General features: G+C 69.4%; 53 protein-coding genes (1 of these 53 only partly in view). 19 read left to right on the forward strand and 34 right to left on the reverse strand.

The window, feature by feature from the left end:
- The 9 genes from ACFSCU_RS00005 to ACFSCU_RS00045 form a co-directional block, all read right to left on the reverse strand.
- Positions 1–183, reverse strand: a 183-nt coding sequence (locus ACFSCU_RS00005; protein ID WP_377559424.1) for a GTP-binding protein, incomplete at its 3' end; no start/stop codon positions are given.
- Positions 184–388: 205 nt separating this feature from the next.
- Positions 389–2,491, reverse strand: coding sequence for an elongation factor G (gene fusA / locus ACFSCU_RS00010; protein WP_180550520.1), 2,103 nt, complete (start codon positions 2,489–2,491; stop codon positions 389–391).
- Positions 2,492–2,560: 69 nt separating this feature from the next.
- The gene (gene rpsG, locus ACFSCU_RS00015) at positions 2,561–3,031 is read right to left on the reverse strand and encodes a 30S ribosomal protein S7 (RefSeq protein WP_377559425.1); all 471 of its coding nucleotides are present in this window, start codon (positions 3,029–3,031) and stop codon (positions 2,561–2,563) included.
- 166 nt (positions 3,032–3,197) lie between these two features.
- Entirely contained in the window at positions 3,198–3,575 is a 378-nt protein-coding gene (rpsL, locus tag ACFSCU_RS00020) for a 30S ribosomal protein S12 (protein WP_377559426.1), read from the reverse strand.
- A 169-nt stretch (positions 3,576–3,744) separates the two neighbouring features.
- Complete coding sequence (locus ACFSCU_RS00025) at positions 3,745–4,902, reverse strand: D-alanyl-D-alanine carboxypeptidase family protein (protein WP_377559428.1); 1,158 nt, start codon at positions 4,900–4,902, stop codon at positions 3,745–3,747.
- A 72-nt stretch (positions 4,903–4,974) separates the two neighbouring features.
- On the reverse strand, positions 4,975–5,613 hold the full coding sequence (locus ACFSCU_RS00030; protein ID WP_180550518.1) for an alpha/beta hydrolase: 639 nt from the start codon (positions 5,611–5,613) through the stop codon (positions 4,975–4,977).
- 79 nt (positions 5,614–5,692) lie between these two features.
- Positions 5,693–6,037, reverse strand: coding sequence for a (2Fe-2S) ferredoxin domain-containing protein (locus tag ACFSCU_RS00035; protein WP_180550517.1), 345 nt, complete (start codon positions 6,035–6,037; stop codon positions 5,693–5,695).
- A gap of 9 nt (positions 6,038–6,046) precedes the next feature.
- On the reverse strand, positions 6,047–7,303 hold the full coding sequence (locus tag ACFSCU_RS00040; protein ID WP_180550516.1) for a VanZ family protein: 1,257 nt from the start codon (positions 7,301–7,303) through the stop codon (positions 6,047–6,049).
- Positions 7,304–7,366: 63 nt separating this feature from the next.
- On the reverse strand, positions 7,367–7,795 hold the full coding sequence (locus tag ACFSCU_RS00045) for a CopD family protein (RefSeq protein WP_180550515.1): 429 nt from the start codon (positions 7,793–7,795) through the stop codon (positions 7,367–7,369).
- Between the two features lie 444 nt (positions 7,796–8,239).
- Between ACFSCU_RS00045 and hemB the strand changes: the two genes are divergently transcribed.
- Together hemB and ACFSCU_RS00055 are read left to right on the forward strand one after the other, a co-directional pair.
- Entirely contained in the window at positions 8,240–9,244 is a 1,005-nt protein-coding gene (gene hemB / locus ACFSCU_RS00050; RefSeq protein WP_180550514.1) for a porphobilinogen synthase, read from the forward strand.
- A gap of 136 nt (positions 9,245–9,380) precedes the next feature.
- Entirely contained in the window at positions 9,381–10,538 is a 1,158-nt protein-coding gene (locus tag ACFSCU_RS00055; protein ID WP_180550513.1) for a magnesium transporter CorA family protein, read from the forward strand.
- Between the two features lie 13 nt (positions 10,539–10,551).
- Here ACFSCU_RS00055 and ACFSCU_RS00060 read toward each other — a convergent pair whose 3' ends face one another.
- Together ACFSCU_RS00060 and ACFSCU_RS00065 are read right to left on the reverse strand one after the other, a co-directional pair.
- Complete coding sequence (locus ACFSCU_RS00060) at positions 10,552–13,005, reverse strand: DUF7657 domain-containing protein (RefSeq protein ID WP_377559432.1); 2,454 nt, start codon at positions 13,003–13,005, stop codon at positions 10,552–10,554.
- 211 nt (positions 13,006–13,216) lie between these two features.
- Complete coding sequence (locus tag ACFSCU_RS00065; RefSeq protein ID WP_180550509.1) at positions 13,217–13,519, reverse strand: hypothetical protein; 303 nt, start codon at positions 13,517–13,519, stop codon at positions 13,217–13,219.
- Positions 13,520–13,700: 181 nt separating this feature from the next.
- Between ACFSCU_RS00065 and ACFSCU_RS00070 the strand changes: the two genes are divergently transcribed.
- A complete protein-coding gene (locus ACFSCU_RS00070) occupies positions 13,701–14,615 on the forward strand; it encodes a LysR family transcriptional regulator (protein WP_377559435.1) in 915 nt (304 codons plus the stop codon).
- 153 nt (positions 14,616–14,768) lie between these two features.
- On the opposite strand, the gene ACFSCU_RS00075 is transcribed toward ACFSCU_RS00070, so the two are convergent.
- The 3 genes from ACFSCU_RS00075 to ACFSCU_RS00085 all read right to left on the reverse strand — a co-directional run bounded on the left by ACFSCU_RS00075 (position 14,769) and on the right by ACFSCU_RS00085 (position 17,003).
- Complete coding sequence (locus tag ACFSCU_RS00075; RefSeq protein WP_180550508.1) at positions 14,769–15,074, reverse strand: hypothetical protein; 306 nt, start codon at positions 15,072–15,074, stop codon at positions 14,769–14,771.
- A 423-nt stretch (positions 15,075–15,497) separates the two neighbouring features.
- Positions 15,498–16,187: a dienelactone hydrolase family protein gene (locus ACFSCU_RS00080; protein ID WP_377559437.1), complete on the reverse strand. Its 690-nt coding sequence runs from the start codon at positions 16,185–16,187 to the stop codon at positions 15,498–15,500.
- A gap of 213 nt (positions 16,188–16,400) precedes the next feature.
- Entirely contained in the window at positions 16,401–17,003 is a 603-nt protein-coding gene (locus ACFSCU_RS00085) for a 2-hydroxychromene-2-carboxylate isomerase (protein WP_180550507.1), read from the reverse strand.
- A 53-nt stretch (positions 17,004–17,056) separates the two neighbouring features.
- On the opposite strand from ACFSCU_RS00085, the gene ACFSCU_RS00090 reads away from it, so the two are divergent.
- Positions 17,057–17,809: an SDR family oxidoreductase gene (locus tag ACFSCU_RS00090; protein WP_308645834.1), complete on the forward strand. Its 753-nt coding sequence runs from the start codon at positions 17,057–17,059 to the stop codon at positions 17,807–17,809.
- A 50-nt stretch (positions 17,810–17,859) separates the two neighbouring features.
- Here ACFSCU_RS00090 and ACFSCU_RS00095 read toward each other — a convergent pair whose 3' ends face one another.
- On the reverse strand, positions 17,860–18,987 hold the full coding sequence (locus ACFSCU_RS00095) for an NHL repeat-containing protein (protein ID WP_377559439.1): 1,128 nt from the start codon (positions 18,985–18,987) through the stop codon (positions 17,860–17,862).
- A gap of 80 nt (positions 18,988–19,067) precedes the next feature.
- Between ACFSCU_RS00095 and ACFSCU_RS00100 the strand changes: the two genes are divergently transcribed.
- Positions 19,068–19,562: a MaoC family dehydratase gene (locus ACFSCU_RS00100; protein ID WP_180550504.1), complete on the forward strand. Its 495-nt coding sequence runs from the start codon at positions 19,068–19,070 to the stop codon at positions 19,560–19,562.
- A gap of 55 nt (positions 19,563–19,617) precedes the next feature.
- On the opposite strand, the gene ACFSCU_RS00105 is transcribed toward ACFSCU_RS00100, so the two are convergent.
- A complete protein-coding gene (locus tag ACFSCU_RS00105) occupies positions 19,618–20,550 on the reverse strand; it encodes a LysR family transcriptional regulator (RefSeq protein ID WP_180550503.1) in 933 nt (310 codons plus the stop codon).
- 122 nt (positions 20,551–20,672) lie between these two features.
- On the opposite strand from ACFSCU_RS00105, the gene ACFSCU_RS00110 reads away from it, so the two are divergent.
- Complete coding sequence (locus ACFSCU_RS00110) at positions 20,673–21,260, forward strand: NAD(P)H-dependent oxidoreductase (RefSeq protein ID WP_377559440.1); 588 nt, start codon at positions 20,673–20,675, stop codon at positions 21,258–21,260.
- Between the two features lie 108 nt (positions 21,261–21,368).
- Here ACFSCU_RS00110 and ACFSCU_RS00115 read toward each other — a convergent pair whose 3' ends face one another.
- The 5 genes from ACFSCU_RS00115 to ACFSCU_RS00135 form a co-directional block, all read right to left on the reverse strand.
- Positions 21,369–22,094 carry an aldolase gene (locus ACFSCU_RS00115; RefSeq protein WP_180550502.1) on the reverse strand — a complete coding sequence of 242 codons (726 nt, stop codon included), beginning with the start codon at positions 22,092–22,094 and terminating at the stop codon, positions 21,369–21,371.
- Positions 22,091–22,669 carry an ABC-type transport auxiliary lipoprotein family protein gene (locus ACFSCU_RS00120; RefSeq protein WP_377559441.1) on the reverse strand — a complete coding sequence of 193 codons (579 nt, stop codon included), beginning with the start codon at positions 22,667–22,669 and terminating at the stop codon, positions 22,091–22,093. The genes ACFSCU_RS00115 and ACFSCU_RS00120 overlap by 4 nt, the downstream gene beginning before the upstream one ends.
- Positions 22,670–22,761: 92 nt before the next feature.
- Positions 22,762–23,775, reverse strand: a complete 1,014-nt coding sequence (locus tag ACFSCU_RS00125) for an MlaD family protein (protein WP_377559442.1) — start codon at positions 23,773–23,775, stop codon at positions 22,762–22,764.
- 9 nt (positions 23,776–23,784) lie between these two features.
- Positions 23,785–24,579, reverse strand: coding sequence for an ABC transporter ATP-binding protein (locus ACFSCU_RS00130; protein WP_257646109.1), 795 nt, complete (start codon positions 24,577–24,579; stop codon positions 23,785–23,787).
- 245 nt (positions 24,580–24,824) lie between these two features.
- Positions 24,825–25,946, reverse strand: coding sequence for an MlaE family ABC transporter permease (locus ACFSCU_RS00135; protein ID WP_377559444.1), 1,122 nt, complete (start codon positions 25,944–25,946; stop codon positions 24,825–24,827).
- 255 nt (positions 25,947–26,201) lie between these two features.
- Here ACFSCU_RS00135 and ACFSCU_RS00140 point away from each other — a divergent pair, with 255 nt between their 5' ends.
- The 3 genes from ACFSCU_RS00140 to ACFSCU_RS00150 all read left to right on the forward strand — a co-directional run bounded on the left by ACFSCU_RS00140 (position 26,202) and on the right by ACFSCU_RS00150 (position 29,572).
- Complete coding sequence (locus ACFSCU_RS00140) at positions 26,202–26,762, forward strand: bactofilin family protein (RefSeq protein WP_377559445.1); 561 nt, start codon at positions 26,202–26,204, stop codon at positions 26,760–26,762.
- 76 nt (positions 26,763–26,838) lie between these two features.
- Positions 26,839–27,534 (forward strand): hypothetical protein, encoded by a 696-nt coding sequence (locus ACFSCU_RS00145; RefSeq protein ID WP_180550500.1) that lies wholly within the window; start codon positions 26,839–26,841, stop codon positions 27,532–27,534.
- A gap of 355 nt (positions 27,535–27,889) precedes the next feature.
- Positions 27,890–29,572, forward strand: coding sequence for a GMC family oxidoreductase (locus ACFSCU_RS00150; protein ID WP_377559446.1), 1,683 nt, complete (start codon positions 27,890–27,892; stop codon positions 29,570–29,572).
- A gap of 101 nt (positions 29,573–29,673) precedes the next feature.
- Here ACFSCU_RS00150 and ACFSCU_RS00155 read toward each other — a convergent pair whose 3' ends face one another.
- Positions 29,674–31,389 (reverse strand): IPTL-CTERM sorting domain-containing protein, encoded by a 1,716-nt coding sequence (locus ACFSCU_RS00155; protein WP_180550499.1) that lies wholly within the window; start codon positions 31,387–31,389, stop codon positions 29,674–29,676.
- A gap of 118 nt (positions 31,390–31,507) precedes the next feature.
- On the opposite strand from ACFSCU_RS00155, the gene ACFSCU_RS00160 reads away from it, so the two are divergent.
- The gene (locus ACFSCU_RS00160) at positions 31,508–32,209 is read left to right on the forward strand and encodes a tellurite resistance TerB family protein (protein ID WP_180550498.1); all 702 of its coding nucleotides are present in this window, start codon (positions 31,508–31,510) and stop codon (positions 32,207–32,209) included.
- A gap of 7 nt (positions 32,210–32,216) precedes the next feature.
- Positions 32,217–32,822 carry a M23 family metallopeptidase gene (locus ACFSCU_RS00165; RefSeq protein WP_377559447.1) on the forward strand — a complete coding sequence of 202 codons (606 nt, stop codon included), beginning with the start codon at positions 32,217–32,219 and terminating at the stop codon, positions 32,820–32,822.
- A 584-nt stretch (positions 32,823–33,406) separates the two neighbouring features.
- Here the strand turns inward: ACFSCU_RS00165 and ACFSCU_RS00170 are convergent.
- The gene (locus ACFSCU_RS00170) at positions 33,407–34,504 is read right to left on the reverse strand and encodes an NAD(P)-dependent alcohol dehydrogenase (RefSeq protein ID WP_180550497.1); all 1,098 of its coding nucleotides are present in this window, start codon (positions 34,502–34,504) and stop codon (positions 33,407–33,409) included.
- 173 nt (positions 34,505–34,677) lie between these two features.
- Between ACFSCU_RS00170 and ACFSCU_RS00175 the strand changes: the two genes are divergently transcribed.
- The 4 genes from ACFSCU_RS00175 to ACFSCU_RS00190 all read left to right on the forward strand — a co-directional run bounded on the left by ACFSCU_RS00175 (position 34,678) and on the right by ACFSCU_RS00190 (position 39,847).
- A complete protein-coding gene (locus ACFSCU_RS00175) occupies positions 34,678–36,126 on the forward strand; it encodes an NAD-dependent succinate-semialdehyde dehydrogenase (RefSeq protein ID WP_377559449.1) in 1,449 nt (482 codons plus the stop codon).
- Positions 36,127–36,425: 299 nt separating this feature from the next.
- Positions 36,426–37,100, forward strand: a complete 675-nt coding sequence (locus ACFSCU_RS00180) for a MarC family protein (RefSeq protein WP_180550496.1) — start codon at positions 36,426–36,428, stop codon at positions 37,098–37,100.
- A 248-nt stretch (positions 37,101–37,348) separates the two neighbouring features.
- Positions 37,349–38,701, forward strand: a complete 1,353-nt coding sequence (gene argG / locus ACFSCU_RS00185) for an argininosuccinate synthase (protein WP_180550495.1) — start codon at positions 37,349–37,351, stop codon at positions 38,699–38,701.
- A 387-nt stretch (positions 38,702–39,088) separates the two neighbouring features.
- Entirely contained in the window at positions 39,089–39,847 is a 759-nt protein-coding gene (locus tag ACFSCU_RS00190; protein WP_180550494.1) for a TSUP family transporter, read from the forward strand.
- Between the two features lie 296 nt (positions 39,848–40,143).
- Here the strand turns inward: ACFSCU_RS00190 and ACFSCU_RS00195 are convergent, their stop codons facing one another.
- The 4 genes from ACFSCU_RS00195 to alr all read right to left on the reverse strand — a co-directional run bounded on the left by ACFSCU_RS00195 (position 40,144) and on the right by alr (position 43,150).
- A complete protein-coding gene (locus tag ACFSCU_RS00195) occupies positions 40,144–40,428 on the reverse strand; it encodes a hypothetical protein (protein WP_180550493.1) in 285 nt (94 codons plus the stop codon).
- 2 nt (positions 40,429–40,430) lie between these two features.
- The gene (locus tag ACFSCU_RS00200) at positions 40,431–41,060 is read right to left on the reverse strand and encodes a cytochrome c oxidase subunit 3 (protein ID WP_377559451.1); all 630 of its coding nucleotides are present in this window, start codon (positions 41,058–41,060) and stop codon (positions 40,431–40,433) included.
- Between the two features lie 147 nt (positions 41,061–41,207).
- A complete protein-coding gene (locus ACFSCU_RS00205) occupies positions 41,208–42,056 on the reverse strand; it encodes a hypothetical protein (protein ID WP_333707334.1) in 849 nt (282 codons plus the stop codon).
- Positions 42,053–43,150 carry an alanine racemase gene (alr, locus tag ACFSCU_RS00210; protein ID WP_180550492.1) on the reverse strand — a complete coding sequence of 366 codons (1,098 nt, stop codon included), beginning with the start codon at positions 43,148–43,150 and terminating at the stop codon, positions 42,053–42,055. The genes ACFSCU_RS00205 and alr overlap by 4 nt, the downstream gene beginning before the upstream one ends.
- A gap of 332 nt (positions 43,151–43,482) precedes the next feature.
- On the opposite strand from alr, the gene lplT reads away from it, so the two are divergent.
- Together lplT and ACFSCU_RS00220 are read left to right on the forward strand one after the other, a co-directional pair.
- On the forward strand, positions 43,483–44,754 hold the full coding sequence (lplT, locus tag ACFSCU_RS00215; RefSeq protein WP_377559453.1) for a lysophospholipid transporter LplT: 1,272 nt from the start codon (positions 43,483–43,485) through the stop codon (positions 44,752–44,754).
- Positions 44,755–45,140: 386 nt separating this feature from the next.
- A complete protein-coding gene (locus ACFSCU_RS00220; protein WP_377559455.1) occupies positions 45,141–46,022 on the forward strand; it encodes a DMT family transporter in 882 nt (293 codons plus the stop codon).
- A gap of 270 nt (positions 46,023–46,292) precedes the next feature.
- Here the strand turns inward: ACFSCU_RS00220 and ACFSCU_RS00225 are convergent, their stop codons facing one another.
- Positions 46,293–47,327, reverse strand: a complete 1,035-nt coding sequence (locus ACFSCU_RS00225; RefSeq protein ID WP_377559456.1) for a hypothetical protein — start codon at positions 47,325–47,327, stop codon at positions 46,293–46,295.
- A gap of 409 nt (positions 47,328–47,736) precedes the next feature.
- Between ACFSCU_RS00225 and ACFSCU_RS00230 the strand changes: the two genes are divergently transcribed.
- A complete protein-coding gene (locus ACFSCU_RS00230) occupies positions 47,737–48,207 on the forward strand; it encodes a glutathione peroxidase (protein WP_377559457.1) in 471 nt (156 codons plus the stop codon).
- A 54-nt stretch (positions 48,208–48,261) separates the two neighbouring features.
- On the opposite strand, the gene glcF is transcribed toward ACFSCU_RS00230, so the two are convergent.
- The 5 genes from glcF to ACFSCU_RS00255 form a co-directional block, all read right to left on the reverse strand.
- The gene (glcF, locus tag ACFSCU_RS00235; RefSeq protein ID WP_377559458.1) at positions 48,262–49,506 is read right to left on the reverse strand and encodes a glycolate oxidase subunit GlcF; all 1,245 of its coding nucleotides are present in this window, start codon (positions 49,504–49,506) and stop codon (positions 48,262–48,264) included.
- Positions 49,506–50,576 carry a glycolate oxidase subunit GlcE gene (gene glcE / locus ACFSCU_RS00240; protein WP_180550487.1) on the reverse strand — a complete coding sequence of 357 codons (1,071 nt, stop codon included), beginning with the start codon at positions 50,574–50,576 and terminating at the stop codon, positions 49,506–49,508. The genes glcF and glcE overlap by 1 nt, the downstream gene beginning before the upstream one ends.
- A 160-nt stretch (positions 50,577–50,736) precedes the next feature.
- The gene (locus ACFSCU_RS00245; RefSeq protein ID WP_377559460.1) at positions 50,737–52,080 is read right to left on the reverse strand and encodes an ammonium transporter; all 1,344 of its coding nucleotides are present in this window, start codon (positions 52,078–52,080) and stop codon (positions 50,737–50,739) included.
- A 31-nt stretch (positions 52,081–52,111) separates the two neighbouring features.
- Positions 52,112–52,450 (reverse strand): P-II family nitrogen regulator, encoded by a 339-nt coding sequence (glnK, locus tag ACFSCU_RS00250; protein WP_180550486.1) that lies wholly within the window; start codon positions 52,448–52,450, stop codon positions 52,112–52,114.
- 60 nt (positions 52,451–52,510) lie between these two features.
- The gene (locus ACFSCU_RS00255) at positions 52,511–53,281 is read right to left on the reverse strand and encodes a TorF family putative porin (protein ID WP_180550485.1); all 771 of its coding nucleotides are present in this window, start codon (positions 53,279–53,281) and stop codon (positions 52,511–52,513) included.
- A gap of 182 nt (positions 53,282–53,463) precedes the next feature.
- On the opposite strand from ACFSCU_RS00255, the gene ACFSCU_RS00260 reads away from it, so the two are divergent.
- A complete protein-coding gene (locus ACFSCU_RS00260) occupies positions 53,464–54,996 on the forward strand; it encodes a YifB family Mg chelatase-like AAA ATPase (protein ID WP_377559462.1) in 1,533 nt (510 codons plus the stop codon).
- Between the two features lie 258 nt (positions 54,997–55,254).
- Here ACFSCU_RS00260 and ACFSCU_RS00265 read toward each other — a convergent pair whose 3' ends face one another.
- A protein-coding gene (locus ACFSCU_RS00265; protein ID WP_180550484.1) for a YhjD/YihY/BrkB family envelope integrity protein crosses the window boundary here: on the reverse strand, positions 55,255–55,530 show its 3' end. It continues 1,326 nt past the right edge of the window; 276 of the gene's 1,602 nt are visible here — the last part of the coding sequence; its start codon lies off the right edge, out of view — the gene reads right to left on this strand; its stop codon occupies positions 55,255–55,257.

The raw sequence follows: 55,530 nt of genomic DNA on the forward strand, positions 1-55,530 counted from the left end.
GATGCCGCGCGCTTTTTCTTCGGGGGCGTTGTCGATCTGGTCGTAGCTCTTGACTTCACCACCGAATTTCTTGCCCAGCACGGTGGCAATGGCCGCCGTCAGCGTGGTCTTGCCATGGTCAACGTGGCCAATCGTGCCCACGTTCACGTGCGGCTTGCTTCGCTCGAATTTCTCTTTTGCCATTTCGGATAACTCCAGTGAAAGAACAATGCCCGTGACGGTTTAACGTCTCCAGCGCCGGGGCCGCCACGGGCAGCGCCCACTACCTTGCGGTGTGCCGAAGACAAAAAAGGATAGCTGCTTACGCTTGATGCACAAGGGTTTCAGATAGAAAACGATCTGAAACCCCCTGCAATCGGGCGCAAGCAGCTCCTGTTATTGAAGCAGCTTACTTGGCGCGCGAGGCCACGATGGCGTCGGCCACGTTCTTCGGCGCTTCGGCGTAGTGCTTGAATTCCATCGTGTACGTGGCGCGGCCTTGCGTGGCCGAGCGCAGCGATGTGGAGTAGCCGAACATCTCGGACAGCGGCACCTCGGCCTTGATGGCCTTGCCGCCGCCGACCATGTCTTCCATGCCCTGCACCATGCCGCGGCGGCTGGACAAATCGCCCATCACGTTGCCGGCGTACTCTTCAGGCGTCTCGACTTCCACGGCCATCATCGGCTCGAGGATGACGGGGTTGGCTTTCTTGGCGGCTTCCTTGAAGCCGAAGATGGCGGCCATCTTGAACGCCTGTTCGGACGAGTCCACGTCGTGGTACGAACCGAAGGTCAAGCGCACCTTGACGTCGACCACCGGGTAGCCGGCCAGCACGCCGCTGGTGAGCGCTTCTTCCACGCCCTTCTGCACGGCGGGGATGTATTCGCGCGGCACCACGCCGCCCTTGATCTCGTCGACGAACTCGAAGCCTTTGCCCGGCTCCTGCGGCTCCAGCGTGAAGACGACGTGGCCGTACTGGCCCTTGCCGCCCGACTGGCGCACGAACTTGCCTTCGACGTCGGTGACCGTCTTGCGCACCGTTTCGCGGTAGGCCACCTGCGGCTTGCCGACGTTGGCCTCGACGTTGAACTCGCGCTTCATGCGGTCGACAAGAATCTCCAGGTGCAACTCGCCCATGCCGGAGATGATGGTCTGGCCCGACTCTTCGTCGGTGCGCACGCGGAACGAGGGATCCTCGGACGCCAGGCGCGACAGGGCGATGCCCATCTTTTCCTGGTCGGCCTTGGTCTTGGGCTCGACGGCCTGCGAGATCACGGGCTCGGGGAACACCATGCGCTCCAGCACCACGGCGGCGCTCGGGTCGCTCAGGGTTTCACCGGTCGTCACGTCCTTCAGGCCCACGCAGGCGGCAATATCGCCGGCGACGATCTCTTCGATCTCGATGCGCTCGTTGGCCATCATCTGCACGATGCGGCCGATGCGCTCCTTCTTGCCCTTGATGGTGTTGAGCACCGTGTCGCCCTTCTTCAGCACGCCGGAATAGACGCGCACGAAGGTCAGCTGGCCGACGAAGGGGTCGGTCATCAGCTTGAACGCCAGCGCGGAGAACTTCTCGCTGTCCTCGGCCTTGCGGGTAACCGGGTTCTCGTCGTCGTCGGTGCCGGCCACCGGCGGAATGTCGGCGGGCGACGGCAGGTAGTCGATCACGGCGTCCAGCATGCGCTGCACACCCTTGTTCTTGAAGGCGGTGCCGCACAGCATGGGCTGGATCTCGGTCGAGATGGTGCGCGCGCGCAGGCCCTGCTTGATTTCTTCCTCGGAGAGGTCACCCTCTTCGAGGTACTTGTTCATCAGCTCTTCGCTCGACTCGGCGGCGGCTTCGACCATGTTCTCGCGCCACTTCTTGGCATCGTCGACCAGGTTGGCGGGAATGTCCTGGTACTCGAACTTCATGCCCTGCGAGGCCTCGTCCCAGATGATGGCCTTCATCTTGAGCAGGTCGACCACGCCCTTGAAGTTGTCCTCGCCGCCGATCGGGATCACCACCGGCACGGGGTTGGCCTTCAGGCGCAGCTTCATCTGGTCGTAGACCTTGAAGAAGTTGGCGCCGGTGCGGTCCATCTTGTTGACGAAGGCCAGGCGCGGCACCTTGTGCTTGTTGGCCTGGCGCCAGACGGTTTCGGACTGCGGCTGCACGCCGCCCACGGCGCAGTACACCATGCAGGCGCCGTCGAGCACGCGCATGGAACGCTCCACCTCGATGGTGAAGTCCACGTGGCCCGGGGTGTCGATGATGTTGAAGCGGTGCTCGGGGTAGGACAGGTCCATGCCCTTCCAGAAGCAGGTCACCGCCGACGAGGTGATGGTGATGCCGCGCTCCTGCTCCTGCTCCATCCAGTCGGTCGTGGCCGCGCCATCGTGCACTTCGCCCAGCTTGTGGTTCACGCCGGTGTAAAACAGGATGCGCTCGGTCGTGGTGGTCTTGCCGGCGTCGATGTGCGCCGAGATGCCGATGTTGCGATAGCGCTCGATGGGGGTTTTGCGAGCCATGATGGTCTTTCGTGAAACGGACCGGCCCGCTCGTGGCGGGCCGCACTCCAGGAGGGAATGAGGGAGAAATTAGAAACGGAAGTGGCTGAACGCCTTGTTGGCCTCGGCCATGCGGTGCACCTCGTCACGGCGCTTCATGGCACCGCCGCGGCCTTCGGTGGCCTCCAGCAGCTCGTTGGCCAGGCGCATGGCCATGGACTTCTCGCCGCGCTTGCGGGCGGCCTCCTTGATCCAGCGCATCGACAGCGCCAGACGGCGCACCGGGCGCACTTCCACAGGCACCTGGTAGTTGGCGCCACCGACGCGGCGAGACTTGACCTCGACCATCGGCTTGACGTTGTTGATGGCGGTGACGAAGAGTTCGAGCGGATCCTTGCCGCTCTTCTTCTCCATGGTTTCGAGCGCGCCGTAGATGATGCGCTCGGCAACCGCCTTCTTGCCGCCCTCCATGATCACGTTCATGAACTTGGAAAGCTCGACATTGCCGTACTTGGGATCCGGCAGGATTTCACGTTTAGGGACTTCGCGACGACGTGGCATGTTTCACCTCATGTTTGCTTCAGTTGGCAGTTGGAACGTCCTGGTTTTCCGCCTGCCGCGCAGACCCATCCGGAGCCTGCACTTACTCGACCTTCCGATCAGGTCACTACGCTCGACCGGGGTCGTCTTCTCGCCCGATTCAAGCACCGAAAAATGACGAAAGCGCTTAAGCCTTCCTGGGGCGCTTGGCGCCGTACTTGGAGCGCGCCTGCTTGCGGTCTTTCACGCCTTGCAGGTCCAGCGAGCCGCGCACGATGTGGTAGCGCACGCCCGGCAAATCCTTGACACGACCGCCGCGCACCAGCACCACGCTGTGCTCCTGCAGGTTGTGGCCTTCACCGCCGATGTAAGAGATGACCTCGAAACCGTTGGTCAGGCGCACCTTGGCGACCTTGCGAAGTGCCGAGTTCGGCTTCTTCGGCGTCGTGGTGTACACGCGGGTACACACGCCGCGACGCTGCGGCGAGTTCTGCATCGCAGGGCTCTTGGACTTGATCTTCTCGACCGTCCGCCCCTGACGCACCAGTTGACTGATGGTTGGCATTGAAAAACGTCCCTAAACGCTTGAAATATCAGCGCGACCGATTCACCGGCGCCTGCTGCGCAAGGCAGCAGGGCGATGGCGGCGCGCACGCAAAATTCCCACCCCAAACGCGGGAAAGCCTTAAAGTATAGCCCGGATCGGGGTTAACCGCAATGCAGGTGCCCGCGCGTCACTTGATCCACAGCCGCATCGCGTCCCACGCGCGGCCAAGGAAACCTGCCTCTTCCACGGGCTCCAGCGCCATCAGCGGCACTTCGGCCAGTGGCTGCTCGCCCTGCTTCACTTTCAGCGTGGCCACGGCCTGGCCCTGGCGGAACGGGGCGATCAGCGGCTCGGGGCGGGCGATCTCGGTCTTGACCTGGGCGGCGGTGCCGCTGGGCACGGCGACGACGATGTGCTCGTTGCGGCCCAGCTTGAGTTCGTTGGTCTTGCCCTTCCACACCTTGGGCGTGGCCACGGGCTTGCCGGCATCGAACAGCTTGACCGCCTCGTAGGCCGTGTAGCCCCAGTTCAGCAGCTTCTGCGATTCGTTGGCGCGCGCCGCCTCGCTGCTGGCACCCAGCACCACCGACACCAGGCGGCGGCCCTGCAGGTTGGGGAAGTCGCGCTTGGCGGTGGCCACCAGGCAGTAGCCGGCGGCCTTGGTGTGTCCGGTCTTCAGGCCATCGACCGTGGGATCGCGGAACAGCAGCAGGTTGCGGTTGCTGTCGTTGCTGGCGGGCGTGCCGGGGTAACGGTATTTCTTGATGGTGTAGTAGTGCACGTACTCGGGGAAGTCGTGCATCAGCCGCGTGGCCAGCGTGGCCAGGTCGCGCGCGGTGGTGGTGTGGCCGGCTTCGGTCAGGCCCTCGGGGTTCTTGTAGCCGGTGTTCTTCAGGCCCAGCGCCTTGGCCTGGTCGTTCATCAGCTGCACGAAGCGCTCGACGCTGCCGCCCACGCCTTCGGCCAGGGCCACGGTGGCGTCGTTGCCGGATTGCACGATCATGCCCTTGATGAGATCCTCGACCGGCACCTGCATCTTGGGGTCGATGAACATGCGCGAGCCGGGCATCTTCCAGGCGCGCTCGGACACGGGCAGGGTCTGCGTCAGCGTGAGTTTCTTGGCCTTGAGCGCGTCGAACACCAGGTAGGCCGTCATCAGCTTGGTCAGCGAGGCCGGCTCGACCGGCTCGTCGGCGTCCTTGGCGGCCAGGATCTGCCCCGCCGTCACGTCCATCAGCAGATAGGCCTTGGCGGCCACCTCGGGCGGTTGCGGCGCCTGCGCATGGCTGGCCAGCGAGGCAAGCGTCAGCAGGGCGGCGGCGAGAAAGCGGGAGATGAAGGTCATGATTACTACAAATAAGTGAGCTATCGGCGCTTGCTGGATAAGCGCTGAAGCCCTAAATCATTCAAAAAAAACTCAGACGCACACATGGCGCACCACCAGGGCCTTGAGCAGCGGTAATTGTCCGTGGAAGAAGTGCTCGCCGCCCGGCACCACGGTGACCGGCAGCGACTGCGGGCGCGCCCAGTCCATGACGGACGCCAGGGGCACGGTGTCGTCCTGTTCGCCATGCACCACCAGCGTCTGCGGGTGCAGTTCGGCCGGCACCGGCGGCACGTCGAAGCGCGAGGCCGCCGTGCCCACCAGCACCGCGCCGGCAATGGCGCGCTGCGGGTGCAGCGTGTCGATGGCGCGCGCGGCGATGAAGCCGCCGAACGAAAACCCCGCCAGCAGCAGCGGCTGATCGGCCGGCGCGGTTTGCGCCACCACGGCCAGCATGTCGTCCACCTCGCCGCGGCCTTCGTCGTAGTGGCCGCCGCTGGCGCCCACGCCACGGAAGTTGAAGCGCACCGCGCGCCAGCCGCACTGCACGCAGGCGCGGGCGATGGTCTGCACCACCTTGTTGGTCATGGTGCCGCCGAACTGCGGGTGCGGGTGGGCGATGACGGCGGTGCCGTGCGGCGCCTCGAACAGGTCGGCCTCGGGCAGATCGAGCACGGCCTCGATCGGCCCGGCGGGGCCGGTCAGCGTCAGGGATTGGGTCTGGGCGTTCATGCAGCTATGCAAATTATAGCTGCCGGCGCAATGTCTTCGGCGACTGGAGGGCGAAAAAGCTTGTAACGCCGCAGGGCGGTCAGCGCCCCAGGTGCGGCGGCGTCAGCAGGCGCTCCACCACCTGGCCGTTCTTCAGGTGCGATTCGACGATCTCGTCGATGTCGGCGGTGTCGACGTAGCTGTACCAGACCGCCTCGGGGTAGACCACGGCCACCGGCCCGGCGGCGCAGCGGTCCAGGCAGCCGGACTTGTTCACGCGCACCTTGCCCGGGCCGGCCAGGCCCTCGGCCTTGACGCGCGCCTTGCAGTGGTCGAAGGCGGCCTGGGCGTCGTGGTCGGCGCAGCAGGCCTCGCCGCCCGCGCGCTGGTTCAGGCAGAAGAAGATGTGGCGCTGGTAATAGGACGGTGCGGCGGGGGCAGACATGCGGGCATTCTAGGCGCCGCCTTGAGACTGCGGCGCCGGCTGGGCCGCGGCGCCCACCTCGGCGGCGGGGTCGCCCGTCTGCGTCACCACCACGCCGGCGGCGGCCAGGTCGTCTGGCGGCGGGGCGGCGGACGCAGGCCATGGCGCGGGCTGCGTGGTGCGCGCCGGCTGTCCGCCGTCGGAGCCCACCAGGCGCATCGCCAGGTACAGGAACGCCACGAACGGCCACAGCCAGCCCACCCACTGCGCCAGGCCATGGAAGTGGATGAAGCGCCCCTGCTCCCAGGCCTGCAGCGTGGCGGCGTAATACGGATTCTGCGGCGCGGTGTTGAGCAGCACCACCTGCGCGGCCAGCACCACCATCAGCAGCAGCACGCACACGCGCATCGGCACCAGCAGCAGCAGCGCCGCGCCCAGCAGCGCCGCCCACAGGCCGAGCTGCACCGACGGGTTGACCCACGACCAGGCGTGCACCGGCCCGAACGACAGCCCCGCCGACAGCCCCGACACCGCGATGCCCGCCATCAGCGCCAGCAGCGCGAACAGTGCGCGCCGGCCGCGGTGGCGGATCACGGTGTAGCCCAGCAGGCAGGGCACCAGCGCGCCCAGCGCCACGGCCAGCACCTCCTCGCCGGGCAGCAGCGGCTGCAGCGCCAGGTCGCGCGCCGGCAGCCAGGTCAGAAAGGGCGTATCCGCCAGCAGTTCCGCCAGCCAGTCCTCGGCCCGCGCAAACACCTGCCCCATGCCGAACGCCACCGGCGGCGGGAACAGCAGCCCCAACGGCCACAGCGCCAGCAGCACCAGTGCCCCGCGCGAGTTGCGCACGAACCAGCGTGCGCGCAGGCGGCGCCAGCGGTCGATGGCGCCCACGCGCTCCAGCACCCAGGCCGCCACCGCGCCGGCCAGGCCGCCGGCCGCGTTCAGCCCGAAATCGACGTTGGAGGCCACGCGCAGCGGCAGGTAGGTCTGCAGCGCCTCCAGCACCAGCGACAGGCAGGCCGCGGCCAGCGTGGCCAGCGTCACCGCCGGCCAGCCGCTGCGCATGCGCATCAGCGCCAGGGCCAGCAGAAAGCCCAGCGGCGCGTAGCCCACCAGGTTGGCACCGACGTCGAAGCGCGTCCAGTACTGCGGCAGCGGCGCCTGCAGGTAGGCCCAGGGCGCCACGCCCACGTCGCGCCAGCCGGTGAAGGGGTACAGCGTGGCGTAGACGATGAGCGCCGCATACAGCAGCGCCAGCGGCATCGCGGCGGACTTGTAGCGGTTCATCGCCGGCGCCGTGCTGGCAACGCAAGGCCGCCGCGAGCCGCTTCGATGCCGCAGCCCCTCATGTCAGAAGGGCTTGACCACGACGAGAATCACCGCCGCCAGCATCATCAGCACCGGCGCCTCGTTGAACCAGCGGAACCACACGTGGCCGCGCAGCTCTTCGCCGTGCGCAAAGCGCTTCAGCAGCCGGCCGCAATACCAGTGGTACGCCATCAGCAGCAGCACGATCAGCAGCTTGGCGTGCATCCAGCCGCTGCCCGGCCCCAGGCCGATGCCGTAGCCCAGCCACAGCCACAGGCCCAGCGCCAGCGCCGGCACGGCCAGCAGGGTCATGAAGCGGTAGAGCTTGCGCGACATCAGCAGCAGCCGTTCGCGCTCGGCCACCGAGCCGGGCGGCACCATGGCCAGGTTGACGAAGATGCGCGGCAGATAGAACAGGCCGGCGAACCAGCTGGCGATGAAGACGATGTGGAGGGCTTTGATCCAAAGCATGATGAATTATCCCCCCTGAGTCGGCCTGCGGCCGCCTTCCCCCTGAGGGGGACAACGCTGGCGGCCGGGGGGACCCCGGCCACGGCGTTCTGGGGTGGCCTGCTCCGCGGCCTTCGGGGGCGGCTTGCGCGCAGCCGCTGAAGAGCGGTTGCGCGTTGGTAGGCGCAGGGCATGGGGGAGCGGCTTGCATGGCCTGCGCCGTGACCTGCCGGTGATCGGGCAAGAAAAAACCCCCGGCCGGGGCCGGGGGTCGAAAAGCCTGTCTGCTGTCACACATCAAGGCTCCCGCTCAGGGAGGAAAAGCGGGGAGCAGCGAACTGCTCGCGGATGAATATAGCAAAAGTGCTCAGACCGGGCAATGCGCTGCGACACGCTGACACACTTGCGTTGGGCGGCGGCGCACGCGCGCCGAACGTCCGCCCGCGATCAGGCACAATTTTCGGCATGACCATGCCCATTGCCCCCTTCCCCGCCAACCGCCCGCGCCGCCTGCGCCGCGACGACTTCACCCGCCGCCTCGTGCGCGAACACGCGCTGTCGGCCAACGACCTGATCTACCCCGTGTTCGTGCTCGACGGCAAGAACCAGCGCCAGGACGTGGCCTCGATGCCCGGCGTGGAGCGCCTGTCGCTCGACCTGCTGCTGCCGGTGGCCGAGGAGTGCGTGCAACTCGGCATTCCGGTGATGGCGCTGTTTCCGGTCATCGACGCCAAACTGAAGGACGAGAAAGGCAGCGAAGCCGCCAACGCCCGCGGCCTGATCCCGCGCGTGGTGCGCGAGCTGAAGAAACGCTTCCCCGAGCTGGGCATCATGACCGACGTGGCCCTCGACCCCTACACCAGCCACGGCCAGGACGGCTGGCTCGACAAGACCGGCTACATCCTGAACGACGAGACGGTGGGCCAGCTCGTCAAGCAGGCGCTCACGCAGGCGGCGGCCGGCGTCGACATCGTCGCCCCCAGCGACATGATGGACGGCCGCATCGGCGCCATCCGCGACGCGCTGGAGAAGAAGGGCCACATCCACACCCGCATCATGGCCTACAGCGCCAAGTACGCCAGCGCCTTCTACGGCCCGTTCCGCGACGCCGTGGGCAGCAGCGCCAACCTGGGCAAGAGCAACAAGAAGGTCTACCAGATGGACCCCGGCAACAGCGACGAGGCGCTGCGCGAAGTGGCGATCGACCTGACCGAGGGCGCCGACATGGTGATGGTCAAGCCCGGCATGCCCTACCTGGACATCGTGCGCCGCGTGAAAGACGAATTCCGCGTGCCCACCTTCGCCTACCAGGTGAGCGGCGAATACGCCATGCTGAAGGCCGCGGCGCAGAACGGCTGGCTGGATCACGACCTGGTGATGATGGAGGCGCTGCTGGCCTTCAAGCGCGCCGGCGCCGATGGCGTGCTGACCTACTTCGCCCGCGATGCGGCGCGCATGCTGCAACAATAAGAGCTGCTTGCGCCTGTCAAACAACGATTTCAGATGCATTCATATCTGAAATCACGCAATGACGGGCGCAAGCAGCTATCAAAATCATCCTTCATTTTGATGCCACCCTTCCGGCCTGGCGCCCCATGGTGACCTGATGCAGATCGTCGAATTCACCGCCAGCAGCCTGCGCTTCGTCGACAGCCCGCCCGAAGCCGCGCCGGCCGACGGCTTCGTCTGGGTCTACCTCGACCGCACCGAGTTCGTTCGCCGCCAGGCCGAACTGCAGGCCGCGGCGCAGCGCCTGGGCGGCTCGCCGCTGCTGGATCTGCACGTGCAGGACCTGTCCAGCGACGGCCACCCCTCGCACTACGACGGCACCTCGGTGTACGACATGGTCATCTTCCGCCGCCTCGCCTCGCTGGCCGAAGTGCAGCACGAGCAGGACCACGCCAGCGCCATCGCCCGCTACCACAGCCTGGGCGCCGGCGCCCCGGCGCCGGCCGAGGCCGCCGTGCCCGAAGCCTTCTCGCGCATCGACTCGCGCGCCGTCGGCTTCGCCGTGTTCGACAGGCTGCTGGTCAGCGTGCACCCGGCGGGCTGCTACACCGCCACCACCTTCATCCAGCGCTTTGCCGCCGACGCCAAGCTCAGCGTCGACGCCGCCAGCGTGCGCAACCGCGTGCCGCAGGGCCCGGCCGACCTGGTGCTGCGCCTGCTCAACGCCATGGTCGACAGCTACCTCGAGCTGCGCAAGGACCTGACCAGCGCGCTGGAGCAGGCGCAGAACGAGCTGCTCAAGCCCGACCCCCACCACGGCGCCTGGAACGCCATGATGCACGCGCGCCGCCGCCTGCACGCGCTGCAGGACCTGTGCGAGGAGCAGCTCGACGCCATGCAGGAATGGCTGGACACCCTGCGCGAGCTGCCGCTGGCCGCCTACAGCGCCGAGCCCGTCGTGGCGCAGCAGCGGCGCGACCAGCTGATCGCCCGCGCGGTCGATGTCACCGAGCACATCGACCGCGTGCTGCACCACGCGCGCCGGCTCGAGCAGTCGGCCGAGACCGTGGTGCAGATCCACTTCGCCGCGCAGGGCCACCGCACCAACGACATCATGCGGACGCTGACGGCGGTGACGGCGATCTTCCTGCCGCTGAACCTGTTCACCGGCTTCTTCGGCATGAACTTCGAGCACCTGCCGCTGATCCACAGCCCCGAAGGCATGTGGGCCGCGCTGGCGCTGCTGGTGCTCATCGCCGCGGGCATCCTGATCGTGTTCCGGCGCCGGCGCTACCTCACGCGGTCGCGGCGCTGAGGCCGCGCCAGCGTCAGGGCAGTACCCGGTAGAGCGCCGCGCCGATGTCGGCGCCGACACCGGGCACTCGCTCGATCGATGCATTGCCCGCCAGCCGCGGCGCCCGATCAAGGGGCATGACGACCCAGCGCGCGCCCAGCCGGCCGAAATCGAAGCGCGCCGGATCCAGATGCACCTGCACCTCGTCCAGGCGCGGCGATTCGATGCGGTGGGTGCGCTCGGCCGGCTGTTCTTCCAGTTCGAACATCAGGCGCTGGTAGCGGTTGTAGACGGCGCGCTGCGCACCATCAGGATCCAGCTGCCGCCACAGCGACGACTGCGGGTAGTACAGCAGGCTGTTGACCACTGGCACGCCGACGGCCGGCAGCGTCATGGCCCAGTTGCGCTCGCCCACCACCGCCACGCCGCGGCGGCCGGCACTGTCGGGCTGGGCTTGGGAGATGCCGGCCGCGGCCAGCGCGCCGTCCAGCGCGAGCGCGCGTGGCGCCTGCCCCAGGGGGTGAAACGGCAACACGGCAGCCAGCATCCAGCCCAGGTAAAGCACCAGGAACACGCGCCAGCGCTGCAGAACCAGCAGGTAGGCGGCCGCCGCGGCCGTCAAAGCACTGAGCAGGACGAAGCCCGCGGGCAAGCCGTCCGCCACATCCAGAGGCATGCGCCCATTGGCCCACAGTGCGTACGCTGCCGTCAGCAGCGCCATGGCCAGCGCCAGAACGCGCAGCGATGCCAGCCCGGTCGCGGCGCGCGGCTGGGCCATCAGCCAACCCAGCAGCACCAGCTGGGCCACGCCCAGCGCCAGATCGAGCCGGTACACCGTGACCACGTTCCACAAGGTCAGCCGCGTCAGCCAGGCCGGATACCCCAAGAACTGAAAGCCCAGCGCAAACGCCGCAAACCCCAGCAACACCAGCGGCAGGGGCGACACCCGGCGCGTGCGCCACGCCGCCCACAGCACCCCCGCGCCACTGGCCAGCCACAGGAACGGATACGACGCCGCGTCCACCGGCACCATCGAACCGAGGTTTGCGTGCAGGGTGAGCGGGTTGAGCCAGCCCTTGAACAGGAACCAGCGGTCGATGTCGCCCCCCGCTTCGCTCGCGCGCTGCCCCGGATAGACCGTGGCCTGCATGACCGACACCGCCTCCCGTGCGTCCAGCCACCAACTGCCGAGCAACCAACCGCCGACCAGTACCGCCGCCGCGACAGCCGGCCACAGGTGCCAGTGCCAGGCCCAACGGCGGCGCTCGTGCCACCACCACGCCAGTGCCAGCGGCACCGCCAGCGTGGCCAGCGACAGCTGCCAAGCGGGGTAAAGCACCAGCGCGTAGCCTGCCACCGACCAGCCCAGGAGCCCGCCCCAGCCCATGCGCGCGGGCAGGCTGCGGGCCATCAACGCGCGATCCGCCGCCCAGAACCCCAGCGCCAGAAACATCAGCAGATAGGCCGGCCAGAACGAAAACGCCACCGAGTACGGCGCCAGCACGGCGCCTGCGGCCAGCGCCGCCGCAGGCTCGCCGGCCAGCCCCAGCAAGCGCCGCAGCCACAGCCACACGGCCAGCAGGCCGCCCCAGATGGGCAACCACCAGGCCCAGGCCAGCGCGTGGCGCGTGTCCAGAAAGAAGAAGCCCCAGGTCGCCGGCTTGGCCAGCGCGCTGGCGTGCGCCACAGGCACCGCCGTCATGCCCATCACCAGCATGTTCTGCCCGTCGCTGCCCAGGTTGCGGTTGACGACCGGGAACGGTGGCACATGCGCCGCCTGCGCCAGCGCCAGCGGCGTGTAGACCTGCCACTCGTCACTGCGGATCACGCGCGGCTCGCCGGCCCAGGGCTGCATGCTGCCGGTGGTCACCGCGGGCTCGGCCAGCAGCAGCGCCATCGACGAACCCGTGGTGCCGCTGGCCACCAACAGCACGAACGGCGCCACTGCCGCCAGCGCCAGCCATCCGCGATGACCGACCTGACGCGCCCGCCGCCGCCAGGTCAGGAGCGCCAACGGCACCGCCAACGCCAGCACCAGCATGCCCAGCGCCACGCCCGACGGCGATGGCGACAACGGGATGGTGATGGTGCCTGCAGGCGTCTCGAGATCGAACTCCCGCCCGTCACCCAACCGCCCCTTGACCTGCAACGCCTGAGTGCCCGACGGCAGGCCTCGCGGCAGTTGCACGCGCAGCTGAAACCCGCTGTGCAGCCACGCGGTCCGGCCCGTGGCGGCCACCACGTCAGGGCGCGCACTGGCACCCGCCAGGCGGCCGCGGTACACCTCGCACCCGCCCACTTGCACGATCAGATTGGTGAGAAAAACGTTGCCCTGCTCAGGCGCTGCCCAACCGCTGAGCACCAGTTCGCGCCCGTGCGCAGCCAGGCGCGCCTGCTCCACATAGCCACGGCCAGCCGCAGCGGGCGCCTCTGCCGGTGAGGCCTGCGCCCCACCGCTCGCCAGCATGACGCCCAGCAGCCAATACAAGGCCAGCCGCCAGGCCCACGCGCTGATCCGTACTCGCTTCACCCCAGGTCACACCCTCTCTGGACAGACGGCGGCTTATGCGCGCAGATGCAGTGCCACCGATCGCTGCGAGAAGTGTAGCTGTGGACATCGCCGGGATAAGTGCCCACGGCAAAAAGGGGAGCGGATTTTCCGCTCCCCTTTCAGTCAAGCATGTGCCGTGGTAACGCCATCAGCTGCGCTCGCCGATCGCCGGGCGCTGGCCTTTGGCGATGGCTTCGCGGGTCTGCTGGCGCACTTCGGCGCGCGTCGGCTGGCTGGCGTCGTTGGTGGCGGCGACCACGCCGCTCATTTCGCCGGAAGCCACTTGCTGGATCGACACCTTCGCGCGGCTCGGGCTGTCGCTGGTGGCGGCGATGCGGGCTTCGTTCTGGAAGAACGGGCCCTCGCCCGCAGCGGGCATCTGGGCGAAGGCGTTGCCTGCAAACAGCAGGGCGGCGGCGGTGGAAGCGATGGTGGCGGCGATCTTTGTCATGGTGTTTCTCCTGTGGGACGGCAGGGTCCCTGAACTTGCTGAAAACCGGCGTGGCCGCCGGGGGTTGGGGTCGGTGGCTGCGGTGCAGCGCGTCCGATGGGATGTAGTTTCGGGCTTGAGGGCCGTTGAAAAAACCACCCCGGCGTGAATGGACTATTTCCGTTCAGGAAATAATCAGCCCATGGACTCCCTTGATCTCATCCAGACCTTCCGCGAAGTGGCGCGCCGCAACAGCTTCTCGGCGGCGGCGCGCGCGCTGGACATGTCGCCCGCGAACGTGAGCAAGTACGTGGCGCAGCTGGAGGCGCGCTTCGGCGTGCGGCTGTTCCACCGCACCACGCGCAAGGTGTCGCTGACGGACGCCGGCCAGCTGCTGTACGACCGCAGCGGCCCGGTGCTGGAGCTGGTGCAGATGACCGCCAGCGAACTGCAGGAGCGCGCCACCCGCCCCAGCGGGCGCCTGACGGTGACGGCGCCGCACGCCCTGGCGCACACCGGCCTGTCGACCCTGCTCGGCCAGTACCTGACGCTGTACCCCGAGGTGTCGCTCAACCTGCGGCTCACCAGCCGCACGCTTGATCTGGTCGAAGAAGGCGTCGACCTGGCGATCCGCGTGGGCCCGATTCCGGACCAGAACGTGATCGTGCGGCGGCTGGCGCAGCTGGAGCGCGTGGTGGTCGCCTCGCCCGCCTATTGGCACACGCACGGCGTGCCGCAGAACCCGCGCGAGCTGGCGGCGCACCGCATCCTCAACGCCAACCACGGCGGCGAGCCGACGCGCTGGCAGTTCAACGAGCGTGGCAAGACGCTGGAGCTGGCGCTGCAGCCCTATGTCGACGTCAACGACGTGGCGCCGCTGCCTGCGCTGGCGGCGATGGACCTGGGGGTGATCTATGTCGCGCGGCCGCTGGTGCAGCGCCAGATCGACGCCGGCGAGCTGGTGGGCGCGCTGGAGCCCTTCATTCCGCAAGACTTGTGGATCTACGCGGTGTACACGCAGCGGCGCCACAACAGCGCCGCGCTGACGGCGCTGCTGGCCTTCATGGAAAGCGAGATGGCGCGGCCGGGCAGCGTGTTCCGTACGACGACGTATTGAGTTTCATGCATCGAAGAAGCCGCCGGCGCTTGACTGGCAAGCGCGGGCAGCTACGTTTTTCGAAGCATTCAGGATGCAGGCCAGACAAAAAAACGGCCAGCTGATGCTGGCCGTTCTTGTCTAGGGGATGAGGAACCGGGGATCAGGCGACGATCAGAGCGCGCCGGTGGCCGGGCCGTGGCCGGCGGCGATGGCGTCACGCGTTTCCTGGCGCACTTCGGCGCGGCTGGGGCTGTTGACGTCGTTGGTTTGCTTGGCGATGCCATTCATTTCGCCAACGGCCACTTGCTTGATCGACACCGGGGCGCGCGTCACTTCGGTTTTCTGCACGCGCTTGGCGGCGTAGTCCTGATGCTCGACGAACGGGCCTTCGCCGGCGGCGGGCATCTGGGCCATGGCGTTGCCGGCCAGCAGCAGGGTGGCAGTGATGGAAGCGAAGGTGGCGGTGAACTTGTTCATGATTTTTCTCCTGAAATGAAATGGTCTCGAATCGACTTTCAAATCCGGCGTTGCCGCCGGGGCTGTGTCGGGTGGCTGATCTGTCAGCGCGTCCGATGGGATGTAGTTTGCGTCGGCGAGCCAGTTAAAAAAACCACCTAAAAGTGAATGAACCATTTCCGATTTCGAAACAATCGGGATGCAGGAGCGCTGTGCGAAGGCGCAGCGACGCGCCCGCGCGGTGGGCGCGTCGTCAGCTTGTCCAGCGTTCTGCGCTGGGCGTTTTAGGGCGTGGCGGCGCATCGGCGCCGCGCCATACCGCAGCGGGCGCCACTCGGCGCGGCAGCGCGGCTAGATGCTGAAAAGCGCCGCCAGCGCCCGCCCGATGTGCGCCAGCAGCTAGATGATCGATAGCGCCAGCCCTGCGGCGCCCTGCCCGCCAGCTCAGCCCAGGTGCTTGGCAAAGAAGGCCAGCGTGCGCTCGCGTGCCAGCTTGGCCGATTCGGCGTCCCACGCCGCCCGGTGGTCGCAGTTGAAGCCGTGGTTGGCCGGGTACAGGTGCACCTCGACCTCGGGGTGCGCCTTTTTGAACGCTTCCACGCCGTCCAGCGGCACCCACTGGTCGCGGTCGGACAGGTGCGCCAGCACGGGCACCTTGGGCTGGCGCGCAATCTCGGCCGGCTGCGTCATGCCGCCGCCGTAGTAAGGCACGGCGGCCGACAGGCCGTTCAGCATGGCCGCCGCGCGCCAGGTCAGCAGCCCGCCCCAGCAGTAGCCGACGATGCCGACCTTGCCGCCGCTTTTTTGCGCGGCGTAGTCGATGGCGGCCTGGATGTCCTGCATCACGCCGGGCGCGGGCAGCGCCTCGACGGCGTTCTTGTAGCCAAAGCCTTCTTGCATGTCGGCGTCGGTGTAGCCCAGATCCACGCCGGGCTTGACCCGCTGGAAGGTGCTGGGCGCCACGGCCAGGTAGCCGTCCTTGGCGTAGCCGTCGGCCACTTCGCGGATGTGGGCGTTGACGCCGAAAATCTCCTGCAGCACCACGACGGCGCCCTTGGGCTGGCCGGCCGGTTCGGCCACGTAGGCGGGGATTTTCTGGCCGTCGGCGGCGGTGAGGTCGATGAATTGGCCCATGGTGATTTGCTCCTGATTAAATAGCTATCTGCGCTTGTCTGGCAAGCGCCAGCACCCAAAATGAACAATGATCGGCGCGGCGCGCCATGACCTTGCTTGCGCTAGATGACGGTGCACTTCGGGCAGCATGACTTTTGTCATGCGTCCAGAGGACGCGTCATCGAAGGCCGCAGGCCGAGGTCATGCGCTCGCCAGAGCGCGGTCATCGATCGCTCAAACAATGCCCAACTTGCGGGCGACAAAATCCAGCCGGTCCTGCCCCCAGAACAGCTCGCCGTCGATCACGTAGGTCGGCGCGCCGAACACGCCAGCGTCCATGGCGGCCTGGGTGTGGGCATCGTAGCGCGCCTGTGTGTCGGCGCCGCGCGACTCGGCCAGGCGTTCTGCAGGCAGATCGCATTCTTCGAGCAGTTCGGCCAGCGTGGCATCGCTGGCAATGTCGCGCTCTTCGCGCCAGCAGGCGGCCAGCACGGCGCCGGCCAGCGCCATCGCGGCGGCCATGCCGTCTTGCTGCGCCACGGCGGTGATCAGGCGCGCCGATGGCGTGGCGTCGACCGGAAAGTAGCGCGGCTGCGGATTCAGCGCCAGCCCCAGGTGCTCGGCAAAGCGCTTCAGCTCGACCAGCCGGTAGGCCTGCCGCTGCGGCGCGCGCTTGGCCAGCGGCAGCCCGCCCGATTGCGGAAAGATGCGCCCGTAGTCGACCGGCAGCACCGCCACCTCGCGCCGGCTGCGCGCCAGCAAATCGACCAGGCGCGCATGACCAAGATAGCTCCACGGGCTTTGCGGCGCAAAGTAATACAGCACGGTGCGGCTCATGCAAGTCTCCTGAAATAATGATCTTCGAGCGTGATTTTTACAGGAGATGCGGCGTGGCGACAGACAAGGTTTTGCTGGTCACCGGCGGCGGCCGGGGCATTGGCGCCGCCACCGCGCGGCTGGCGGCGCAGGGCGGTTGGGCGGTGGCGGTGAACTACGCCGCCAATTCGCTCGCCGCCGACGAGGTGGTGCGCGCCATTCGCGCCGGCGGCGGCACGGCCATCAGCGTGCAGGCCGACGTGGCCGACGAAGCCCAGGTGCTCAAGATGTTCGCGCACGTCGATTCAAAGCTGGGGCGCCTCACGGGCCTGGTCAACAACGCCGGCGTGGTGGATCGGGCGCAACCGGTGGCCGAGCAAAGCGTGGCGCGCTGGCGCCGCATGTTCGACATCAACGTCATCGGCTCGATGATTTGCGCGCGCGAGGCAGTGCGGCGCATGGGCACGGCGCACGGCGGCGCGGGCGGCAGCATCGTCAACCTTTCCAGCGCGGCGGCGCGGCTGGGCTCACCCAATGAATACGTCGATTACGCGGCGGCCAAGGCCGCCATCGACGCCTTCACCATCGGGCTGGCGAAAGAAGTGGCGCCGCAGGGCATCCGCGTCAACGCCGTGCGGCCGGGCCTGATCGACACGGAGATTCATGCGTCCGGCGGCCGGCCGAACCGCGTCGAAGAACTGAAAGCCGGCGTGCCCATGGGCCGCGGCGGCACGGCGGACGAAGTCGCGCAGTTGATCGTCTGGCTGCTGTCGGATGCGGCAAGCTACACCACCATGTCCTTGATCGACGTTTCTGGAGCCCGTTGACCGTCAAGCGCCCCAGCAAGCCGTCAACCTCTCACGCCATCCGGCTGATCTCATTTGAACGCAATGCGCCAAAGCTTGTAACCGTGGAGCAAGTACAGATTGCCTGCCCGGTCGAGGTCAAGCATCTGCGGATCGACCGTCGGGACAGTGTCCCAAGTGGGCGGCTGGCCCGGGAGCTGGCTGGCGATCCTCGCGACGCTTCCGTCGGGGGCGTAACGATACATGTCCATATACATGCGAGTCCTGCTGCGCACCGTGGCATAGACCGCGCCGTCGGAAGAAATCGTCGACGCCGAAGTTCCCTCGCCACTGCTGGGGATGGGAATGCCGCCCGTGCCGTCAAGCCGCTGCCACATGCCCGCGCCATTGTTGTAATAGACCACACCCGCGTTATCGGCGGTGATGCTTGACGGCATTTGAAGGGTGGTCGTGACGGTGGTGACCTGCGCATCGCGTGTCACCCGGCGAATCACGTCCGGATAGTCGTGCACGAACAGGGCACCCTGACCGAAGACCAGGCGTCCGACACTGAGGAACTGAGCCTGCAGGCCGGTACCGTCGGCCGGTTGCAGCGACCAGGTGCGCAGACCGGCGAAAGGCTGCGCACCTGTCGGCGTGATCGTCCATATGCCTGTAGCCGGCCCCTGTTGGTGATAGCTCGGAAAAAGCAAGAAGGATTCATTTCCATCGCTCAAGTAAACCGTTCCATCGTCGCCCACGGCCAAGCTGCGACCATTGCGAAAAGACACCAGCGGGCCGCCCGGCACGACCGGCTCGCGCGAAGCCACCGCCGGCGTGGTGACCTGGCCGGTCGGACTGACGCTGCGCACACGGGTCAGCCCGCTGCCGTCACACACTTTCTCCAGCATGTGAACCGTGCCATCGGGCGCCACCGCCATGTCCATCGCCTGTCCCAACCGGGCTTGATCGGCGACGCCATTTGCGTCACCGCAATCGCCCGCGCTTCCCAGACCGCCACCGGCCAACAAAGTGATGCTGGTCGGCACGATGTTGGCCGCGGGGGCTGGCGATGGGGTCGGCGCAGGTGTCGGGGCCGGCGCGGGCGGAGACGGTGCGGGATCATCGTCGCCGCCCCCACAGGCGGTCAGACCAATCACGGCCATCATGGCGCTCAGCGCGGCCAAGCGCAGGGGACTGGATGGGTGGGTCGCATGCATGACGGACACTCCTTGGGTAGAACTGGTGCGCAGCTACCATAGCAAAAAAAGAGTTTTCATCCCGAATCACCGACAGCACCATGTCCGACCACCCGCAACAACACATCAAGTACTTCTGGGAAGACCTGCCCGTGGGCACCACGCTCGACATCGGCAGCACCACCGTTGACCGCGACGAGGTGATCGCCTTTGCCAGCAAGTACGACCCTCAGCCTTTCCACCTGGACGAAGCGGCGGCCGCCAAGTCCATGTTCGGCAAGCTCAGTGCCAGCGGCTGGCACACCTGCGCGATGGCGATGGGGCTGATGGTGCGCGGCTTTCTGCACGAGTCGAGCAGCCTGGGCTCGCCGGGGCTGGAGAAGGTGAGCTGGCTGACGCCGGTGTACCCCGGCGACACGCTGACGCTCAAGCAAACCATCCTCGAATCGCGCCCCATGAAATCGCGCCCCGACGTCGGCCTGACGCGAACGCTGTGGGAGATGTTCAACCAGCACGGCGAGCAGGTCCTGATGATGGACGGTTATGGCATGTTCAGGCGGCGGACGCCGGCGCCTGCCGATTCGGCATCAAAATAAGCGCCAGCGCTTGATAGACAAGCGCGAACAGATCTCTATTTGATAGCAATTTACTTTACGGTCCTTCGCGCGCCCACACCGGCGGCGCGCCGATGCTGTCCTGCAGCCGGTCCAGAAACAGCCGCGTGCGCAGCGGCAGGCGGCGCTCGCCATACACCGCGTAGACCATGCCGAGGGGCGGCAGGCGCACATCGGGCAGCAGCGGCACCAGGCGCCCGGCTTGCAGGTCGGCATGGGCCAGAAAGGCCGGCATCACACCCCAGCCGCTGCCGGCCAGCACGGCGGCCAGCAGGGCCTCGCCGTTGTTGCTCCAGAACGCGACGGCCGGCATCGGTTCGCTGCGCTCGCGGCCGGTGGCGTCGATCCAGTTCAGCGTCTCGTGCTGCAGGCCGTCGGCGCGGTAGCTCACGGCGGGCAGGCGCAGCAGCGCGGCCAGGCTGTCGATGCGGCCGTGGCGCGCGACGAAGGCGGGTGCGGCGGCCAGGCGCAGCGGGTTGTCGCACAGCTTGCGCGCGATGAGCGACGAATCGGGCAGCTCGCCGATGCGGATGGCCAGGTCGAACCCCTCGGCCGCCAGGTCGGTGCGGCGGTTGTCCAGCCGCAGCTCCACCGCCACCTGCGGGTGCAGCGCCTGGTAGCGCGCCACGGCCGGCTGCACCACGCGGCTGCCGAAGTGCGTGGCGGCCGTGATGCGCAGCAGGCCGCGCGGCTGGTCCTGTGCGTCGTCAGCGATGCGGCGCACCTCGCCCACCAGCGCGCCCAGATCGCGCGCGCGTGCGGCGATGGCGGCGCCGGCCTCGGTGAGCGAGAGCGAGCGCGTGCTGCGGTGCAAGAGTTGCACGCCGAGTTGCGCCTCCAGCGCGGCCACGCAGCGCGACAGCACCGAGCGGTCGATGTGCAGCCGGTCGGCCGCGGCCTGAAAGCTGCCGGCATCGGCCACGGCGGCGAAGTGCAGCAGGTCGGCCGGGTCGAGCGGGCGTGAAGGCATGGCGGAGCAGCGGTGGATTCGTGCTGATTTTGCACGACTGAAGTGGTGGGCCGGGGCTATTTCACGCACCGACGGCTGCCTACAGTGGCGCCATGTTCCACCGCCGCCTGAAAGGCCATGCCATGAAAACCCTCGTCAATGTCTTCCATCCGCGCCTCGACCAATCCACCGTCAACCGCCGCTGGGCCGAGCACATGGCGCGCCAGCCGGGCGTGACGGTGCGCCACCTGGACGCGCTCTACCCCGACCGCGCCATCGACGTCGCCGCCGAGCAGGCCGTGCTGCTGGCGCACGACCGCATCGTGTTCCAGCACCCGCTGTTCTGGTATTCGGTGCCGCCGCTGATGAAGCAGTGGCTGGACGACGTGCTGACCTACGGTTGGGCCTACGGGCCGGGCGGCACGGCGCTGGCGGGCAAGGAGTGGCTGTCGGCCATCTCCACCGGCGGCCCGGCCGACGCGTATGTGGCCGGTGGCTACAACACCTATTCGATGAGCGAGTTGCTGAAACCGCTGCAGCAGACGGCCAACCTGATCGGCATGAAGTTTCTGCCGCCCTTCGTGTGGCACGGCGCGGTGCGCGCCACGCCCGAGGCGCTGGCCGAGGGGGTCGAGGCCTATGCCCGGCACGCGCTCGATCCGCTGCTGGACCCGCAGAAACGCCTGGCCGGGTTGCTCAAGCAGATGGAAGAAGAGCACGTGGCGCTGTGAGCGCGGCGGATGGCCGCCGTATCGCGGGCAAGCCCGCTCCCGCAGGCCCGTTTGTGGGAGCGGGCTTGCCCGCGATGGGCCGCCCCTCGCCACGGCGGGCGCAGTCCCTCAAAGCTGCCGGCGCAGCGCCTCGAAGAACAGCTCGGACTGCAGGCGCTCGCCCAGCGTCTGCGCCGCCACACTGGCGGCCAGTTCGTCGGCCACCGGCGCCAGCGGGCTGCCGCTGGAGGCCGCCAGCACCTGGGCCATGCAGGCGCGTTCCAGGTAGTACAGGTCGTCGTAGGCGTGGTCGATGCGCGCGCCGCAGACGATGACGCCGTGGTTGCCCAGAAAGCACACCTCGGCGCTGCCCATGGCGCGGGCAATGCGCTCACCCTCGCCGTGGTCGAGCGCCAGGCCGTTGTAGTCGGGGTCGGCCGCCAGCCGGCCGTGAAAGCGCATGGCGTTCTGCGACAGGCGCGTGTCGAGCGCGCGGTCCTGCGTCAGCGTCAGCGCGGTGGCGTACGGCATGTGCGTGTGCAGCACGCAGGCCTGGCCGGTGAGGCGGTGCACGGCGGCGTGGATGTACATGGCGGTCGGCTCCACCGCGTGCCGGCCGGCCAGCTTGTGGCCGTGGAAGTCGACCAGCACGACGTCGTCGGCCTGGATCTCGGCCCACAGCAGGCCGCGCGGGTTGAGCAGGAAGCGCTCGGAGCCGTCGGGCAGCTCGATGCTGAAGTGGTTGCACACGCCTTCCGCCAGGCCGTGGTGGGCCGCGGCGCGCAGGGCCAGGGCCAGGTCGGCGCGCAGGCGGCGCACCGGCGGGGCGTCGAAGTCGAGCGCGGGTGTGGTCATCGGCGCGCGGCGTCGGCGGCGGGCGCGGGCAGGGCATTGACCCAGGCCACGACCTGGCGCACCACCTCGTCGCTGGCCTGGCGCAGGGCGCTGACGCCGCCCGGTGCGTCGGCCGTGGGGGCGGGCTGGCGCACTTCGAAGGTGCGCTGGCCGACCAGGCGCTGCGCCCGGCCGCCGGGCGCGACGGCGGTCACGCGCAGGCGCACCACGCCTTCGCTGGTGGCGGGCGCGCTGAAGATGTGGGCGAATTCGTCCAGCTCGGCGCGCAGCTCCAGCGGCGCCAGGCCGGCGCCGGATTCGACCACCGGCCGCGTGGCCGAAAAGGCCTCGCGCAGGCGCTGCGTCAGCAGTTGCGGCGGCGACATGGTCCAGCGCGCCGTGGCGTAGGGGCGCGGCTGCTGGCCACCGTCGCTGTGCACCAGGCGGTAGATGATGTGGGTGCCGTCGATGGCGGCGGAGGATTCCACGCGGTCGAGCGCCAGCGCCGGGCCGCTGGGCGCGGCGTTGGCGGCCAGCGGCAGGGCCGGGCCCAGGTCGTAGGGCTGGGGGCGCACCGGCTTGTCGGGCAGCGGCACGGCACAGCCGGCCAGCGCCAGAAAAATTGAAAGAAAAACGGCTTTTGCGCAGACGGGACGGGCGCTGGCAGCTATTGTTTTCATATCAAACCTCAACGGGAGGCCGCCGCCGCGGGGGCGGTGGGCGTGGGGCCGCCGGGGGCCGGCTGGCCAAAGCCGGGCTCGCCCGGGCCGGGCGGAATGGTGCCGGTGCCGTAGATGAAGGCCTGCGGGTTCTCGCTCAGCGAGTTGGCGATGCGGTCGAGCCGGCGGATGGTGCGGCTGGCGTCCTCGGTCAGGCTCTGGATGCGCGGCAGCGTGGTGGCGGTCACCGTGTTGGCGCTTTCGCTGAGCTGATCCACCACGCCACCCTTGCCGGCCACCTGGTCGACGGCGCGCTTCACGTCGCCGGCCACGCTGTCGAAGCTGGCCACGGTGCGGCGCGTCTGCTGCGCCGCGCTGTCGATCGACTGGATCGCCGTGCTGGCCTGCTGCACCAGACGCGGGATGTTGGTGCGCGCCGGATCCAGCTGGGCCTGGATGGTCCGGTCGGCGGTCTGCGCCAGCTGCCTGGTGCTCTTGGCGGCCTCGCCGATCTCCTGCAGCGCGGCGCTGAAGGCGGCCTGGTTCTCGTCGCTCAGCACGGTGTTCACGCGGTCGGTGATCTGGCCCACCTTGTTGGCCAGCTCGCCCGCCAGGTCGGTCAGTTGCCCCAGCGCGCTGGGCTTGAGCGGGATGCGCGGCGGCCCGTTGGGGCCGGGCGGCGGCGGCTCGGCCGACTTGCCCTCGTCGTCGAGCTGCACGAAGGACAGGCCGGTGACGCCCTGGAACGCCAGCGTGGCGAAAGTCGATTGGGTGATCGGCGCCTCGGGCGAGACGGCGATGCGCACCAGCACGTTGGCGCGATTGGCGGGGTCGAAGCTGATGTCGGTCACCTTGCCGACGGCCACGCCCTTGTAGCGCACGGCCGCCTGCGGCTGCAGGCCGCTGACGGCCTCGGCGCTGACCATCTCGTAGGTGGTGGTGTTGACTTCGTCGCGCAGGAGCCACATGGCCAGGCCGATGAGCAGCGCGGTGACGGCCAGCACGAAGGCGCCGGCGGCCAGGGCGTGGGCTTTGTTTTCCATGATGCGTTCTCAGTGTCCTTGCGGGGTCGCGGCGGTGCGGCGGTCGCGCAGCAGCTCCATGGCGCGCTGGCCGCGTTCGCCCAGGAAGAAATGGTGGATGAAGGGGTGGTCGAAGGCCAGCACCTCGGGCACCGGCGCGGCGATGATCACGCGCTGCTCGGCCAGCACGGCCACGCGGGTCGACAGCTCGAACAGCGTGTCCAGGTCGTGCGTGACCATCACCACCGTCAGCCCCAGCTCCTGGTGCAGCGAGCGCAGCAGGGTGACGAAGGCGTCGGAGCTGTCGGGGTCGAGCCCGGCGGTGGGCTCGTCGAGCATGAGCAGCGGCGGATCCATGATGAGCGCGCGCGCCAGCGCCACGCGCTTGACCATGCCGCCCGACAGCTCGCTCGGCATCTTGTGCGCGTCGCTGGCCTTCAGGCCCACCATCTGCAGCTTGAGCAGCGCCGCCTCGCGCGCCAGCGCGTCGGGCAGCGCGCGCGTTTCGCGCAGCGGAAAGGCGATGTTGTCGAGCACGCTGAAGGCCGAGAACAGCGCCCCTTGCTGAAACAGCATGCCCACGCGCGCCGCCGCGCCGGCGCGCGACATCTGGCTCACCGGCTGGCCCAGCACCGTGATGGTGCCCTGGTGCGGCGTGTTCAGCCCCAGCATCTGGCGCAGCAGCACCGTTTTGCCGGTGCCCGAGCCGCCCACCAGCGTCAGCACCTCGCCGCGGTACACGGTCAAGTCCAAGTCCTTGTGCACCACGTGCTGCCCGCCCCCGGGCGTGGGAAAGGCGCTCCACAGCCCGCGCACCTCGATCATCGGCTCGCCGTGCTCGGGCAGCGGCAGCGGTGCGTCGACCTGTGGCTCGACCGCCGTCGCCGCGTCGATGGGGGCGGGTGCGAGCACCTGGTCATCGTTGCTCATGCGACCCTCCAACACCACGCCCCATGACCAACGGCCGCGGAGCAGGCCACGCCAGCGACCGCCACGGAGCGGGCTTGGCCCGGCCGTCGGCGGTGTCCCCCTTGGGGGAAGGCGCGAAGCGACTCAGGGGGGAGCATGCTCTACATCCCCACACTCTTGAACAGAATGGCAAACAGCGCGTCGATCAGGATCACCGCCGTGATCGACGCCACCACCGACGCCGTGGTGCCCTGCCCCAGGCTCTCGGTATTGGGCTTCACGCGCAGGCCGTAGTGGCAGCCGATCAGCGCGATCGACACGCCGAACACCACCGACTTGGCCACTGCCAGCGTCAGGTTCGCCACCGGCACCACGGTCGGCAGCGCTTCGTAGAAGTAGCCGGGGTTGATGCCCAGCGTGAGGTCGGACGCCAGCATGCCGCCCACCAGCGAGGCCAGCGTGGTCCACACCGCCAGCAGCGGCATGGCGATGGCCAGCGCCAGCGCGCGCGGCAGCACCAGGCGGAAGCCGGCCGGAATGCCCAGCACGCGCATGGCGTCCAGCTCTTCCGTCACCCGCATCACGCCGATCTGCGCCGTGATGGCCGAGCCCGAGCGCCCGGCGATCAGCACCGCCGCCAGCAGCGGCCCCAGCTCGCGGATCAGCGCCAGGCCGAGGATGTTGACGATGAAGGTCTCGGCGCCGAACTGGCGCAGCACCTGGCTCATCAGGTAGGCCAGCACCACGCCGATCAGGAAGCCCACCAGCGCCGTGATCGGCAGCGCCTGCGCGCCGATGCGGTACAGGTGGCCCGAGAAATCGCGCCACGGCCCCCAGTGCGGGGCGCCCAGCAGGCGCAGAAAGTCGAGCAGCAGCTGGCCCATCAGCCGCACGAAGTCGCGCACCTGGCCCAGCGCCTGCATCACCCACAGGCCCAGTGCATCCACGCGCTGCGCCAGCGACAGCCGGCGCGCCGGCAGCTCGGCCGGCGGGTAGGCGGCCACGCGCTCCAGCAGCGCGCGCTGGTCGTCGCGCACCGCCAGCTGCGCCGGCCACGCGCGGCCCCAGTGGTTCCACAGCGTCAGCGCGCCCAGGTGGTCCAGCGCGTCCAGCCCGCGCAAATCCCAGGCAGCGGCGCCGGTGGTGCCGCCCAGGGCCGCGGTCACGGCGCGCCAGGTCTTGCCCGCCGTCAGGCTGGCGGCAGTCCATTCGCCGCGCAGCACGGCCTGCACACCTTGGGCGGTCTTCTGGGTGTCGATGCGGGGTTCGGTGTCGGAGGGCATGCGCGGCGGGGGCCGGGTCGGGTCGGGCGTCACCCACGGTGCGGTGGCGCTCCCTGCCCGGGCAGCCACGGATGGTACTGCCTTGGTATGAATGGCGCGGGTCCGCGGGGCCGAATCCGCTGTAGGCCGGGCGCTCGTTCTGGCGGGCGGGCGCCGGCGCACGGGGGCGGATCGTTACGATTTTTTCCTAATGTTTGTGAAAAACATCACTGCCCCCGTTAGGATCGACCGATTGTCACCAGGAGATCAGCAAGCATGGCACTTCAAGGCCCCTTCTTCGGCAAGCGCGAAGAACCCACCGCCCCCCGCACGCCCGGCAGCTCCACGCTGGGCGGCACCAGTTCACTCGGTTCGGCCAGCAGCAGCGCACAGCCCTTCTCCGCCCCCGCCGCCACGCCGGTGCCGGCCACGCCCGCTGCGCCCGAAAGCGGCGCCAAGCTGACGGTCGGCCCCAACATCAAGCTCAAGGGCGTCGAGATCACCGACTGCGACACGCTGGTCGTGGAAGGCACCGTGGAAGCCACCATGAACTCGCGCGTGATCCAGATCGCCGAGCAGGGCGCCTTCAAGGGCTCGGCGGAGATCGACATCGCCGAAGTGCGCGGCACCTTCGACGGCAACCTGACGGTGCGCCAGAAGCTGGTGATCTTCTCCACCGGCAAGGTCACCGGCAAGATTCGCTATGGCAAGATCGTGATCGAAGAAGGGGGGCAGCTCTCCGGTGAAATCACGTTCGGCACCAGTGGCAACAGCGACAGCAAATCCTCGACCGGCACCAGCACCGCCAAGGGCGAGCAGGCCGCCATCGCCGCTTGACGCGGCCACCAACCAACCGCCCGCAGCCGCCGTGGTGGCTGGCGGGCACGCCATCAGGGCCGTTGCGACGGCCCTTTTGCTTGCCTGCGCCGGACTGGCCGGCTGCAGCAGCGCGCCCACCCCGCGCGGCGCGGTGCAGGGCGCCGAGTTCAGCAGCGGCGAGCTGCTGCAGAGCGAGGGCAACCGCATCACCCAGAACGCCATGGCGGCCAACCACCGCAGCCTGATGCTGCTGGCGGACAAGCTGTACCGCCGCAACCCGGCCGAGTGGCGCAAGAGCGCCGCCACGCGCGAAACAGCGCTGGCGCAGCTGGAGCTGGCACTGCTGTCGGCCCAGCCGTGGGCACCGCTGGCCGGCCAGCGCGACGTGGCGGCGCTGTCGCTGGCGCTGTCGCCCGACTTTGCCGGCGACCGCGTGGCCGCCTTCATCGTCGCCTGCGCCGACACCATCGTGACCGCGCACGGCGGCAAGCGCGAGTTCTACTACCTCGACGGTGTCGATCCACAGCACCTGTACAACGCCGCCCGCAACATGGAGATCGCGCTGTGGGTGCTGAACACGCGCAAGAACGCGCAGGGCCAGCCGCTGCTGCTGGCCAACGAGATCGGCCCCGACGCGCGCAACCTGAGCTTCGAGCGCGAGTTCGGCAAGATCATCGGCCGGCTCGACCTGCTGGCCACCTACACCACCGAGCGCTACCGCCGCGCCTTGATCGGCTACGTGCAGGGGCTGGTGGCGGCGCCGCTGCTGGCGTTTCTTCCGGTGAGATGACTCCCCCTGAGCGGCTGGCGCCGCTTCCCCCCTGAGGGGGGACAACGCTGGCGGCCGGCGCAGGTCCGGCCGCGGCGTTCCCGCGTGGCCTGCTCCGCGGCCATCGGAAGGGCGCCTGCTGCGCGGCGCCGATCTCTATTGTTTTTGTAGCTGCCCGCGCTTGTTGGTCGGGCGCTGGAGGCCGATTTGGCTCACGGCTCTGTGGGAGCGGGCTTGCCCGCGATAGGCGTCACCTCCACACAACCGCCCCATCCCGGGCAAGCCCGCTCCCACAACACGCCGGCGCACCCCGCAGCATCAGCGACACCGTCGCGCCCCACCCTGTGGCATGCTGCCGCCGCAGGAGACAAGCGCCATGAGCGAGCCCACATTCGACTTCATCATCGTCGGCGCCGGCACGGCCGGCTGCCTGCTGGCCAACCGGCTGTCGCGCGATTCGTCGCGGCGTGTTCTGCTCATCGAGGCCGGTGGCAAGGACGACTACCACTGGGTGCACATCCCCGTCGGCTACCTGTACTGCATCGGCAACCCGCGCACCGACTGGCTCTACCAGACCGAGCCCGCCGCGGGCCTGAACGGCCGCACCCTGCGCTACCCGCGCGGCAAGGTGCTGGGGGGCTGCAGCAGCATCAACGGCATGATCTACATGCGCGGCCAGTCGCGCGACTACGACCAGTGGGCCGCGCTGACGGGCGACGAAGAATGGCGCTGGGACCATTGCCTGTCCGACTTCAAGGCGCACGAGGATCACTACAAACTCGATAGCGCCTTGCGCTCGCCAGACGGGCGCCAGAGCCCGATTTCATCCAAATTCAGCGAACTGCACGGCCACGGCGGCGAGTGGCGCGTGGAGAAGCAGCGCCTGCGCTGGGACGTGCTCGACGCCTTCGCCGCCGCCGCGCAGGAGGCGGGCATCCCCGCCACCGACGACTTCAACCGCGGCACCAACGAAGGCGTGGGCTACTTCGAGGTCAACCAGAAGGCTGGCTGGCGCTGGAACACCGCCAAGGCCTTTCTGCGCCCCGCCCTGCAGCGCCCCAACCTGACGGTGTGGACCGGCGCGCAGGTCAGGCGACTGCTGATCGAGCGCGGCGATGCTGGCCTGCGCTGCACCGGCGTAGAACTGGTGCGCGGCGGCCAGGCGCTGACGCTGCGCGCCGCGCGCGAGGTGGTGCTCAGCGCCGGCAGCATCGGCTCGCCGCAGATCCTGCAACTGTCGGGCATCGGCCCGGCCGAACTGCTGCACCAGCACGGCGTGCCGATGATGGCCGAGCTGCCCGGCGTGGGCGCCAACCTGCAGGACCACCTGCAGATCCGCAGCGTCTACAAGATCGCCGGCGGCAAGACGCTGAACCAGCTGGCCAGCACGCTGTGGGGCAAGGGCCTGATCGGGCTGGAATACGCGTGGCGCCGCAGCGGCCCCATGAGCATGGCGCCCAGCCAGCTCGGCGCCTTCACGCGCTCATCCCCCGCCTTCGAGTGGCCGAACATCGAATACCACGTGCAGCCGCTCAGTCTGGACGCCTTCGGCGAGCCGCTGCACCGCTTTGCGGCCATCACCGCCAGCGTGTGCAACCTCAACCCCACCAGCCGCGGCACCGTGCACATCAAGAGCCCGCGCTTCGACGACGCCCCCGCCATCGCCCCCAACTACCTGGCCACTGAAGACGACCGCCAGGTCGCCGCCGACAGCCTGCGCGTCACCCGCCGCATCATGGCCCAGCCCGCCATGGCGCGCTTCAAGCCCGAAGAGTTCAAACCCGGCGTGCAGTACCAGACCGACGAGGAACTGGCGCGCCTGGCCGGCGACATCGCCAGCACCATCTTCCACCCCGTCGGCACCACCAAGATGGGGCGTGACGACGACCCCATGGCCGTGCTCACCCCGCGCCTGCAGGTGCGTGACGGCGCCAACGGCCTGATCGCCGGCCTGCGCGTGGTCGACGCCGGCGCCATGCCCACCATCACCAGCGGCAACACCAACAGCCCCACGCTGATGATGGCGGAGAAGGCGGCAAGGTGGATGGCGGGGGCTTGAGCCCCCTGCGGCAGGGTTGAGAGAAAAACGCCGTTGGCGCACGCCGAGCCGCAGGGCGCGGCCCGACGGATGACTGCCCTGCGCTGACCGCGGCCGCGCGGTCAGCGGCGCCCGCTGCGGCCGCGCTGCGCGCGCAGCCCCAGGCCGGCCAGCAGGCCACTCATCAGCAGCAGGCCCCAGAACTGCAGCGTGGGCACGGCCTGCACGCCGGTCGCACCAGCCTGGGTGACCGTCAGGCTGGCGGTAGCGGTGACCACCGGCGCCCCCGTCAGCCCCGACGTCGTGCTGGCCTGCAGGGTGACGGGGCCGGCCGGCAGCGCCGCCGGTGCCACGTAGTCGAAGGTGCAGTTGATCGCCTCGCCGGCCGCCAGTGGCGTCGGCGGTGTCGGCGTGCACACCAGGTTGCGCACCTCGCCGCTGCCGGCGGGCAGGGCATCCAGCGCGCAGGTGGCGACCGGCGCGGCGGCTGGCCCGCTGTTGGTGCACACCAGCGTGCCGGGCGCGGTGGCTCCCGCGATCACATTGGCCGGCAGGCCGATGGCCACGCTCATGCCCGCCGCCTGCACGGCGGTCTCCGCCGTGGCAACTGCGTCGGGGCCGGTGCCGCCGCTGGCGGTGCCGGCGAGCTCCACTGGTCCCGCGCTGCTCGTCGCCGTCAGGTCGAAGGTGCACACCATCGCGGCACCGGGGTCGAGCACGGCGGCAGGCGACGGCGGCGTACACATCACGTTGGACACCGTGGCCCCACCGCTGGCGACGGTGGGTACACAGGCGGCGTCGATGGCCGCACCAGGACCGTTGTTGGTGCAGGTCAGCGTGACGTTGCTGGTCTGGCCCGGCATCAAGGTGGGCGGCACGTTGCTGAACGCCGCCGCCATGGCCGCCTCCAGGCGCGCGCTGGCATTGGTCACCACGCGCACCGTGCCCCGGTTACCCGGACCACCAGCGGCATTGGTCGACGCGCCGACGCCCCCAGCGGGCCCGGCCACGGCCATAGGCGCGGCCTCCAGCACGTTGGGGCCGGTCATGAACACGCAAGAACCACCCGCGCCACCACCTTGCGCAGGGGCGCCAATGGCGGGCCCGTCCTCGATCGCGGTCTCGCCACCGGTGCCTGCGGCGCCCAGGTAGCCGCCGCCACCGCCGCCGCCGCCAGCGCCATCACCCGGCAAAGCGCCCAGGCCCGGCTCCCCTGGGGCCGGCGTGGCGCAGTCGGCTGCGTTGGCCACGGAGGTGGCTGCGGAAGCTCCAGGGTCGCCGATGATCTGCCACGATCCTCCGCCACCGCCGCCGCCGCCACCAGCGCGCACCACCGAGCTGCCAATGGTCACCACGCTGGCGCCACCGCCACCGCCACCGCCGCCACTGTTGGGGTTCAGGTTGGCGTTGCCGCCATTGCCCCCGGCACCTGCGCCCGCGCCGCCCGCGCCGCCGCCGGTGCCGATCTGCTTGGGCAAACCGCCGGCGCCCGCCTGGCCGATCACGGCACTCACGGTCTGTCCAGGCACGACAGCCACACGTGCCGTGACAGTGACACCCGCACCGCCGTCGCCGGCCTTGGCGCCTTCGTCATAGCCACCGCCACCACCGCTGGCGCTGGTCACGGTGACGTCGAGCCAATACACCCCCGCCGGCACCGTCGCCGGCCCGGTGGCGCCGTCAAGCAGCACCGTCTGCGCCGCGGCCAGCGACATGCCACAGCCCAGCGCGCCGGCCAAGACCACACTGCGCCAGCGCCAGCCGGGATAACGCGGCAACACGGCGGGCACGTCCTGCGACGTGGACGAACAGCGTTGCGGCAACCTGTTTTGGTACATGAAGGCCCCTCTGACATCAAACGAAACGAAAGCGTGAGTTTTGTCTCAATCCCCACCGGGTTGATACTCTTGTGTCTCACCCCATCTTCATCAGGCTTTATTTGGCCGTCTTAGCACCATGAACCACCTCACCGGCTTCCTCGACCACCTTCTGAAATCCGCCGGCGCCACCGTCACTGGCGCCAACCAGACCAACCGTGGCAGCGGCATCGGCGGGGCGATCAACAGCGACTTCGGGCGCGGCACGCTGACGGGCGGGGCGCTGGGGCTGCTGCTGGGCAAGAACAAGAAGACGCGCAAGCTGGCCAGCTACGGCGGTCTGGCGGCGCTGGGCATGATAGTCTACAACACCTACACCGAATACCAGCGCCAGCAGGCCGGCACCGCGGGTCTGCCGCCGGCACAGGCGCCCGCGCTGCCCACGCCGCAGACGGTGGACCGCCTGCCCGCCGCGCAGGCCAGCGCGCACAGCGCCGCCATCCTGCAGGCCATCGTGGCCGCCGCCAAGGCCGACGGGCACATCGACGCGCGCGAGCGCGGGCTGATCGAGGGCGAGCTGGCGCGCCAGGGCCTGGCCGCCGACGTGCAGCAATGGCTGAACGCCGAACTGGCCAAGCCGCTCGACCCGGCCGAAGTGGCCCGCGCCGCCACCACGCCCGAGATGGCGGGCGAGATGTACCTGGCCAGCCTGCTGGTGGCCGATGAGCAGAGCTTCATGGAGCGTGCCTACCTGGACGAACTGGCGAAGCAGCTGAAGCTGGAGCCGGCGCTGCAGCAGCGCCTGCAGCACCAGCTGGCGCAGGCCACCGCCGGGGCCTGAAGCGCGCGTGCCCGCCCGCCCGCGCCCCCGGCCGCGCCGCAGCATGGCGCAGCGGCTGCGCAGCCTGCTGTGGCTGGCGCTGTGGGGCGCGGTGCTGTGGCGGGGCGGCGGCTGGCTGTGGCAGCAGCCTTTGATGGACCGCCCGCGCATGCTGTGGCAGATCACGCGGATGGACCCGCCCACGGCCCTGCCGGTGCCGGTGGAGGGCGTGGCCGCGCGCCGCATTGCCGACACCTGGGGCGCCGCGCGCGACGGCGGCGCGCGCGGGCACGAGGGGGTGGACATCTTCGCGCCGCGCGGCACGCCGGTGCGCAGCAGCACGGTGGGCATCGTCACCGCCGTGCGCGACGGCGGCCTGGGCGGCCGGCAGGTGTGGGTGCTGGGGCCGGCGCGCGAGCGGCATTACTACGCGCACCTGGACGACTGGGCGCCCGGCCTGCAGACCGGCGACGTGGTGCAGCCCGGCACGCTGCTCGGCTTCGTGGGCACCACCGGCAACGCACAGGGCACGCCGCCGCATCTGCATTACGGCATCTACGGCGCCGATGGGGCGCTGAACCCGTGGCCGCTGGTGCGCGCAGGGGCGCAGGGAGCCGGGTCGCGCAGGCCCTGAGTGCTGGCGGGGCGGGCGTCGGGGGTGTGGGGCATGGCGATGAAGTCTTTCACATGGGGTATATGACTTCAGCGACCAGCCATCAAGCGCTGACGAGCTGATATACAGGGAGTATCTGCGCTTCGGTTGGATGGGATGCGGCCATCGCGGGCAAGCCCGCTCCCACAGGGGTGCTGGATCCCAGCCCTCTCCCGCCAGCGGGAGAGGGAGTAAAACAGCACGCCGCGCGAAGCAGCGGCGTTGACAAGCCAAGGCCGAGCGCAGCGATGGCCCGTGTGGGCTTCACCTCCCCTCTGGCCGTGCCGAGAAGCGCAGGGCGTGGGGCGGGCATGGGCTGCGCAGCAAGCCCATGCTTCGTGCTCTGACTCGCTGCGGTTGTTTGAGCGGAGCGCGCAAGCGCGAAGCGAGTTCCGCAGCGCCGCCCCGCGACCGAGCATCGCAGGCTGCCCGCAGCGAAGCGGAGGGACACGGCCAGTGGGGTCGCCTTTTCTTTGGTTACTTTCTTTTGGCGAGACAAAAGAAAGTGACTGCGCCGCCGGGCGCACATCCCGGCCAGCAGCGCCCCCAACCCCATCAACCAACCCTCAGGGCTTGATCGCAATCTTCAACACCCCGTCGCGCTGGTTGGCGAACAGGTCGTAAGCCTCCACGATGTCGTCCAGCTTGCGCTCGTGCGTCACCAGCGGCTTCAGGTCCACGCGGCCCGATTCGATCACGTTCATCAGGCGGCGCAGGCGCTCCTTGCCGCCGGGGCACAGCGCGGTGTTGATCTTGTGGTCGCCCAGGCCGGCGCCGAAGGGGCCCAGCGGGATCTTCAGGTCGCTCGAATACACGCCCAGGCTCGACAGCGTGCCGCCCGGCTTGATGCAGCGCATGGCCTGCTCGAAGGTGGACTGCAGGCCCAGCGCCTCGATGGCGCTGTCGGCGCCCTTGCCGCCGGTGATCTTCAGCACCTCGTCCACCACGTCCACGTTCCTGAAGTTCAGCGTCACGTCGGCGCCCAGCTTCTTGGCCACGGCCAGGCGCTCGTCGTTGCCGTCCACGGCGATGATGGTGGTGGCGCCGCGCAGCTTGGCGCCAGCGGTGGCGCACAGGCCGATGGGGCCCTGCGCGATGACGACCACAGTGTCGCCGATCTTGATGTTGGCGTTCTCGGCGCCGACGAAGCCCGTCGACATGATGTCGGGGCACATCAGCACCTGCTCGTCCGTCAGGCCATCGGGCACGGGGGCCAGGTTGCCGGCGGCGTCGGGCACCAGCACGTATTCGGCCTGCGTGCCGTCGATCAGGTTGCCAAAGCGCCAGCCGGCCGTCAGCTTGTAGCCGTGGCAGCCGCAGCGGCCGCTGGCCACCAGGTAGCTGCCGTCCTGGCTGGGCGCGCCGTCCTGCGCGGCGTAGCTGTTGAAGTCGGGGCAGATGGCGCCGGCGATGACGCGCTGGCCTTCCTGGTAGCCCTTCACCGCGCTGCCCAGCTTGACGATGGTGCCCACGGGCTCGTGGCCCACGGTCAGGCCCTTCTCCACCGGGTATTCGCCCTTCAGGATGTGCACGTCGGTGCCGCAGATGGTGGTGGTGGTGATCTTGATCAGCGCGTCGTTGGGGCCGACGTCGGGGATCGGCTTCTCGGCGATCTCGATGCGACCGGGTTCAACGAAGATGGCGGCTTTCATCATCTGGGCCATGCGGTTCTCCTTTTTGGCGGTTGGGGTCAAGGGACTTTTTTAGCACGCCCGCGTGACGACCGCATTGACCACGGGCAAGCCGCCCGCCCAAGGGGCGACAGCAGGCGCCGCGCGCTGCGGCTAGCATGGATGGCTGCGCACTTGTTCACGCTTTTTTTGGCACGGAGACCTTCATGACCACCCCCCACGACTACCCCCACACCCAGCTGCTGATCGACGGCCAGTGGTGCGACGCCGCCGACGGCAAGACCATGGCCGTGTTCAACCCCGCCACCGGCGCCGAGATCGGCCGCCTGGCGCACGCCGGCATCGCCGACCTGGACCGCGCGCTGGCCGCCGCGCAAAAAGGCTTTGAAGCCTGGCGCAAGGTGCCCGCGCACGAACGCCAGGCGCTGATGCGCAAGGCGGCGCAGATCTTCCGCGAGCGCGCCGACGCGACCGCCCGCCACCTGACCATGGAGCAGGGCAAGCCACTGGCCGAAGCGAAAGGCGAGGTGCTGGCCGCCGCCGACGTGATCGACTGGATGGCCGACGAGGGCCGGCGCGTGTATGGCCGCATCGTGCCGCCGCGCGATTTGCGCGGCACGGCGCACGTCACCAAGCACCCCGTCGGCCCCGTGGCCGCCTTCACGCCGTGGAACTTCCCGGTCAACCAGGTGGTGCGCAAGCTGTCGGCGGCGCTGGCCACGGGCAACTCGATCATCGTCAAGGCGCCTGAGGAGACCCCCGCCTCGCCCGCCGCGCTGATCCGCGCCTTCGTCGATGCCGGCGTGCCGGCCGGCGTGGTGCAGCTGGTGTACGGCGTGCCGTCGCAGATCTCCGAGTACCTGATCCCGCACCCCATCATCCGCAAGATCACCTTCACCGGCTCCACCCCCGTGGGCAAGCAGCTGGCCGCGCTGGCTGGCCAGCACATGAAACGCGCAACGATGGAACTGGGCGGCCACGCGCCCGTGATCGTGTGCGAGGACGCCGACATCGACCTCGCCATCAAGACCGCCGGCGGCGCCAAGTTCCGCAACGCGGGGCAGGTGTGCATCTCGCCCACGCGCTTTCTGGTGGCCAAGCCGATCGTCGAGGAGTTCACGAAGAAGTTCGTCGCCCAGGCCGAGAAGTTCGCCCCCGCCGACGGCCTGAGCGAAGGCGCGCGCATGGGCCCGCTGGCCAACGAGCGCCGCGTGTCGGCCATGCAGGCGCTGACCGACGACGCGGTGAAGCGCGGCGGCACCGTGGCCACGGGCGGTGCGCGCGTGGGCAGCGCCGGCAACTTCTGGGCGCCCACCATCCTGGCCCACGTGCCGCTGGAGGCCGACATCTTCAACCAGGAGCCCTTCGGCCCCATGGCCGTGGTGCACGGCTTCGACACGTTGGACCAGGCGCTGACCGAGGCCAACCGCCTGCCCTTCGGCCTGGCCGGCTATGCCTTCACGCAGTCGCTGAAGAACGCGCACCAGATCGCCGAGCGGCTGGAAGTGGGCCTGCTGTGGATCAACCAGCCCGCCGCCGCCTGGCCCGAGCTGCCGTTCGGCGGCGTCAAGGATTCGGGCTACGGCTCGGAAGGCGGGCCGGAGGCGCTGGAGGCGTACGTGACGACCAAGTCGGTGTCGACGTTCTGCGGCTGACGAAGGCTGGCGCGCCGCATCGGCCCTGATGGCCAGCGGCGCTTGCTGCCCAGGACGGGGGCCTGTCTTTCTGTTGGAGCGGGCTTGCCCGCGATTCGGCGCTGCCTGTGGCGATGCGCTTCATCGCGGGCAAGCCCGCTCCCACAGCAGTTCTACATATAATATTGGGGAGTATCAATCGACAGCGCCCTTCAGACGGGCGCTGGCGGACATCAATATGGGGAGTATACGGCGCCCGCCTGCGAAATCCACCCCACACCCCTTCAGCGCCCACCCCGCCGCGCCCTTACATTAGCGCCATGGATTTCCCCGCCCTGCTGCTGGCCTTCGGCAAGAGCCTGCTGTTCGCGCTGGCGGCGGTGCTGCCGATCCTGAACCCGCCCGCCTCGGCGCCGGTGTTCGTCACGCTCACGCGCGGGGTCGACGGCAGCACGCGCACCCTGCTGGCGCGGCGCATCGGGCAGTACGTGTTCTTCATGCTGGCCGGCGCCATGCTGGTGGGCACCTACGTGCTGGATTTCTTCGGCATCTCGCTGCCCATCGTGCGCGTGGCCGGCGGGCTGATCGTGGCCTCCACCGCGTGGCGCATGCTGCACACCCAGCAGGCCGCCAGCGACGACAAGGCGCAGATGGCGCAGTCGCTGACCGACGACAACGTGCGCATCCAGGCCTTCTACCCGATGGCCTTTCCGCTCACCTGCGGGCCGGGTTCGATTGCCGCCGCCATCACCGTGGGCGCGGCGCTGCACAGCCCACGCGTGCCCGAGTCGCTGGCCAACTTCGCCGGCGGGCTGGCCGCCACGGTGCTGATCGGGCTGAGCGTGTTCCTCACCTTCCGCTACGCCGGCCGCCTGCTGCGGCCGCTGGGCGAGGTGGGGCTGGTCGTGTTCCTGCGCCTGTCGGCCTTCATCCTGCTGTGCCTGGGCGTGCAGATCGTGTGGAACGGCGCGCAGGAGTTGCTGCGCGGACTGTAGGCGCTTGTCATGCTGTTTCGCGCGCGATGCGATGACGAAATGACCTCGCTGCGCTTCGATGACGGCGGCTGCGCCGCCATGACGCCAGCGGAGGGCGAGGCATTCCGCGCATCACTGACGTCATTTCGTCATCACGCCGCGCAGCGGCGAAGTCATGGCGTCGGGCGCGGATGCCGCGGCAAAACGTCGGACAATAGCCGGCTTCCCGTCCACGCTCACATCACCGCGGGCGCCGCCCGCCGCAAGCCATGTCCCACACCATCCTGCAATCGCTTCCCGTCGGCCAGAAGGTCGGCATTGCCTTCTCGGGCGGCCTGGATACCAGCGCCGCGCTGCTGTGGATGCGCCAGAAGGGCGCCATCCCCTACGCCTACACCGCCAACCTGGGCCAGCCGGACGAGGACGACTACGACGCCATCCCGCGCAAGGCGATGGAATACGGCGCCGAGGCCGCGCGCCTGGTGGATTGCCGCACGCAGCTGGCCAACGAGGGCATTGCCGCGCTGCAGTGCGGTGCCTTCCACATCCAGACCGCCGGCGCCACCTACTTCAATACCACGCCGCTGGGCCGGGCCGTCACCGGCACCATGCTGGTCAACGCGATGAAGGAAGATGACGTCAACATCTGGGGCGATGGCAGCACGTACAAGGGCAATGACATCGAGCGCTTTTACCGCTACGGCTTACTGGCCAACCCATCGTTGAAGATCTACAAGCCCTGGCTCGACCAGCAGTTCATCGACGAACTGGGCGGGCGCAAGGAAATGTCGGAATTCATGCAGAAGGCCGGTTTTGACTACAAGATGTCGACCGAAAAGGCCTATTCGACCGATTCGAACATGCTGGGCGCGACCCACGAGGCCAAGGATCTGGAAGAGCTGAACAGCGGCATCCGCATCGTCAACCCGATCATGGGCGTGGCGTTCTGGAAGCCCGAAGTCGAGGTGAAGGCCGAAGAAGTGCGCGTGCGCTTCGCCGAAGGCCGCCCGGTGGCGCTGAACGGCAAGGAGATTGCCGACCCGGTGGAGCTGTTCCTGGAGGCCAACCGCATCGGCGGCCGCCACGGCCTGGGCATGTGCGACCAGATCGAGAACCGCATCATCGAGGCCAAGAGCCGCGGCATCTACGAGGCGCCCGGCATGGCGCTGCTGCACATCGCCTACGAGCGGCTGGTGACCGGCATCCACAACGAAGACACCATCGAGCAGTACCGCATGAACGGCCTCAAGCTGGGCCGCCTGCTGTACCAGGGCCGCTGGTTCGACCCGCAGGCCATCATGCTGCGCGAGACGGCGCAGCGCTGGGTGGCCAATGCCATCACCGGCGAGGTGACGCTGGAGCTGCGCCGCGGCAACGACTACAGCCTGCTGAACACCGAGTCGCCCAACCTGACCTACGCGCCCGAGCGCCTGAGCATGGAGAAGGTGGAGAACGCGCCCTTCACGCCGCTCGACCGCATCGGCCAGCTGACCATGCGCAACCTGGACATCACCGACACGCGCGGCAAGCTGGCGGTGTACAGCCGCACCGGGCTGCTGCAGCTGGGCGAAGGCTCGATGCTGCCGCAGTTGGGGCACGAGAGCGATGCCGGCAAGAAGTGACCAACTGGGCCAACTGCCGCAGAACGCGGCACAAAGTACGCAATTGGGCACCAAAACCCGTGTGGGCGCACCAATTTCGTACGGGCAAGCCCCAATGTGGTATGAGGCGGCAACTGTTACATTGATCTCACTTCATGCGCCGCGACCGACTCCCGCGGTGCCGAAGGGGCCCAGGAGACAAGCGAGACCACCACGAGAAACAGATTTCCGGATTCAGCCATTCCCATGCTGATGTTTTCAAAGGCGCCGCCAGCGGCGCCTTTTTTCTTGCCCGCGCGGCGCGCGCCGGGGGCGTGCGGCCCGGCGTATGATCATGGTCTTTTCGGCCCTCAGCGCCCGGTGGGCAGGCGCTGGCAGCTATCAACACCATAGCATTCCGCATCCCTGATGGAACTGGTTCTCATCTCGCTGGCCTCGCTGCTGGCCGGCGGCATCGACTCCATCGTGGGCGGCGGCGGGCTGATCCTGGTGCCGGCGCTGTTCGCCGTCTACCCAACCACCGCGCCGGCCACGCTGTTCGGCACCAACAAGAGCGCCTCGGTCTGGGGCACCAGCATCGCCACCGTGCAGTACAGCCGCCGTGTGCAGATGCGCTGGGCGGTGCTGCTGCCGGCGGCGGGCGCGGCGCTGGCGGGCTCGTTCATTGGCGCCTGGGTGGTCACGCTGATCGACCCCACCTTTCTGCGCCGGTTGCTGCCCTTCATCCTGCTGGCGGTGCTGCTCTACACGCTGGCGAAGAAGGACCTGGGCCGCACCCACGCGCCGCGCCACACGCAGGCGCGCGAGACGGCGCTGGCCTGCGCCATCGGCGCCGTGATCGGCTGGTACGACGGCTTCTTCGGCCCCGGCACGGGCAGCTTTTTCATCTTTTTGTTCGTGCGGCTGCTGGGTTACGACTTCCTCAACGCCTCGGCCTCGGCCAAGCTGCTTAACGTGGCCACCAACCTGGCGGCCATCGCGCTGTTCGCCATGAAGGGCCACGTGTGGTGGAAGATCGGCCTGGTGATGGCCGTGGCCAACGTGGCCGGCAGCCTGATCGGCACGCGGCTGGCGCTCAAGCACGGCGCGGGCTTCGTGCGCGGCGTGTTCATCGTGGTGGTGGGGGCGCTGATCCTGAAGACGGGGTATGACGCGTTTCTGCGCTGAGGGGGTGGGCGTGCGGCGTGGCGCCATCCGCAGCAACAAGGGGTATACATCTCCAGCACTTGGCATATAAGCGCTGCAGGGCAGCGGCCAAGGGAGTATGGGCTGACCCCCCTCCGCTGTGGGAGCGGGCTTGCCCGCAATGGCGGCGCCTGCGCCCGAACCAGCGCCCCATCGCGGGCAAGCCCGCTCCCACAAAGCCACGAGGCCAGCGCCGATGATGGGGAGTATGTTGTATCAGCGCCCGGCAGACGGGCGATAAAGACCAGCCTATAGGGGAGTATATGTAGCCCCGACGCTCACCGCGACTCCATCCACGCCGTCACCACCAACAGCACCGGCGCGAGGCTGATGAAGGCCACGACGATGCGGCGGAACACCGGCGCGGCGTCGGCCACTTCCAGGTAATGGTCGGCCACCAGCCAGGCCTTCCACCACACCAGCGCGGCGATGATCCAGCCCACCCAGGGCAGCACGCCGCGCTCGGCCACGGCGATGCCGGCGGTAACCACGGTGATGACGAGCAGCGCCAGCCACGCCTGGGTGGCGTTGCGCGGGTCGAGGGCGTGCAACAGGCGCTTCATGGTCAGACGAAGGCATAGAACAGCGAGAACAGCATCAGCCACACCATGTCGGTGGCGTGCCAGTAGATGGCCATGGATTCGACGCCCTTCGGGTTACCCGGCCGGTACGCGCCCTGCCACACGCGCACCAGCACCCACAGCATGCCCAGAATGCCCCAGGCCGAGTGCATGAAGTGGTTAATGGTGAGGTAGTAGTACACCGTGAAGAAGGCGTTGTTGCCCGCCACCACGCCGGCCGCCAGGTTGTGCTGGATCTCCAGCCACTTGACCAGCGGGTAGCCCAGCGCGACGACGAAGGCGCTGGTCATCCACAGCCGCGCGCCGCGCTGGTCGTCGCGCCGCACGGCCAGCACGGTGCGCACCAGCGCATAGCCGCTGGTCAGCATGACCATGGTGATCAGCAGCCCGCCCAGCGTCCACAGCCTGGGGGCGCCGGCGCGAAACACGTCGGGGTAGCTCCAGCGGGCGACGAAGTAGACGACGAAGAACACCGCGAACTCGACGAACTCGCAGGTGATGCCCACCCACATGCCGGTGTAGCCGGGGCGCGCCGATTCGGCCTGTTCGGCAGGCGCGGCGGCCGCGGGCGGATCGCCCAAGGCCAGGGGAGAGATGGTTTCGGCGGCGGACACAGTGGATTTGATGCTAGTCAATCCACTCCGGCCGCGCCTTGAAACAGGACAAGCCCGCGGCGCCGGCCGGGCGGGCAGATTCAGTGCCAAATCGGGCTGCAGCGCTTATTTAGAAAGCGCACGCAGCTATTATTGGATGAGCATTCGCTAACGCGCCCGCCACTGCTGCACGGCCTGCGCCAGCGTGTCGGCCTGGGGCGCGAAGTGGTCCACCAGCGCGCCCAGCGCCACCGCGCAGACCAGCGCGCCCAGCAGCGGCTTCCAGCTCAGGCGGATCGCGGCCAGGAGCCAGCCTTCGCGCTCCACCCGCACCACGGTGCGGGCTGCGGTGTAGGCGAACGCCAGTTCCACCGCCACGGCCAGCAGCGCCTCGGAGCCGAAGTACAGCAGCAGCAACCAGCCGCCGCCCAGCACCGCCGCCAGCACGGCGCCGAACACGGCCAGCACCGGGATGACAACGAGGGCGCCTTCGTCGGCGCCGCCGGCCGCCTCCAGCGCGCCCGAGGCCACGTCGCCCAGCGCCGAACCGCCATCACCTGCGCATTCGGCCAGCGCCTGCGCCGGGGCGTCGAACACGGCATCGGCCCCGCCGCCGCCGAAGTCGCCACCGCCGCCGCTGTGCACGCCGTCATTGCACGAGGCACCGCCACCGGGCCAGGGCACCAGGTCCAGAACGCCCGGGTCGGGCACGTCGCGCTCCTCCTCGCGCACCAGCATGCCGGCCCAAATGCGCAGCAACAGCAGATAGGCCAGGTAGCCCGCGCCCAGCGCCAGCGCGTAGCGCACGGCCAGCGAATCGACGCCGCCGTGCCGCAGCGCGGTCGACACACCCCACATGACGAGCAGCGTGATCAACCCCATCAGCCCGCCGTGCAGCCACAGCGTGTGGCGGCTGCGCAGGCGTCGGACCAGGGCGTCTTCCTCGACCCGGATGCTTCTGAAATTGGAGCGCCTGGCGCTCGCGCGACGCCGGCTGGATGCCGAATGTTGGCTCATTCTTCGACGCTGACCGGCACCCGCGGCGCCAGCGCGCACATCAGCTCGTAGCCCACGGTGCCGGCGGCGTGCGCGACCTCGTCGATGGGCAGCACGGCGCCGCTGCCGGCGCGGCCCCACAGCGTGACCTCGCTGCCCGGCGCGGCCTGCGGCACGGGCGTGAGGTCGACCACGATCATGTCCATGCTGACGCGGCCCAGCGTGCGGGTGCGCACGCCATCGACCAGCACCGGCGTGCCGGTGGGCGCGTGGCGCGGGTAGCCGTCGGCGTAGCCGCAGGCTACCACGCCGATGCGCATCGGCGCCTCGGCGGTGAAGATGGAGCCATATCCAGTGCTGGCGCCCGCCGGCAGGGCGTTGACAGCTATCAATTTCGATGCAAGCGTCATGCTGGGCTGCAGCCCCCAGTGCGCCGCGTCGTGCTCGGGAAAGTCGGGCGACGAGCCGTAGACCGCAATGCCGGGGCGCACCCAGTCGCCGCGCACGGCGGCGTCCTGCGCGTGGCGCAGCGCGGCGGCGCTGTTGCACAGACTGCGCTCGCCGGCCAGGCCGTCGGTGGCGCGCTGGAACACGGCCCATTGCGCGCCGATGCCCTTGGGCCCGTCGGCGTCGCTGAAGTGCGTCATCAGCGATATCTCGTCCACCTGCGGCAGCGCCTGCAGCCGCGCGTAGGCGCTGCGAAAGCGCTCGGGCGCGAAGCCGAGCCGGTTCATGCCGCTGTTCAGCTTGAGGAACACGCGGTGCGGCTGGTGCGTCTTGTGCGTGGCCAGCCAGTCGATCTGCTCGTCGCCGTGCACGGCGTGCCACAGGTTGAGGCGCGAGCACAGCTCCAGGTCGCGCGGCTCGAACACGCCCTCCAGCAGCAGGATCGGGCCGCGCCAGCCCAGATCGCGCACACGCTGCGCCTCGGCCAAATCGAGCAGCGCGAAGCCGTCGGCGCCGCGCAGGCCTTCGAAGGCGCGCTCGATGCCGTGGCCGTAGGCATTGGCCTTGACGATGGCCCACACCCGCGCGCCCGGCGCGGCGGCGCGCATTTGCGCCAGGTTGTGGCGCAGCGCGCCGGTGTGGATGGTGGCGTGGATCGGGCGAGGCATGGCAGCTCTTCAGGCAATGGCGCCAATGGCGAAAGTCACGGATTCTGGCACCTGCATCGCCCGTCCAACCCGCCATCACACGCTGGAAGCGTGCATGCTATAACCCGGCAGCCCTTACAGAGCGGAAACATCTTGGCAGTTACTTCGTCCCGCGCAGGCCGTGGTGCACGAGCCACCGCCTGCCCGCAACGGCCCGCCTCGTGGCCGCGCAGCAGGCCACCCGTGCACCCATCGGCCGCGGAGCAGGCCATGCGCGGGCAGCCGTGGCCGGACCTGCGCCGGCCAGGGGCTGCGTCCCCCTGGGGGGATGGCGCGCCAGCGCCTCAGGGGGCATGAAACGCGGCTTCTACACCATCATGGCCGCGCAGTTCTTCAGCTCGCTGGCCGACAACGCGCTGTTCGTGGCGGCGGTGGAGCTGATCCGCGCCGATGGCGGGCCCGAATGGCAGCGCGCCGCGCTGGTGCCGATGTTCGCGCTGTTCTACGTCGTCCTGGCACCGTGGGTGGGCGCGTTCGCCGACTCGCGGCCCAAGGGCTGGGTCATGTTCGTCAGCAACGCGATCAAGATCGTCGGCTGCCTGGCCATGCTGTTCGGCGGCCACCCGCTGCTGGCCTACGCCATCGTGGGGCTGGGCGCGGCGGCGTATTCGCCGGCCAAGTACGGCATCCTGACCGAGCTGCTGCCGCCCTCGCAGCTGGTCAAGGCCAACGGCTGGATCGAGGGGCTGACCATCGCCTCCATCATCCTCGGCGTGCTGCTGGGCGGGCAGCTGGTGGGGCCGCGCCTGGCGCCCTGGCTGCTGTCGTTCAACCTGCCGGGCATCGTGACCGGGCCGCAGGCGGCGATTGCGGCGCTGGTGCTGGTGTACGCGATTGCGGCGGCCATCAACCTGCGCATTCCGCACACCGGGGTGGAGATGCGGCCCATGCCGGCGCACGCCCTGGCGCTGCTGCCCGACTTCTGGCGCTGCAACGCGCGCCTGTGGCGCGACAAGCTGGGCCAGATCTCGCTGGCCACCACCACGCTGTTCTGGGGCGTGTCGGGCAACATGCGCTACATCGTGCTGGCCTGGGCCTATGCGGCGCTGGGCTACTCCACCACCAAGGCCGCCACGCTGGTGGGCGTGGTGGCGCTGGGCACCGCCGTGGGGGCGGTGATGGCCTCGGCCCGCGTGCGCCTGGACCGCGCCACCACCGTGATGCCGCTGGGCGTGCTGATGGGCGCGCTGGTGATCGGCATGGTGTATGTCGACCGGGTGTGGATTGCCGTGCCCTTCCTGGTGGCCATGGGGGCGCTGGGTGGCTACATCGTGGTGCCGATGAACGCGCTGCTGCAGCACCGCGGCCACAACCTGATGGGCGCCGGCCGCTCGATCGCGGTGCAGAACTTCAACGAGCAGGCCTGCATCCTGGCGCTGGGCTTTCTGTACAGCGCCTCCACGGGGCTGGGTCTGTCGGCGTTCGCGGCCATCGCGCTGTTCGGCGCCGTGGTGGTGGTGTCGATGGCGCTGATCCAGCTCTGGTACCGCCACAACCTGCGCCACCACACGGCGGAGATCAAGCAGCTGATGCGGCTCGCGCGCGGAAAGAACGCTCCCCCCTGAGGCGCTGCGCGCCATCCCCCCTGAGGGGGGACAACGCTGGTGGCCGGTACAAGCCCGGCCACGGCGTTCGCGCATGGCCTGCTCCGCGGCCGCTTGAGGGGGGCTGACAGGCGGCGGGCAAACCAGCGTCTCGGCTTCTTGTGGGAGCGGGCTTGCCCGCGATGGGGGTGCCGCAGACAGCCGCGGCGAATTCATCACATACTCCCCATATACCTATCCGTCAGCGCCCGTCACTCAAGCGCTTACGGCATATACCCCTCAAGTTTTATCCATCCATCGCCACAACGCCAGCCCGCGCCGCCCGACCAGGCATGATGCCGCCGACGCCCCAGGATCGATTCTCCCCCCCCGTGGCGCCGCACCCGCTGCGCCCTGCCCTGCCCGCCATGACCCGCCCCTCCCTCTCTTCCGCCGCCCCCGCGCTGGCGTTGCTGTTCAACGCCATGGTGTGGGGGCTGTCGTGGATCGCCTTCAAGGCGCTGCACGGGCATGGGCTGCACCCGCTGTGGAGCACGGTCGTGGTGTACGCGGGGGCGCTGTTGGCGCTGCTGCTGTGGCGCCCGGCCAGCGTGCGCAGCCTGCTGGGGCACCCGCACCTGCTGGCGCTGATGGCGGCCGCCGGGCTGACCAACGTGGGCTTCAACTGGGCCGTGACGGTGGGCGACGTGGTGCGCGTGACGCTGCTGTTCTACCTGATGCCGGTGTGGTCGATCGGCCTGGCCTGGTGGCTGCTGGGCGAGCGGCCCACGCCGGCGGCGCTGGCACGCCTGGGGCTGGCGCTGGCCGGGCTGGTGCTGGTGCTGCACCGGCCGGGCGGCGCCTGGCCGCTGCCCAGCGGCGCGGCGGATTTCCTGGCGCTGCTGGGCGGCTTCTGCTTTGCGCTGACCAACGCCCTGCTGCGCCGCTGGCGCGACACGCCGCGCGATGCCCGCGTGCTGGCCATGTTCGCGGGCGGGCTGGCGATGTCGGGTGCGCTGGTGCTGGCGGGCCTGGCGGGCGGCGCGCCGCCGGCGCTGTCGGTCTCGTGGCTGCCGTGGGCGCTGGCGCTGACGCTGGCCTTCCTGGGCGGCAACCTGGCGCTGCAGTACGGCGCCGCGCGGCTGCCGGCGCAGGTGACGGCGCTCATCATGCTGGCCGAGGTGGTGATCGCCGCCGTGTCGGCGGTGCTGCTGGGCGCGGCCACGCCCACGGCGTGGACCTGGGCCGGCGGCGTGCTCATCGTGTCGGCGGCGGTGCTGTCGATCCGCCCGGGGCGGCGGCCCGGATGAACGGGCGCAGCGTCAGCGGCGCCCGCTCGATGCTGATCTGCTGGATGATCAGGAAGCCCCGGATGACGCGCGGACCGCATCCCCTGTGTGGGAGCGGGCTGGCCCGCGATCAGGCGTTGGTGGCGAGGAGATGCCTCATCGCGGGCCAGCCCGCTCCCACAACACGCACTGGGACTTCTGGACAATCAAGCTGATTTGATAGCAGCCAGCGCAGCCAGGGCGCCGCATACAGGCGACTTCCATCTGGCGCCCGCGCCGATCCCCAGTGTGTCAGCGCCGCGAGCGCGCCGTCGGATGCAGCCCGCGCCGGGCCAGAAAGCCCAGCAGGCGCTCGCGGTCGACCGGCACCACCATCCAGACGCAGCCGATCAGGCGCGCGCGCAGGCGGTCGAAGGCGGTGCCGCGGCGCGCCACCACCACCACGTGCGGCGGGTGGCCCGGCATGGGGCGCTGGGCGGTCAACGCGCGCGCCAGCGGCAGCAGATCGTCGCCCAGCGAGGCCTGGTCGAGAAACACGAAATCGACCGGCCGCTGCGCGAAGGCGGCCAGCGCCGCGTCTGCCCCCTCGATCAGGCGCACGCGAAAGCCCAGCCGCCGGATGCCGCGCGGCAAGGTGTGCGAGCGCCGGCCCAGCGCGCCGACGACCGTCATCAGGTCGGCGTCGGCATCGTCGACGAAGGGCGTGGCGGCGTGCGCCCGGCGCGCCATGCGTGGCGCGGGTGCGGTCAGCGGGGCCCGCTCGCGGACGGCCCAGGTGGCGCGCGCCGACACGGCCGGCCCCGCCAGGGTGGAGACATGCGGTGCGGTGATCGGCATCGACGCCGTGGTGGGCGCGAAGGCCGACGACTGCGGCATGGGCGGCTGCGATTCAGCCTGCTGCGACTCGGGCGACTGCGACTCGGGCGGGTGTGCGCTGACCGGCGGCTGTATCGTGGGCGCGCCGGCCCGCAGGGTGGAGACGGGGTTCAGGCTGGCCGGCGCGGCCGTATCCCGGTCTTCGGGCCAGTCCAGCTGGACCAGCACCTCGGCCACCGCCTGCATCTCGAGCGGGCGGCGCAGCACCGGCAGATCGAGCGGCAACGACCGAGGCGGCTGGCCGACCAGCACGATCAGCGCCTGCGGATTGCCGGCGCGCAGGCAGTCGACGACGCTGGCGTCGTCGCCGTTGACGACGATGAGGTTCGCCTCTTCCGGCGTCGCCACGGGCACCAGCTCGTCGCCGCCGCCGCTGTCGAGCGCCATCAGCGACTCGAGCAGCGCGCGTTCGGACGGCGTGAGGCCAATGAAGATGTAGGTGTAGCGCACGGTGGTTCGGGAGCCGGGGGCTGTGCCGACACACCTTGGTCAGCGTGCCCGGTTCCCGACCATTGTGGCCAGTCGGCGCGCCTTCGGGGCAAGCATCGGCGCAATGCGGCCCACACGCGGCGGCCAAGCCGTGATTGCTTCGCCCCGGTGTTGCTGCCACACTGCGCGGCCGTGAACTTTGCACGCAAGCCCCGATGCCCGATGACGCGCCACTTGCCCAACCGCTGATGACGTTTTGCTGGATGAGTCACCCGTCTCAGACAGTGGTGTGGGAATGGGCTTGCCCGCGATCAAGCGTTGGTTGTGGCGAAACGCCCTATCGCGGGCAAGCCCGCTCCCACAACGCGGATGCGGTCCGCGCGGCATCAGAGATTTCTTGATGGACAAGCATGTTTGAAAGCCCATTCGCATGATGCTGCAGACGCTGGACGGCCGGCCCCTGCCCTGGTCGCAGTTCGACGGCCAGGTGCGGCTGGTCGTCAATACCGCCAGCGCCTGCGGCTTCACGCCGCAGCTGGCGGGCCTGCAGGCGCTGCACCAGCGCTACGGGCCGCAAGGCTTCACGGTGATCGGTTTTCCATGCAACCAGTTCGGCCGGCAGGAGCCGGGCGATGCCGCGGCCATCGGCGCCTTCTGCAGCGCCAGCTACGGCATCACGTTTCCGCTGATGGCCAAGTGCGAGGTGAACGGCCCGCAGGCGCACCCGCTGTTCGCGTGGCTGAAGGCGCAGGCGCCGGGCGTGCTGGGCACGCGGGCGATCAAGTGGAACTTCACCAAGTTCCTGCTGGGGCGCGACGGCCGCGTGATCGGCCGCTATGCGCCGCGGCACCGGCCCGAGGCGCTGGCGGCCGACATCGAGGCGGCGCTGGGCCAGCCCTGAAGCATATGCATCAAATCGGGCTCCAGCGCCCGTCCAGTAAGCGCAAGCAGCTCTTTATTTGGAAGCAACCAGCGCTTCGTCCAGCACTTCGATCCAGTGCCGCACCGGCAGCTCGGTGCCGGACTGCAGGTGCGTGATGCAGCCGATGTTGGCCGACAGCAGGGCGGCGGGCCGGTCGCTGCTGGTCTCGCCCAGCAGGTGGCCGAGCTTGCGGTCGCGCAGCTTCGTCGCCAGCTCGGGCTGCAGCACCGAATAGGTGCCAGCCGAGCCGCAGCACAGGTGCGCCTCCTGGGCGGCCGGGCGCAGCTGAAAGCCCAGCGCACCCAGGTACTGCTCCACCCCGCCGCGCAGCTGCATGCCGTGCTGCAGCGTGCAGGGCGCGTGCCAGCCCAGCACGGCCGCGGGCGGGCGCACGCGGCCCTGCAGCGCCTCGGCCAGGTAGGGCAGCAGCTCGCTCAGGTCGCGCGCCAGCTCGGACACCTTGGCCGCGCGGTCGGCGTAGCGCGGTTCGTGGCGCAGGAGGTGGCCGTAGTCCTTGACCATGGCGCCGCAGCCCGAGGCGTTGATGACGATGGCTTCGACGGCGCCGCGCTCGATGTGCGGCCACCAGGCGTCGATGTTGGCGCGCATCTGCTTCAGGCCGCCCTCGCCATCGGCCAGGTGGTAGCGCACCGCGCCGCAGCAGCCCTGGCCGCGCGGCAGCACGCATTCGATGCCCGCCGCATCCAGCACGCGCGCCGTGGCGGCGTTGATGTTGGGCGCCATGGCGGGCTGCACGCAGCCTTCGAGCAGCAGCACCTTGTGCGGGTGCGAACGCCGGGGCCAGGCGCCAGCGGCGCGGCGCTCGGGCACCTTGTCCTTCAGCACCGCGGGCAGCAGGCCGCGCACCGATTGCCCCAGCCGCAGCGCCGTACCGAACAGCGGCGAGGTCAGCCCCTCCTTCAGCAGCCGGCGCTTGCGCGCCTCGGCCGGCGGGCGCGGCACCTTGGCCTCGACCACCTGGCGGCCGATGTCGATCAGGTGGCCGTACTGCACGCCGCTGGGGCAGGTGGTTTCGCAGTTGCGGCAGGTGAGGCAGCGGTCCAGGTGCAGCTGCGTGGTGCGTGTGGGCTGCTCGCCCTCCAGCACCTGCTTGATCAGGTAGATGCGCCCGCGCGGGCCGTCCAGCTCGTCGCCCAGCAGTTGGTAGGTGGGGCAGGTGGCGGTGCAGAAGCCGCAGTGCACGCACTTGCGCAGGATCGCCTCGGCCTCGCGGCCGGCGTCGGTGTCACGGTATTCGGGGGCCAGGGCGGTCTGCATCAGAAGTCCAAAACCATGCGCCCCGGGTTGAGGATGCCCGCCGGGTCGAACTCGCGCTTGAGCTGCGCATGGATGCGCGCCAGCGGCTCAGGCAAAGGGGTGAACACGGGCACGCTGCCGTCGCCACCGCGAAACAGCGTGGCGTGCCCGCCGGCGCGCGCGGCGGCTTCGCGCACCACGGGCGCATCGGCCGGCGTGGCCTTGATCCAGCGCTGCGCGCCGTGCCATTCGACCAGCGTCGGCCCCAGGTTGAGCGGCGTGGCGGTGTCGGGCACGCTGGCGCGCCACAGCGCCTCGCCGGGTGCCAGGCGAAAGAACGGCAGCGCCTGGTCGCGCAGCGTCGTCCACTGCTTCTCGGCGCGTTCGGCGTCCAGCACCTGGCCGCCCATGATTTTGGTCGCGCTGTCGATGGCCGCGCGGGCGCCGCGCAGGCGCACCACCAGGTGGCCGTCGGCCCAGCAACTGGCGTTCAGCGGCAGCGGCTGGCCGCCCCAGCGGTTGAGCTGCTGGCGCGCGCTGGTCTCGGACAGCTCGAACACCAGCGTGCGCTCGGCTGGCGGCACGGGCAGCACCTTCAGGCTGACCTCGGCGATCACGCCCAGCGTGCCCAGGCTGCCCGCCATCAGCCGGCTGACGTCGTAGCCGGCCACGTTCTTCATCACCTGGCCGCCGAAGGTCAGCAGCTCACCCTTGCCGTTGACGATCTGCACGCCCAGCACGTAGTCGCGCAGCGCGCCGACGCTGGCGCGCGCCGGGCCCGACAGCCCCGCCGCCACCGCACCGCCCACCGTGCTGGCCACGCCGAACTGCGGCGGCTCGAACGGCAGGCTTTGGCCTTGCTCCGCCAGCAGCGCCTGCAGATCGCGCAGGCGCGTGCCGGCGCGGGCGGTGACGACCAGCTCGCTCGGCTCGTAGGCCACGATGCCGGCCAGCGGGCGCGTGTCGAGCAGTTCGCCTTGCAGTTGCTGGCCGTAGAAGTCCTTGGTGCCGCCGCCGCGGATGCGCAAGGGCCGCCCACGCTCGGCGGCCTTGCGGATCTTCTCGATGAGGGCTTGCAGCGCGGCATCCATGCCGTGGATGGTAGCGGCTGGCCGCCCCGCATTCCCCTGCCTGACCAACCGTTACTTCTAATTCGGTAGCTGCCCGCGCCGGTCCCACCTGAGCGAAAGCCGGATTCGACATGAAAAAAGCCTGCCACGCGGGCAGGCCCTTGAATTGCCGCAGCGGGCTTCAGCGGTTGTACGCCGTCTCGCCGTGGCTGGAGATGTCCAGGCCCTGGCGCTCTTCCTCTTCGCTCACGCGCAGGCCGATCAACAGGTCCACGATCTTGTAGGCGATGAACGAGACCACGCCCGACCACACGACGGTGAACAGCACGCTCTTGGTCTGGATCCACACCTGCGCGCCCATGCTGAAGCTGTCGGGCGTCAGGCCGCCGGTGCCGCCCAGGCTCTGCGCGGCAAACACGCCGGTCAGGATGGCGCCCAGGATGCCGCCCAGGCCATGCACGCCGAACACGTCGAAGGCGTCGTCGACGTTCAGCAGGCGCTTGAGGCCGCTCACGCCCCACAGGCAGACCAGCCCCGCCAGGCCGCCGATGACGATGGCACCCATCGGCCCCACGAAGCCAGCCGCCGGCGTGACCGCCACCAGGCCACCCACCGCGCCCGAGGCGGCGCCCAGCATGGACGCCTTGCCCTTGTGCATCGCCTCGCCCAGCGACCAGGTGAGCGTGGCGGCCGCCGTGGCCAGCACGGTGTTGATGAAGGCCAGGCCCGCACCGCCGTTGGCCGCCCCGGCCGAGCCGGCGTTGAAGCCGAACCAGCCCACCCACAGCAGCGAGGCGCCCACCATGGTCAGCGTCAGGCTGTGCGGGGTGAAGGCTTCGCGGCCGTGGCCCACGCGCTTGCCCAGCATGTAGGCGCCCACCAGGCCGGCAATGCCGCTGTTGATGTGCACCACGGTGCCGCCGGCGAAGTCGAGCGCGCCGTCCTTGGCCAGCAGGCCGCCGCCCCACACGATGTGCGCCATGGGCACGTAGCTCAGCGTGAACCAGATCGCCATGAACAGCAGCACGGCCGAGAAGCGAATGCGCTCGGCGAAGGCGCCGACGATGAGGCAGCAGGTGATGGCGGCGAAGGTGCCCTGGAAGGCGATGAACACGTATTCGGGCACCGTCGGCAGCGCGCCGATGCTGTCGGGCGTGACGCCTTTCAGGAACAGCTTGTCGAAACCGCCGAAGAAGTTGCCGTCGCCGCTGAAGGCCAGGCTGTAGCCGTACACCGCCCACAGGATGCTGATGAGCGAGAACACGACGAACACCTGCACCAGCACGCTGAGCATGTTCTTGCTGCGCGCCAGGCCGCCGTAGAACAGCGCCAGGCCGGGGACGATCATCAGGATCACCAGCAGGGTGGAGGTGAGCATCCAGGCGGTGTCGCCGGAGTCGATGTGCGGTACGGGCGCGGCGGCTGCGGCGGCCGAGGCGGCGGCCGCCACCTCGGGTGCGGCGGCCTGCGCCAGGGCAGCGCCGCCGGCCAGCAGCAGCGCGAAGAAAGCGAACGGGGATTTCATGGGTGGTGTTCCTCTGGTGCGTGCGATGGGCTTACAGCGCGGCGCCGCCGGTCTCGCCGGTGCGGATGCGGATGACCTGTTCCAGGTCGGCGACGAAAATCTTGCCGTCGCCGATCTTTCCGGTGCGCGCGGATTGCTCGATGGCCTCGATGACGCGCTCGACCACGTCGTCGTCCACGGCGGTCTCGAGCTTCACCTTGGGCAGGAAGTCGATCACGTACTCGGCGCCGCGGTACAGCTCGGTGTGGCCCTTCTGGCGGCCGAAGCCCTTGACCTCGGTGACGGTGATGCCCTGCACGCCCAGCTGCGACAGCGCTTCGCGCACTTCCTCGAGCTTGAAGGGTTTGATGATGGCGGTGACGAGTTTCATGATGCTTCCTTTTTGATAGCTGTCAGCGCTTGATGGACCGGCGCTGGAGGCCGATTTGGCTTAAAACGTGTACTTGATGCCCAGCACCAGCGCGGCCCGGCCGGTGAAGCGGCCGCTGGGCGTGGTGTAGAGCGCCTTGTCGGCATTGGTGCCGATGACGGCGGCGCTGGCCGACAGACCGTTGCCGAAGTCCTTGTTCAGCGCCAGCGCATAGTCGGTGTATGCATAGGCGCTGTTGTGGCGCACCCACTGGCGGCCCACGTGCGGCACCACCGACCAGCCATCGCCCAGGTCCACGTTGGCCGACAGGTCGAGGTAGCCGCTGCCCTTGCTGTCGTCAAAGCCGAACAGGTTGGTGAGCGCGTGCGAATACTTGGCGGTGAAGATGCCGTAGCTCAGCGCGCCGTAGATCTCGGTGGTATTGGGGCTGATGGACAGCTTGTGGCTGGGGTAGTTGTAGTGCAGCAGGCCGACGTCATAACCCAGGCCGCTGGCACCGAACTGGCCCTTGTAGCCGCCGTACACGTCCCACTCCATCGGCGCATCGCCACCGGCGTCCTTGATCCACTTGATGGTGGTGAGCCAGGTGCCCACGTACAGGCCGCTGGCGTGGCTGTAATCGGCGCCGGCGCTCAGCGCGGGCTTCAGCCGGCTTTGCGAGATGCCGCGATAGCGGTAATCGGTGGTGGCACCGACGTTGAACGACAGCGTGCTTTCGGGGGCCGGGGCGGGCTCGGGCGTGACGGCGGTCTGCGCCAGGGCCGCGCCGCCGGCGCCGATCGCCGCTATGGCCAGACCCAGGGGCTTGATGGTGCGCAAGGCGGTGTGCATGACTTCCTCTTCGGTGTTGAATGACTGCGAAGAGGTTTAAGCAGGAGGCGTGCCAGCTGCCATCGCGCTCCATGCCGCGCTACAGTTCGGCCCAGCGACGTGGTGGCGCCAACGCGGAGGCCACGCCGATCGCACCGCATCGGTGCAGGCAGCCACGCACCAACATGGGGATGAACGCAAGCATGGGTTTGAGTCTGGTGCAAAGCCGCGCCCTGATGGGGCTGGCGGCGCCCGCCGTCACCGTCGAGGTGCATCTGGCCAACGGGCTGCCCAGCTTCACGCTGGTGGGCCTGGCCGACGTGGAGGTGAAGGAGGCCCGCGAGCGCGTGCGCAGCGCGCTGCAGAACAGCGGGCTGGAGTTTCCGCACAACCAGCGCATCACCGTCAACCTGGCGCCCGCCGATCTGCCGAAGGATTCGGGCCGGTTCGATCTGCCCATCGCGCTCGGCATCCTGGCCGCCAGCGGGCAGATCGACGGTGCGCGGCTGGCGGGCTGGGAGTTTGCCGGCGAGCTGTCGCTGTCGGGCGAGCTGCGCCCGGTGCGCGGCGCGCTGGCCACCGCCGTGGCGCTGCACCAGGGCGGCGTGGATGCCAAGCTGGTGCTGCCGCCCGGCAGCGCCGAAGAGGCCGCGCTGGTGCCCGGCATGGCGGTGTACCGCGCACGCCATCTGCTGGACGTGGTGGCGCAGTTCCTGCCCGCCGGCACGCCGCCGCCGGCCGAAGTCGAAGGCTGGTCGCGCGTGCCGCCGGCCGAGCGCAGCCAAGCGCCCGCCTACCCCGACCTGGCCGACGTGAAAGGCCAGGCCGCCGCCCGGCGCGCTCTTGAAATTGCAGCAGCGGGTGCCCATTCGCTGCTGATGATGGGCCCGCCGGGCACCGGCAAGTCGATGCTGGCGCAGCGCTTTGCCGGCCTGCTGCCGCCGATGAACGTGGGCGAAGCGCTGCAGAGCGCCGCCATCGCCAGCCTGGGCGGCAGCTTCAAGCTGCAGGCCTGGGGCGTGCGGCCCACCCGCTCGCCGCACCACACCGCCAGCGCGGTGGCGCTGGTGGGCGGCGGCTCACCGCCACGGCCGGGTGAAATCTCGCTGGCGCACGAGGGCGTGCTGTTTCTGGACGAGTTGCCGGAGTTTCCGCGCGCCGCGCTCGAAGCCCTGCGCGAACCGCTGGAGAGCGGCCACATCACCATCAGCCGCGCGGCGCAGCGGGCGGAGTTTCCGGCGCGCTTCCAGCTCATCGCGGCGATGAACCCCTGCCCCTGCGGCTACCTGGGCTCGCGCATCAAGCCCTGCCGCTGCACGCCCGACCAGGTGGCGCGTTACCAGGGCAAGCTGTCGGGGCCGCTGCTGGACCGCATCGACCTGCACATCGAGGTGGCGGCCCTGCCGGCCGACGAACTGCTGGCGGCACCGCCCGGCGAGGCCACCGCCGCCGTGCGGGCGCGCTGCGCGGCGGCGCGCGAGCGTGCGCTGGCGCGGCAAGGCGTGCCCAACCAGGCGCTGCACGGCCAGGCCATCGACGCGCATGTGCGGCTCGACGATGCCGCGCGCCCCTTCCTGCACACCGCGGCCACGCGCCTGGGCTGGAGCGCCCGCGCCACCCACCGCGCGCTGAAGGTGGCGCGCACCATCGCCGACCTGGCCGGCAGCGAGCTGACGACGACGGCGCACGTGGCCGAAGCGGTGCAGTACCGGCGGGCGCTGCGCAGCGCGGCTTGATCAATTTTTTGGATCAAATCAGCCTCCAGCGCCTGTCCATCAAGCGCTGGCAGCTATGATTTTTGATTGATTGTCAAGAAATCTCGGGCCCTGTTGTGGGAGCGGGCTTGCCCGCGATGAGGCGTCTCGTCGCCACCAACGATTGATCGCGGGCAAGCCCGCTCCCACACAGCGGATGCAGTCCGCGCGTCATCCGAGACTTCCTGAGAGTCGAGGATTCTTGATGTTCTTGTGAGCAGCCGAGGCGTAGCTCGGTTCTCAACGCTTGCGCAACGCGTCGCGCAGCGCCTGCACGTCGCGCGCCACCACGCGCTCGGCGTGCGTCAGGGACTGGCGCTCGCGCCACTGCCTCCAGTGCGTACCCAGGCTGCTGGCGTGGCTGTCCACGGCACGCTCGCCCCACTGGCGCAGGGCGCGCGGCGCGTGCAGGCGAAGGCCATCGTCGTCGCGCTTCGAAGGCTGTGCCGCACCCTGCGCCAGCCGCACACCTGCACGCAGTGCACGGGCGGCCACCACCGCGGCGCCCAGCCAGGC

The organism is Ottowia beijingensis (genome assembly GCF_042680925.1).
Classification (GTDB): domain Bacteria; phylum Pseudomonadota; class Gammaproteobacteria; order Burkholderiales; family Burkholderiaceae_C; genus Ottowia; species Ottowia beijingensis.

Coding starts and splice junctions, on each gene's coding strand:
- fusA (WP_180550520.1), bottom strand. CDS start 2,491: ATGGCTCGCAAAACCCCCATCGAGCGCTATCGCAACATCGGCATCTCG.
- rpsG (WP_377559425.1), bottom strand. CDS start 3,031: ATGCCACGTCGTCGCGAAGTCCCTAAACGTGAAATCCTGCCGGATCCC.
- rpsL (WP_377559426.1), bottom strand. CDS start 3,575: ATGCCAACCATCAGTCAACTGGTGCGTCAGGGGCGGACGGTCGAGAAG.
- ACFSCU_RS00025 (WP_377559428.1), bottom strand. CDS start 4,902: ATGACCTTCATCTCCCGCTTTCTCGCCGCCGCCCTGCTGACGCTTGCC.
- ACFSCU_RS00030 (WP_180550518.1), bottom strand. CDS start 5,613: ATGAACGCCCAGACCCAATCCCTGACGCTGACCGGCCCCGCCGGGCCG.
- ACFSCU_RS00035 (WP_180550517.1), bottom strand. CDS start 6,037: ATGTCTGCCCCCGCCGCACCGTCCTATTACCAGCGCCACATCTTCTTC.
- ACFSCU_RS00040 (WP_180550516.1), bottom strand. CDS start 7,303: ATGAACCGCTACAAGTCCGCCGCGATGCCGCTGGCGCTGCTGTATGCG.
- ACFSCU_RS00045 (WP_180550515.1), bottom strand. CDS start 7,795: ATGCTTTGGATCAAAGCCCTCCACATCGTCTTCATCGCCAGCTGGTTC.
- hemB (WP_180550514.1), top strand. CDS start 8,240: ATGACCATGCCCATTGCCCCCTTCCCCGCCAACCGCCCGCGCCGCCTG.
- ACFSCU_RS00055 (WP_180550513.1), top strand. CDS start 9,381: ATGCAGATCGTCGAATTCACCGCCAGCAGCCTGCGCTTCGTCGACAGC.
- ACFSCU_RS00065 (WP_180550509.1), bottom strand. CDS start 13,519: ATGACAAAGATCGCCGCCACCATCGCTTCCACCGCCGCCGCCCTGCTG.
- ACFSCU_RS00070 (WP_377559435.1), top strand. CDS start 13,701: ATGGACTCCCTTGATCTCATCCAGACCTTCCGCGAAGTGGCGCGCCGC.
- ACFSCU_RS00075 (WP_180550508.1), bottom strand. CDS start 15,074: ATGAACAAGTTCACCGCCACCTTCGCTTCCATCACTGCCACCCTGCTG.
- ACFSCU_RS00080 (WP_377559437.1), bottom strand. CDS start 16,187: ATGGGCCAATTCATCGACCTCACCGCCGCCGACGGCCAGAAAATCCCC.
- ACFSCU_RS00085 (WP_180550507.1), bottom strand. CDS start 17,003: ATGAGCCGCACCGTGCTGTATTACTTTGCGCCGCAAAGCCCGTGGAGC.
- ACFSCU_RS00095 (WP_377559439.1), bottom strand. CDS start 18,987: ATGCATGCGACCCACCCATCCAGTCCCCTGCGCTTGGCCGCGCTGAGC.
- ACFSCU_RS00100 (WP_180550504.1), top strand. CDS start 19,068: ATGTCCGACCACCCGCAACAACACATCAAGTACTTCTGGGAAGACCTG.
- ACFSCU_RS00105 (WP_180550503.1), bottom strand. CDS start 20,550: ATGCCTTCACGCCCGCTCGACCCGGCCGACCTGCTGCACTTCGCCGCC.
- ACFSCU_RS00110 (WP_377559440.1), top strand. CDS start 20,673: ATGAAAACCCTCGTCAATGTCTTCCATCCGCGCCTCGACCAATCCACC.
- ACFSCU_RS00115 (WP_180550502.1), bottom strand. CDS start 22,094: ATGACCACACCCGCGCTCGACTTCGACGCCCCGCCGGTGCGCCGCCTG.
- ACFSCU_RS00125 (WP_377559442.1), bottom strand. CDS start 23,775: ATGGAAAACAAAGCCCACGCCCTGGCCGCCGGCGCCTTCGTGCTGGCC.
- ACFSCU_RS00130 (WP_257646109.1), bottom strand. CDS start 24,579: ATGATCGAGGTGCGCGGGCTGTGGAGCGCCTTTCCCACGCCCGGGGGC.
- ACFSCU_RS00135 (WP_377559444.1), bottom strand. CDS start 25,946: ATGCCCTCCGACACCGAACCCCGCATCGACACCCAGAAGACCGCCCAA.
- ACFSCU_RS00140 (WP_377559445.1), top strand. CDS start 26,202: ATGGCACTTCAAGGCCCCTTCTTCGGCAAGCGCGAAGAACCCACCGCC.
- ACFSCU_RS00150 (WP_377559446.1), top strand. CDS start 27,890: ATGAGCGAGCCCACATTCGACTTCATCATCGTCGGCGCCGGCACGGCC.
- ACFSCU_RS00155 (WP_180550499.1), bottom strand. CDS start 31,389: ATGTACCAAAACAGGTTGCCGCAACGCTGTTCGTCCACGTCGCAGGAC.
- ACFSCU_RS00160 (WP_180550498.1), top strand. CDS start 31,508: ATGAACCACCTCACCGGCTTCCTCGACCACCTTCTGAAATCCGCCGGC.
- ACFSCU_RS00170 (WP_180550497.1), bottom strand. CDS start 34,504: ATGGCCCAGATGATGAAAGCCGCCATCTTCGTTGAACCCGGTCGCATC.
- ACFSCU_RS00175 (WP_377559449.1), top strand. CDS start 34,678: ATGACCACCCCCCACGACTACCCCCACACCCAGCTGCTGATCGACGGC.
- ACFSCU_RS00180 (WP_180550496.1), top strand. CDS start 36,426: ATGGATTTCCCCGCCCTGCTGCTGGCCTTCGGCAAGAGCCTGCTGTTC.
- argG (WP_180550495.1), top strand. CDS start 37,349: ATGTCCCACACCATCCTGCAATCGCTTCCCGTCGGCCAGAAGGTCGGC.
- ACFSCU_RS00190 (WP_180550494.1), top strand. CDS start 39,089: ATGGAACTGGTTCTCATCTCGCTGGCCTCGCTGCTGGCCGGCGGCATC.
- ACFSCU_RS00195 (WP_180550493.1), bottom strand. CDS start 40,428: ATGAAGCGCCTGTTGCACGCCCTCGACCCGCGCAACGCCACCCAGGCG.
- ACFSCU_RS00205 (WP_333707334.1), bottom strand. CDS start 42,056: ATGAGCCAACATTCGGCATCCAGCCGGCGTCGCGCGAGCGCCAGGCGC.
- alr (WP_180550492.1), bottom strand. CDS start 43,150: ATGCCTCGCCCGATCCACGCCACCATCCACACCGGCGCGCTGCGCCAC.
- lplT (WP_377559453.1), top strand. CDS start 43,483: ATGAAACGCGGCTTCTACACCATCATGGCCGCGCAGTTCTTCAGCTCG.
- ACFSCU_RS00220 (WP_377559455.1), top strand. CDS start 45,141: ATGACCCGCCCCTCCCTCTCTTCCGCCGCCCCCGCGCTGGCGTTGCTG.
- ACFSCU_RS00230 (WP_377559457.1), top strand. CDS start 47,737: ATGATGCTGCAGACGCTGGACGGCCGGCCCCTGCCCTGGTCGCAGTTC.
- glcF (WP_377559458.1), bottom strand. CDS start 49,506: ATGCAGACCGCCCTGGCCCCCGAATACCGTGACACCGACGCCGGCCGC.
- glcE (WP_180550487.1), bottom strand. CDS start 50,576: ATGGATGCCGCGCTGCAAGCCCTCATCGAGAAGATCCGCAAGGCCGCC.
- ACFSCU_RS00245 (WP_377559460.1), bottom strand. CDS start 52,080: ATGAAATCCCCGTTCGCTTTCTTCGCGCTGCTGCTGGCCGGCGGCGCT.
- glnK (WP_180550486.1), bottom strand. CDS start 52,450: ATGAAACTCGTCACCGCCATCATCAAACCCTTCAAGCTCGAGGAAGTG.
- ACFSCU_RS00255 (WP_180550485.1), bottom strand. CDS start 53,281: ATGCACACCGCCTTGCGCACCATCAAGCCCCTGGGTCTGGCCATAGCG.
- ACFSCU_RS00260 (WP_377559462.1), top strand. CDS start 53,464: ATGGGTTTGAGTCTGGTGCAAAGCCGCGCCCTGATGGGGCTGGCGGCG.